Origin of the sequence: Pseudomonas citronellolis (assembly GCF_029335315.1) — a bacterium.
Classification (GTDB): Bacteria; Pseudomonadota; Gammaproteobacteria; order Pseudomonadales; family Pseudomonadaceae; genus Pseudomonas; species Pseudomonas citronellolis_A.
Genome location: NZ_JARJLT010000301.1, coordinates 1 through 57,335, shown reverse-complemented (window position 1 = coordinate 57,335; position 57,335 = coordinate 1). Strand labels below are relative to the sequence as shown.

Sequence of the window (57,335 nt, the reverse complement as noted above, 5' to 3'; positions counted from 1 at the left end):
ACCTGCTGCGGGTCGATGACCACTTCATGCACCAGTTGCTTGGCCAGGCGATCCAGCCATTTGCGTTGTACGGGCGTCCAAGGTTGCTGGGTGTAGATGGTTTGCATCGCCTTGGCCACGCGTTGGTCGAAGGGCAGCAGGGCTTCGCCGATGGCAGCCTGGCGAATGTAGCCAATGATGCTGGCGGCGATTTCCTGGTTGGTCTGGTTGCGCCAAGCGCTTTTCAGGCTGGCTTCGCTGAAACCGTGCTGGTCGAGCAGCAGGCGGACTTCTCGCAGTTGCTCGCGGGTCAGATCCTTGGGGCGGTTGACCACCACGCCAAGGGCGGCGGACTGGTTGAGTTGGTTGCGAATAAAGTCGTTGAAGCTTTCCAGGTAGTCGGCTGGCTTCTGGTTTTGCCCGTAGTTCTGCTCACGCACCAGCAGTTCATCGCTGTGGGTGGAAATAACCGGGTAGTTCTCCGAGCCGAGCAGGGCGCTGACGGCGGCGAGCTGGTTGATCAGCTGGCTGTGCTGGCGGACGAAGTTGGCCGCTTGCTGCGGGCCAAGGTCGTGCAGGTGTTTATGTAATTGGGCCGGCTCAACGCCCCACACGTCTTGCAGCTCATCGAGCTTTTTCTTCAGCGTGGGTTTGTCCTCGGCCTTGTGCTGGGCCTTGCGCAGGATACGCATCACGCGCTGGCTCAGCTGGTCGAGCACGTCATGGGCGTGGCTGTTGTCGTCCTGGCTGCCGGGTGCGTCATGGCTGGCTCCGCTGGTGAGTTCGCTGACCAGTTGCTCCAGGCTGATGTTGGGGTTCTTCACCAGGGGCTTCATGGTGTCGACTGCTTCCAAGCTGGCGTATAGACCAACGGGGTCGTAGATACGGAATACGGTTTTGCCGATGTCGTCGCAGCGGCGGGTGGCACGGCCCTTCATCTGCTCGTAGAGGATGCGCGAGCGCACCCGGCGCATAAACACCAGGTTGCAGATTTTCGGCACGTCGATACCGGTGGTGAGCAGGTCGACGGTGATGGCGATATTGGGGTTGGGCTCGTTCTTATAGCGGCGAATCAGTTGCTCAACCTTGTCACTCTGGCCGGTGATGATGCGCACGCTGGCTTCGTTGTACTGCTCGCTGTAGGCCGCCTTGAAGGCTTCGTCGAGGAGGTTTTTCACCCGCTCTGCATGGGCCTGATTGACGCAGAAGATCATGGTCTTCTCTTCGCCAAACGGGTCCAGCTCCTTGGCCAGTTCGTCGCAGATGACCTTGTCGAAGGCCGGGGTGATGACTCGGCGGTTGAAGGACTCGATGTTGAAGGTGAGTTCGTCCTCCAGCTCCGCCACGTCGACTTCACCAGTCTGGGTGTTGATGACGTTTACTGACTCGCCTTTCTCAAAGCGAATACCGTTCTGGCTTAGCTGGGTTTCGTAGCGGATCGGGGGCTCGTGATCCACAAGCCAGTCATCGGCCACGGCCTCGCGGTAGCTGTAGGTGAAGACCGGTTTGCCGAAGATTTCACTGGTGTGCTTGGCCGGGGTGGCGGTAAGGCCGATGCGGCAGGCGTCGAAGTGGTCGAGCACACGACGGTATTGCGAGAGGTACTGGCTGTGATCGCGCACGGCCAGCTCGCCTTCGGTCATTTCCTGGTCGAGGGTGTAACCGCGGTGGGCTTCGTCAACGATGATGCAGTCGAACTCGCCCACGGGCGGTGGGTTATCCGAGCGGAAGATGCGGCTAACCATGGCTTGTACGGTGGCGACCTGGATGCGGGTTTCTGCCTCGGCGGCCATATCGCCCAGTTCTTTGATGTCGTAGATCTGCGCCAGGGTGTGGTTCTGCTCAAGCGTGGTGTCGTTGAACGAGTCGATGGCTTGCTGGCCGAGGGCGCTGCGGTCAACCAGAAACAGAATGCGCTTGAAGCGTTCGGCCTTCAGGAATCGGTACATCAGGCCAATGATGGTGCGGGTTTTACCGGTGCCGGTGGCCATGGCCAGTAGGCAGTCACGCTGATTGTTGGCCAGGGCCTGCTCTACGGCCTGGATGGCTTTCTCCTGGTAGTCGCGCAGCTTGAGGTAGGAGAAGCCTTCGGCTTTGAGCTTGGCCTCGGCGTCTGCCTGGCTGCGTTTGAGCAGGTCGAGCAGGTCATTCGGGGTGTGGAAGTCAGGCAGCGGCCTGCGCGTGTTGGCCGGGCTGCGCAGGTCACGGAACCAGGTGCCGGACTGTTCGGCGAGCTGCTTGATAAAGGGCCGGCCGTTGCAGGCGAAGGCAAAGGGCACGTGGAAGTGACGACCCTGGCCATCATTCCAGGGCTGAGCTTGGCCAGCCAGCAGCCAGGGCTGCTGATGCTCGGGCGCCAAGTTGAATTCACGGGCATAGCGCTCGGCCTGGGGGATGCGGTCGGCGATGTTGATACGCTTGCGCTTGGCCTCAACGATGGCGATTGGCGTGAGGCCAGCGAATAGTACGTAGTCGGCGCAAGCCTTGGCGCTGCTGGTGGGCCATTCGGCGATGGCCTTGTTCTTACCCTTCTCGGGGCGTGCGCCTTTGCTGTAGGTGAGGTCGAGTGAGTCGGCTTCCCAGCCGGCTTCGATCAGTTGCTGATCGATCAAGATGCGGGTGAGGTCTTCGCTCAGGTCAAAGCTGCTGGTGGCGTGCATGGTACAGTGCATGACCTGCTGCGCAGCCTGTGGCTGAGTTAATAGCTGGAGCTGCAGGGCTTTGATGCGTTGCTCGTGCTCACTGCGTAGCTTGCGCAGCGCAGCTTCGTGCTCAGCCGCCAGCTGCTTATGGCTGCGCGATTCGGCGTCCATTTGTTCGGCGAGTACGGCGTATTCCTCGGCTTCACGCTTATGCAGCTCTGCCAGCTGTTGGTTGCTTTCCAACTGCTGTGTGGATTCGTTCAATTGCGCCTTGAGTTGTTCGATCTGGCTCTGAAGGTCGCGTAGCGGAGCGCTGGGATCGCTCGGGGTGACGAAGGGGCCGGGTTTGAAGGTATGGGCATGCTTGCCGAAGGATTGGTGATACCAGATGGCCAAAGCTCGGGCCACCTTCAACCCATCCATGGCCTCGCGGTGCTGGGTGCGGAACTCGTGGGTGGCTCGGTTGCCTTCTACGCGCAGGGTATGAAATAGGCTGCGGATGTTCTGATCCAGTTGGATCTCGCGGCTGAGCTTGTAGAGCAGGTCGGACTGAGTGGTGGTTGCATCGAACTCGATACCGGCGCGGCTAGCCAGATCCTGGGCCAATGCCTCGCCCAACTGGCGCAGTTTTATCAGAGTGGTATTGGGGTCGGCTGCGAAGACCTGCTCGGCGGTGCTGGCCAGTTGCAAGAACAGTGGGTCGTGTTCCTGGAGAAAGTCGAAGTTACTGCTGGCTGCCATGGTCGATCCTTCGGTTGCGTTCCACTCTTTACGCCAAGCTTGGTTGTGCTAGGCATAAGTCAGGGCAGCTTAACCAAGGCCGGCAGAGTTTGACCATGGCATAGAGCCACTTAGTGGCCAAGTCTTCCTATGCGCACGTTTACAGCTTTGATCGTGTGAGCTTGTCGGGTGGCCATTTTTCCTGCTCCCAAAGCGTGCTGTTGTACCAGCACTGTACTGAATTTGTACCTTTGGACTATAGGGCTGGTCTAGCTGAATCTCTTGCGGACATGAAAAAGCCGCGCATTGCGCGGCTTTGAAGGTGGTGGGCCCACACGGACTCGAACCGTGGACCAAAGGATTATGAGTCCTCTGCTCTAACCGACTGAGCTATAGGCCCCCAGAAGGCCGGCGGATTATACCGGCGTACTTTGCGGAGCGCCAATGGGCTGCAGCGGGGTCAGGAAACGGGCCGCGAACTGGTCTGCCGGCAGCGGCGGGCTGAGGGCGTAGCCCTGGACATGGTCGCAACCTTCTTCGGCGAGGAAGCGCTCCTGCTCTTCGCGTTCCACCCCTTCGGCGATGATGGTCAGGCCCATGCTGCGGCCCAGGGCGATGATGGCGCGGGCGATGGCGACGTCGTGGGCGTCGTCGGGCAGGCCGTGGACGAAGGACTGGTCGATCTTGAGGATGTCCAGCGGCAGCTGCTTCAGGTAGCTGAGCGAGGAGTAGCCGGTGCCGAAGTCGTCGATCGCCAACTGCACGCCCAGGCGCTTCAGCGCGTGCAGGGTGCGCAGGGCGTCGTCTGTCTGGTGCATCAGGAAATTCTCGGTGATTTCCAGCTGCAGGCGCGGGGGATACAGGCCGTATCGGTCAAGCAGTTCGCGTACCTGCTCGACTACGTCCTGCTGGTACAGCTGCGCGCCGGCGAGGTTCACCGACAGTGGGCCGAAGGCCGCGTGGCTTTGCTGCCAGCGGCTCATCTGCCGGCAGGCTTCTTCCAGCACCCAGGTGCCCAGCGGCAGGATCAGGCCGGTTTCCTCCGCCAGCGGGATGAAGCGGTCCGGCGGGATGGCGCCGTATTTCGGGTGGCTCCAGCGGATCAGTGCCTCGGCGCCGACCAGCGCGCCGCTGTCCAGGGCCTGCTTGGGCTGGTAGTAGAGCTGCAGCTGGTGGGTTTCCAGGGCGCGCCGCAGTTCGTGCTCCAGGGCCACGCGCTCGTTGGCCTGGAAGGTCAGTTCGCGGGTGTAGAACTCGACGCGGTTGCGGCCCTGGGCCTTGGCCCGGTACATGGCGGCGTCGGCGTTCTTCACCAGGGTGGCGACGTCCTTGCCGTCCACCGGGAACAGGCTGATGCCGATGCTGGAACTGACGAAGAACTCCTTGTCGTCGGCGACGAAGGCGTGGCTGAAGCAATGCAGCAGCTTCTTCGCCACGTGGTCGGCGTCGGAAGGCTGGTGCAGGCCGGGCAGCAGGATGATGAATTCGTCGCCGCCCTGGCGCGCCACGGTGTCGACATCGCGCAGTTGCTCGCGCAGGCGCCGGGCGATGGATTTCAGCAACTGGTCGCCCACCGGGTGGCCGAGGCTGTCGTTGATGTGCTTGAAGCGGTCGAGATCGAGGAACAGTACCGCGCCCAGCTGCTGTTCCTCCTGGCTTTCCTTGAGCGCCGTGGTCAGCCGGGTTTCGAACAGCAGGCGGTTGGGCAGGCCGGTGAGGGGGTCGTGGTGGGCCTGGTAGTCGAGGCGCGCCTGGGCGTACTTGAGTGTCGAGATGTCGGCGAAGACGCCGACGAAGTGGCTGATTTCCCCATTGTTTCCCCGCACGGAACTGATGGTCAGCCATTCCGGGTAGAGCTCGCCGCTCTTGCGCCGGTTCCAGATCTCGCCCTGCCAGTGACCGTCGGCGTTGAGGTGGTGCCACATGGCGACGTAGAAGCTGCTGTCGTGTTGCCCGGAGGAGAGCAGGCGCGGCGACTGGCCCAGCACTTCGTCCTCGCCGTAGCCGGTGATCTCGCTGAAGGCGCGGTTGACGGCGATGATGCGCTGGCTGGCGTCGGTGATCATCACGCCTTCGGCGGTGCTTTCGAAGACGGTGGCGGCCAGGGTCAGCTTTTCCTGCATTTGCTGGCGCTCGGTGATGTCGCGAGCGATGGTCAGCAGGCAGTCGTCCTCGCCGATGGTGATGCGGTGCGCCGAAAGTTCGCAGAGGCGCGCCGTGCCTTCGCGGGTGCGGATGAAGGCGGTGAAATCCTGCACCGCTGATTGTTCGCGGATCATCTTCAGCAGGCGCTCGCGATCGTCCGGGTCCGCCCACAGGCGCATTTCCAGGGTCGAGCGATCGTTGCGCTGGTCGCGGTCGTAGCCGGTAATGCGGGTGAAGCCTTCGTTGGCCTCCAGCAGCAGGCCGTCGCTGATGCGAGTGATGAGCAGGCCGTCGGGCGAGGCGTGGAAGGCCTTGGCGAATTTTTCCTCGGAGGCGCGCAGTTGCTCCTGGGTCTGCTTGAGCTGGGCGATGTTGCGCACCACCACGACCAGCGCCGGGTTGTCGTCTAGGGCAACGCGCTGGGCCGAGAGCAGGGCGGTGAAGCGGGTGCCGTCGCGGCGTTGCAGGGTGGTCTCGATGTTGTCGAGGTTTTCGCCCTGCAGGCGTTCGAGCATGCGCGCGCCCATGCCGGGGTGGCCCCAGATGTTCAGTTCGGTAGCGGTCTTGCCGAGCGCCTCGATGGCGGGAATGCCGACCTGTTGCTCGAAGGTGCTGTTCACCGCCAGCAGGCGGCCATCGATGCGCCGGGCCAGGACGATGATGTCCGGGCAGTGGTGGAACACCGAGGCGAATTTCTGCTCGGACAGGCGCAGCGCCTGCTCGGTGCGCTTGGCCTCGGTGATGTCGATCATCAGGCCGCGCAGGATCAGTTCGTCGCCGTGCTTGATCAGTGTGATGATGTCGCGAATCCACACCACGCGGCCGTCGGCGGCGAGCATCCGGTAGTCCATGCTGTGGTTGCGTCCGGCGCGGCTTTCCGAGAGGCAGTAGCTCACTGTCGCTTCGGCGTCGGCGGGGTGCAGGGTGCGCTGCCAGAAGCCCGGTTCCAGCCATTCGGGCTGTGGATAACCGAGCAGCTCCTGGGCATGGGGCGAGACGTAGGTGAAGCGGTTTTCCGCCAGGCGCATTTCCCAGGCGATGGCGGTCATGCTCTCGACCAGGCCGCGGAAGTGTTGCTCGCTGTCGCGTAGCGCCAGCTCGAGCTTCTCGCGCCGGGCCACCTCGGCGCGCAGGCGGCGGTTCATGGCGAACAGGATGGCGAAGATGGCCAGGCTCAGCGCCAGTGCCGGCAGGCCGATGCCGAGCAGGTGCGACCAGGAGGGGCGCGCGTCGAGGATGCCGCCGACCCAGGGGGCCTGCAGGGCTTCGATTTCCTCGTTGCTCAGGTCGGCGAAGACTTTGTCGAGGATGCCGGCGAGAATCGGCTCGCCGCGCGGCACCGCCATCGCCAATTGGTAGCGGTAGGGCGTGTCGCCGCTGATCTGGATGCCTTCCAGCTTGAGCTGGCGCAGGCTCCAGACGCTGGAGGCGAGGTCGCCGACGAAAGCGTCGACCTGGCCGGTGGCCAGGGCCTGCAGTGCGGCGGCGACGCTGGGAGCCGGTTGCAGGTTGAGGTCCGGGTGCTTGGCGATCAGCAGTTCGTGGGGCGCGTAGTGGTCGACGACGCCGACCTTGAGGCCATACAGGGCCTTGAGGCTGTCGGGAGTGGGGCCATCCTTGCGGCTGAGGATGACGATGGGGAAATCCAGGTAGGGGCGGGTGAAGGTCAGGTACTGGCTGCGTTCCGGCGTGGCCATCACGCCGGGCAACAGGTCGACCTGGCCCTTGCGCGCCAGGTCCAGCACGGCGTTCCAGTTGCTCGGCTCGCTGGGTTGCAGCTGCACCTGCAGGCGCTCGGCGGCCAGGCGCACGTAGCTGGCGGCCAGGCCCTGGTAGCGGCCGGCGTCGTCGCGGAATTCGAAGGGTGGCCAGGAAGTGTCCACGCCCAGGCGCAACTGGGGATGCTGGCGCAGCCAGGCTTGTTCATCAGGCGTCAGGGTGAGCGCGCCCGCCTGGGTGACCCAGCATGCCAAGCACAACAAAACAGCCTGCAGACGCGGCATGGAGGGCCTCAATCCGGAAGTGGATAGGCGAAGTGTAGTCGCGCCCTCGGGGCTCCAATAGCCCCCTGCCATCAGTCTGGAAAAGAAAAACCCCCGGCCGGGGCCGGGGGTCTTCGATCACTCGCCGATCACTCGTCGAGGAATGAGCGCAGGTGCTCGCTTCGCGACGGGTGGCGCAGCTTGCGCAGCGCCTTGGCTTCGATCTGGCGGATACGCTCGCGGGTCACATCGAACTGCTTGCCGACTTCCTCGAGGGTGTGGTCGGTGTTCATGTCGATGCCGAAGCGCATGCGCAGCACCTTGGCTTCCCGGGCGGTAAGGCCGGCGAGGACTTCGCGGGTGGCTTCCTTGAGGCTCTCGCTGGTCGCCACTTCGATGGGCGACTGCATGGTGGAGTCCTCGATGAAGTCGCCCAGGTGCGAATCTTCGTCGTCACCGATCGGGGTTTCCATGGAGATCGGTTCCTTGGCGATCTTCAGGACCTTGCGGATCTTGTCTTCCGGCATGTCCATGCGTTCGCCCAGCTCTTCCGGGGTCGGTTCGCGACCCATTTCCTGCAGCATCTGCCGGGAAATACGGTTGAGCTTGTTGATGGTCTCGATCATGTGCACCGGAATACGGATGGTGCGGGCCTGGTCGGCGATCGAGCGGGTGATCGCCTGGCGAATCCACCAGGTGGCGTAGGTCGAGAACTTGTAGCCGCGACGGTATTCGAACTTGTCCACCGCCTTCATCAGGCCGATGTTGCCTTCCTGGATCAGGTCGAGGAACTGCAGGCCGCGGTTGGTGTACTTCTTGGCGATGGAGATCACCAGACGCAGGTTCGCCTCGACCATTTCCTTCTTGGCGCGGCGGGCCTTGGCCTCGCCGATGGACATGGCGCGGTTGACGTCCTTGATGTCGGCGACCTTGAGGTCGACTTCGCTTTCCAGCGCGGAGAGCTTCTGCTGGTTGCGGACGACGTCGGCCTTTACGCGCTCCAGGGCTTCGGCGTACTTGGGCTTGCCCTTGAGTACGGCGTCGACCCAGGCTTCGTCGGTTTCCTGGCCGGGGAACAGGCGCAGGAAGTCGGCGCGGGGCATGCGCGCGTCACGCACGCACAGCTGCATGATGGCGCGTTCCTGGCGGCGCACCTGGTCCAGGGCGTCGCGCACGCGGGTGACCAGGGCGTCGAACTGCTTGGGCACCAGCTTGATCGGCATGAACAGTTCGGCCAGGGCGAGCAGTTCCTCGCTGGCCTGCTTGCTGCCGCGGCCATGCTTCTTCAGCGCTTTCTTGGCCTTGTCCAGCTGCTCGGACACCAGGCCGAAGCGGCGTGCGGCTTCTTCCGGATCCGGACCGCCGTCGCCTTCTTCTTCGCTGTCGTCGTCGGACTCTTCGTCCTCTTCTTCCTCATCCTTGGACTTGGCGTCGGCGGCCTTGTCCTTGAGGTCGAGTTCGACTTCCTCGGCCGGCACCGAGCCGTCGTCCGGGTCGATGTAGCCACTGAGGATGTCGGACAGGCGGCCGCCTTCGGTGACCACCCGCTGGTATTCGTCGAGGATGCCGTCCACCGCGCCAGGGAACTGGGCGATGGCGCTCATCACTTCGCGGATGCCTTCCTCGATGCGTTTGGCGATTTCGATCTCGCCTTCGCGGGTCAGCAGTTCCACGGTACCCATTTCGCGCATGTACATGCGCACCGGGTCGGTCGTGCGGCCTACGTCGCTCTCAACCGCGGCCAGCGCGGCGGCGGCCTCTTCGGCTGCGGCTTCGTCGGTATCGGTTTCGGCCAGCAACAGGGCATCCGCATCCGGGGCTGTCTCGAATACGTTGATCCCCATGTCGTTGATCATGCGGATGATGTCTTCCACCTGTTCCGGATCGGAAATATCCTCCGGCAGGTGGTCGTTGACCTCCGCGTAAGTCAGGTAACCCTGCTCACGACCACGGCTGATCAACTCTTTGAGACGAGATTGCTGTTGCGCTTTTCCGGACATAACACCCTATCCACTGAAGGTCTTGGCGGGCTGAAATAAGCCGAGGATTATACCAGATTCGAGGCTTCAGGCGCCAGTTCAGCTCTGGAGGCCTGGTGAAGAGGGGTTGCTGAAGTGTTCCCTCAATAGAGCTTTCTCTTCGTCAGTCAGTTCACTGGGGCTCTTCTGCATCACGGTGCGCAGCCGCGCTTCGCGGTTATTCTGCAGCTGGCTGTGTGCAAGTGTAGTAATGGTGTCGAAGAACTGCTTTTCAAGATTGCCCTGATCGATCAGCCACTCCTTCTCCGCCAGGGCCTGCAGCAGACGCCCTTGCGGGGTTCCGTGCCAGCGCGCGATCAACTGCATCGAGCGTTGTTTCGGGTTCTTCTGCAGCGCTTCGACGAGCGCCGCCAGCAGTTGCGAGTAGGTCTGGCCTTCGTTGGCGAAATGGCTGGCGTCCTCGACTTTCTGCGCCAGTTGCGGGTGGTGCAGAAGCGTGCGCAGCGCCGTCAGGGTCGGTGATTCGACGCTGATTTCGGTGCGCGGCTGGCGTGGGGTGAATTCACCGCGCTTGCCGCCCTTGCCATCCCATTTGCCCTTGCCTTCCCACTTGCGCTCGCCTTTCCAGGGTTTCTTTCCCTGCTTGCCGCCGGCGAAATCCGACGGCGCTTCGAAATAACTCGCGGAGTCCTGGTAGTTCGACTCTCCGTGATCGGCGAAGTGCCCTACGTCGTAGTCGCTGTATTCGTGCGCGTGAGCGTCGGCCGTCGCGCTTGGCGCGGCGTGGCTGGCGCGCGGGGCGTTCAGCTGGTTCAGCGCCTCGCCGCTGAGGCCGGTGATCTGTCCCAGGCGCTGGCGCATCAGCAGGCGCAGGGTGTTGCCGGGGATCTTCTCCAGCAGTGGGCCGGCCAGGGTCGCCAGGTGGGCCTTGCCCTCCAGGGTGCTGGGGTCGGCTTCCTGGGTCAGTTGCTGGAAGAAGTAGTCGGCCAGCGGCTGGGCCTGCTGCACCAGGCGCGCGCGGAAGGCGTCGGGGCCTTCGGCGCGTACCAGGCTGTCCGGGTCCTCGCCCTCGGGGAGGAACAGGAAGCGGATCTTGCGCCCGTCCTGCAGGTTCGACAGCGCCGATTCCAGGGCGCGCCAGGCGGCCTTGCGCCCGGCCTGGTCGCCGTCGAAGCAGAACAGGATGTTCGGCACCAGGCGGAACAGGCGCTTGATGTGTTCTTCGCTGGTGGCGGTGCCGAGGGTGGCCACGGCGTTGCGGATGCCCTGTTGCGCCAGGGCGATCACGTCCATGTAGCCCTCGACCACCATGATCTCGTCGAGGTCGCGGTTGTTCTTGCGCGCCTCGAACAGGCCGTAGAGTTCCTGGCCCTTGTGGAATACCGCGGTTTCCGGGGAGTTCAGGTATTTCGGCTTGTCGTCGCCCAGCACCCGGCCGCCGAAGGCGATGACTCGCCCGCGGCTGTCGCGGATGGGAAAGATCACCCGGTCGCGGAAGCGGTCGTAGCGCTTGCCGCTGTCGGGGTTTTCCACCAGCAGGCCGGCGTCGAGCATGGCCTTGAGCTGCAGGTTGTCGCCGCCCAGGTGCTTGACCAGGTTGTCCCAGCCCGGCGGGGCGAAGCCCAGGCCGAAGTCGCGGGCGATCTCGCCGGTCAGGCCGCGACCCTTGAGGTATTCCACCGCGGCCTTGCGTGCCGGGTGGCTCTTGAGCGCCTGGCGGTAGTAGTCGGCGGCGGCGGTCAGCAGCGGGTAGAGCGGCGAGTCGGTCGGCTGTCGCGCCTTGCCGCGCCGGCCTTCCTCGCGGGGCACGTCCATGCCGGCGCGCTTGGCCAGGTCCTCGACCGCCTGGATGAAGTCCAGGTTGTCGTGGTCCATGACGAAGCCGAGGGCGTTGCCGCCGGCGCCGCAGCCGAAGCAATAGTAGAACTGCTTGTCCGGGCTGACCGTGAACGACGGGGTCTTTTCCTTGTGGAAGGGGCAGCAGGCGCTGTAGTTCTTCCCGGTCTTCTTCAGCTGGATGCGCGAACCCACCACATCGAGGATGTCGGTGCGGTTGAGCAGGTCGTCGATGAAGGATTGCGGGATCAGGCCGGCCATAGACTCGTCGGGGCGCGAAATGGACCCAAGCATACTCCGCGGTGGTACCGGGAGCGCTGCTTTTCAGTGGGGGCGAAAAGCAAAAAACTCCGAACTTCGCCGAAGGCGAATCGGAGTGCGGTGGAGCTTGTCAGGCACTCGCCCGGCGAGTGGGCCGGGCGATGCGCGGAGCGTCAGCTGAGTCGAAACTCAGTACAGACGCTCACGGCGGCGCTGTTCGCGCTGCACTTTCTTGGCGTGACGCTTAACAGCGGCAGCGGCCTTGCGCTTACGTTCAGCGGTGGGCTTCTCGTAGAATTCGCGGCTACGGACTTCAGCCAGTACACCCGCTTTTTCGCAGGAGCGCTTGAAACGACGCAGGGCTACGTCGAAGGGTTCGTTCTCTTTAACTTTGACGGCGGGCATCCAGGTCGTACCTTCAATGATTACCGGGGATTTATCGCGTTCCTGGCAGTAAGCACGGGAGACGGCGGTTTTCAAGGGTTGCGGATATTAACGGTTCGGCCGCAGGAATGCAAAGCCTCCGATCGAAAAACGCTGGTCGGCATCCGCGGCGGACGATTATCATGCGCCGCTCCTTATTTGCCCAGATCGAAGGCTCGAACCCATGCGTGTGCTGGGGTTGGAAACCTCTTGCGACGAAACCGGCGTCGCTCTCTACGACAGCGAACGCGGCCTGCTGGCCGACGCGCTGTTCAGTCAGATAGACCTGCATCGCGTCTACGGCGGCGTGGTACCCGAGCTTGCCTCGCGCGACCACGTCAAGCGCATGCTGCCGCTCATCCGCCAGGTGCTCGACGAGGCTGGTTGCCAGAGCGCCGACATCGACGCCATCGCCTACACCGCCGGCCCCGGCCTGGTGGGCGCGCTGCTGGTCGGCGCTTCCTGCGCCCAGGCCCTGGCGTTCGCCTGGGGCATACCGGCCGTCGGCGTGCATCACATGGAGGGCCATTTGCTGGCGCCCATGCTCGAAGAGCAGCCGCCGCAGTTCCCGTTCGTCGCCTTGCTGGTTTCCGGCGGCCACACCCAGCTCGTGCGGGTGGATGGCATCGGCCGCTACCAGTTGCTTGGCGAGTCGCTGGACGACGCCGCCGGCGAGGCTTTCGACAAGACCGCCAAGCTGCTCGGCCTGGGCTACCCCGGTGGTCCGGAGATCGCCCGGCTGGCCGAGAAGGGCACGCCGGGGCGCTTCGTCTTCCCGCGCCCGATGACCGACCGCCCGGGCCTGGATTTCAGCTTCAGCGGCCTCAAGACCTTCGCCCTGAACACCTGGCAGCGTTGCCGCGAAGCCGGTGACGACGGCGAGCAGACCCGTTGCGACATCGCCCTGGCCTTCCAGCAGGCGGTGGTCGAGACCCTGACCATCAAGTGCCGCCGCGCACTCAAGCAGACCGGGCTGAAGAACCTGGTGATCGCCGGTGGGGTCAGCGCCAACAGCGCCCTGCGCGAGCACCTGCAGAAGATGCTCGGCGAACTGCGTGGCCAGGTGTTCTACGCGCGCCCGCGGTTCTGCACCGACAATGGCGCGATGATCGCCTACGCCGGTTGCCAGCGCCTGCTCGCCGGCCAGCAGGACGGCCCGGCGATCGATGTGCGCGCGCGCTGGCCGATGGAGTCGCTGCCTGCCGTGTAGGTTGCTGCAAGCGACTCGTCGCGAGCCATAAACGGCATCCGCGCTTTTTCGCTTGCAGCCGACGGCGCGGCCCTTGAAGCTCTACGCCCTAGAAATGCCTTTCGCGCCCGGCCATGAGGTCGCGCAGGTTGCCGCGATGGCGCCAGACGATGAGCCCGGTGAGCAGGGTCATCGGCAGTAGCGCCGCCGGCAGTTGCCAGGCCAGCAGTGGCAGGGTCAGCGGAGTGGCGACCAGCGAGGCGAGCGAACTGGTGCGGGACAGCTTGAAGGTGAGCAGCCAGGCCACCGCGGCGAGCAGCGCGGCGGGCGGGTAGAGCGCCAGCAGCATGCCGGCGGCGGTGGCCACGCCCTTGCCGCCACGGAAATTGAAGTACAAGGGGTAGAGGTGGCCGATCACCGCCGCCACGCCGACCCAGGCCTCCTGCATCATGCCCAGGCCGAACAGGCGGGCGACGAGCACCGGCAACAGGCCCTTGGCCAGGTCGCCGAGCAGGGTGAGGATGGCGAGTTTCTTTCCGGCCAGGCGCAGCATGTTGGTGGCGCCGGGGTTGCCCGAGCCGGAGTCGCGCGGGTCGGCGGTGCCGAACAGGCGACTGAGGAGCACCGCGAAGGACAGCGAGCCGAGCAGGTAGGCGAGGATCGCCAAGAGCCAGACCATGGTTTCCACCGGGGACGAGAATGCCCCCGATTCTAGCGGGGCGGCGCGCGCTTGTCGTGCGCTGGCCTTGGAGCAGCAGCGAAGTGGACAGAGTTTTTATCGAGGGGCTGGAAGTCGACACCGTGATTGGCGTCTACGACTGGGAGCGGGGGATACGCCAGTGCCTGCGCCTGGACCTGGACCTGGGCTGGGACAACCGCCCGGCCGCGGCTGATGACGATATCGCCAAGGCGCTGGACTACGCGGTGCTCTCCGAGCGCATCGGCGAGTTCGCCCGCGACGCGCATTTCCAGCTGGTGGAGACGTTCGCCGAACGCCTCGCCGCGCTGCTGATGGCCGAGTTCGGCATCCGCTGGCTGCGCCTGCGGGTCACCAAGCCGGGGGCGGTAGCCGCCGCCGTCGGCGTTGGCGTGGAGATCGAACGCGGATGCCGCTGACCACCGTTTTCCTCGGCCTCGGGAGTAACGTCGAGCGCGAACGGCATCTGCACGCCGGGCTCGAGGCGTTGACCGGTTTCGTCCACAACCTGCGCTGCTCGCCGGTGTTCGAGAGCGAGCCGGTGGGTATCCGCAGCGGCCCCTTCTTCAACCTGGTGGTGGTAGGCGAGACCGAGCTGCCGCTCACCGAACTGAGCCTGCGGCTGAAGCACATCGAGGCCGACAATGGCCGCTACGCGCCGGAGCGCAAGGGCTTGCCGCTGGACATCGATGTGCTGCTCTACGGTGACCTGCACGGCGAGTTCGAAGGCCTGGTGCTGCCGCGCGCGGAAGTGCTGAAGAACGCCTTCGTGCTCTGGCCGCTGGCGCTGCTGGCGCCGCAGACCCTGCATCCGGGAGTCGCGCGCGACTTCGCCAGCCTCTGGGCCGATGCTGCCATCGACCAGCGGCTGTGGCCGGTGCCCTTCCAGTGGCGTGGTGCCGAGCTGACGCCGGCGGCGCTGATCGCGGCGCACCCGGCGGCCTGATTGTGTAGGGCGAATAACCGTTCGCGGTTATCCGCCGATTGCATCTGCGCCGATGGCCAGCGGCGGATAGCGCTGTAGGCGTTATGCACCCTACGGGGCGTGTGACGCCTTGTAGGCCTTGAGGGCGTCCAGGCGCTCGCGCTTGAGGGCTTCGCCCAGTTCCGCCCCTTTGAATCCCTTTTCCAGCAGCGGCTGCACCGCGACTTCGCGTGCCGTCCTGGCCGCGCCGCGCAGGTAGTCGGCCTGCGGGTAGGCGCGTTGCTCCAGGCCGAGGCGGCCGCGCGCGTCCATCTCGCTGGCGGCGATGAACTCTTCGAAGCGCTGCGGGCGGCGATAGACGTCGAAGGCCTGCAGCAGGTCGAGCAGGGTGTTCGGCCGCAATTCCAGGGCGCGATGGGCATGGGTGTGGTATTCGCCGACCAGGCGCGCCAGCTCCTGGCAGTCGCGCGGCACCTTGAAGCGGGCGTTGACCGCGTCGATCAGCGGCAGGCCCAGGTGCTCGTGGGCGATGTGCCGGGGCCAGTCCTCGCGGCGGGTGCGCGCCTTGCCCAGGTCGTGGAGCAGGCAGGCCCAGCGCACGCTCAGCGGTTGGCGGTGTTCGGCGCATTGGCGCAGCACCGCGAGCAGGTGTTCGCCGGTGTCGATTTCCGGGTGGTGCTGCGGCGGCTGTGGTACGCCGAACAGGGCGTCGACCTCGGGCATCAGCACGGCCAGGGCGCCGCAGTCGCGCAACACCTGGATGAACACGTCGGGGCGGGCCTCCTGCAGCGCGCGGGAGATTTCCTTCCAGCTGCGCTCCGGCGTCAGCGCTTCCAGCTCGCCGGACTCGGACAACTCGCGCATCAGCGCCTGGGTCTCGTCGGCAACCGTGAAGCCCAGCGGCGCGAAGCGGGCGGCGAAGCGGGCTACCCGCAGCACCCGCAGCGGGTCCTCGACGAAGGCCGGGGAAACGTGGCGCAGCAGACGGGCTTCGAGGTCGCGCTGGCCGCCGTAGGGGTCGATGAGGCTGCCGTCGGCGTTTTCAGCCATGGCGTTGATGGTCAGGTCGCGACGGGTCAGGTCATCTTCGAGGGTCACGTCCGGGCTGGCGTAGAAGGTGAAGCCGCCGTAGCCGCGCCCGCTCTTGCGCTCGGTGCGAGCCAGGGCGTACTCCTCGCCGCTCTGCGGGTGGAGGAACACCGGGAAGTCCGCGCCTACCGGGCGGTAGCCCTGTTCGAGCATGTCCTCGGCGCTGGCGCCGACCACCACCCAATCGGTGTCGCCGGCCGGTTGGCCGAGCAGGCGGTCGCGTACGGCGCCGCCCACCTTGTAGATCTGCATGAAGCGTTCTCCTGTGATGGAGATAGCTTGGGACTTCGACGGAGGAGGTTCAAGCGCGAAGGCGCGCGCCTTGCGGGCGAATCGCGGGCGTGGCTCGCTCCTACGGGGTGGCTTGGGGGACCTGGCTGGCCAGCGCCTCGACGGCGTGACGCAGCAGCTCGCTGCTGGCGTGGGCAGGGCTCAGGCCGGTGCTCACGGTGCCTTCCCAGAGCACCTGGTCGCGCAGGTCGGTCAGGCGCACGCGCAGGGTGCCGGTTTCGTCGCGCAGGCGGTGGATGGCGAGGTAGGGGCCGAGGGCCTGGGGCGGCGGTACGTCGACCTTGAACTCCAGCGGCGCGTCGCGCAGGGCCAGCCAGTAGTAGACCCGCAGCTGCGCGGCGCCGGCCTCGCGGTAGCCGCGTTGCTCCAGGCCCTGGCGCAGCCAGGCGTTGATCAGCGGGTAGCGGCTGGCGTAGGGCAGGGCGTCGACGGCGTTTTCCGGGGGCATCAGCTGGAAGGCCTGCAGGCCGGCCAGGCGGCTGTCCGCCGCCTGGGTCACCCGGGCCTGGGGGATCTGCGTGGTGCAGGTCGCGAGAGCGAGGCAGAGCAGGAGGATGGCGAAGAGACGCATGGCAACCTCGACGGGGCTTGGCGCCATGCTCGTTCCTGCTCCGGGTAGGGTCAACCGATCAAATGGGCGGGATGATCAGGTCGAGCCGCGGGTAGCCGTCCTCGTTCTCGCGTTCACCCTTTGGGGGCATGTGGTGGGTCTGTACGATCTGTTCGCCGTTGAGGGTTTCCAGGTGGATGTCGAAGCCCCACAGGCGGTGCAGGTGTTTGAGTACGTCGTCGGTGGACTCGGCCAGCGGCTGGCGGTTGTGCTGCTGGTGGCGCAGGGTCAGGGAGCGGTCGCCGCGGCGGTCGACGTTCCAGATCTGCACGTTGGGTTCGCGGTTGCCCAGGTTGTACTGCGCCGCCAGGGTTTCGCGGATCTTCCGGTAGCCGTCGTCGTCGTGGATGGCGTCGACCAGCAGGTCGTCCTTCTGGTCGTCGTCGAGGATGCTGAACAGCTTGAACTCGCGGATCACCTTGGGCGAGAGGAACTGCAGGACGAAGCTCTCGTCCTTGAAGCTCTTCATGGCGAATTTCAGGGTGGCCAGCCAGTCGCTGCCGGCTATGTCCGGGAACCAGCGGCGATCCTCCTCGGTGGGTTCCTCGCAGATGCGGCGGATGTCGCGGTACATGGCGAAGCCCAGCGCGTAGGGGTTGATGCCGCTGTAGTAGGGGCTGTCGAAGCCGGGCTGGTAGACCACGCTGGTGTGGTACTGGAGGAACTCCATCATGAAGCCGTCGCTGACCAGGCCTTCGTCGTACAGGTCGTTGATCAGGGTGTAGTGCCAGAAGGTCGCCCAGCCTTCGTTCATCACCTGGGTCTGGCGCTGCGGGTAGAAGTACTGCGCGACCTTGCGCACGATGCGCACCACCTCGCGCTGCCAGGGCTCCAGCAGCGGGGCGTTCTTCTCGATGAAGTAGAGGATGTTTTCCTGCGGCTCGCTGGGGTAGCGCGCCATTTCCTGTTCCTTGTCCTTGCCGGCGGCGCGCGGGATGGTGCGCCAGAGGTCGTTGACCTGGCGCTGGATCAGTTCCTCGCGCTCCTTCTGGCGCTGCCGTTCTTCCTCGGCGGAGATCGGGTAGGGCCGCTTGTAGCGGTCGACGCCGTAGTTCATCAGGGCGTGGCAGGAGTCGAGCAGGTCTTCCACCGCGTCGATGCCGTAGCGCTCCTCGCACTGCATGATGTACTGCTTGGCGAACACCAGGTAGTCGATGATCGAGCTGGCGTCGGTCCAGGTGCGGAACAGGTAGTTGCCCTTGAAGAAGCTGTTGTGGCCGTAGCAGGCGTGGGCGATCACCAGCGCCTGCATGCACTGGGTGTTTTCCTCCATCAGGTAGGCGATGCAGGGGTCGGAGTTGATCACGATCTCGTAGGCGAGGCCCATCTGGCCGCGCTTGTAGTTCTTTTCCGTGCTGAGGAAGTGTTTGCCGTAGGACCAGTGGTTATAGCCGATGGGCATGCCGACCGAGGCGTAGGCATCCATCATCTGTTCGGCGGTGATCACCTCGATCTGGTTCGGGTAGGTGTCCAGCGCATAGCGCTCGGCGATGCGGCTGATCTCCCTGTCGTACTGGCGGACCAGCTCGAAGGTCCATTCCGAGCCGGTGGCGATGGGCTGGCGCTTGCTCATGCGACTAGCCTCCTCTGGAACAGCTCGCGGAATACCGGGTAGATGTCCGCGGCCGAGACGATCTGCTGCTGGGCGAAGCTCTCTTCGAAGGTTTCGCGTACCCGTTCGTATTCGAACCACAGCGCCTGGTGTTCGCGCGGGGTGATCTCGACGTAGGTGTAGTACTGCACGAACGGCATGATCTGCTTCATCAGGATGTCGCGGCACACCGGCGAGTCGTCGTTCCAGTTGTCGCCGTCGGAGGCCTGGGCCGCGTAGATGTTCCACTCGTTGGTGGGATAACGCTCGGCCATGATCTCCTGCATCATCTTCAGCGCGCTGGAGACGATGGTCCCGCCGGTTTCGCGGGAATAGAAGAACTCTTCCTCGTCCACCTCGCGGGCGCTGGTGTGGTGGCGGATGAACACCACCTCGATCTTCTCGTAGTTCCGCTTGAGGAACAGGTAGAGAAGGATGAAGAAGCGCTTGGCGATGTCCTTGGTGGCCTGGGTCATCGAGCCGGAGACGTCCATCAGGCAGAACATCACCGCCTTGGAAGTAGGGTTGGGCTGCTTGATCAGCAGGTTGTACTTGAGGTCGAAGGTGTCCAGGAAGGGCACGCGGTCGATGCGCGCGCGCATCCGGGTGATTTCCTGCTCCAGCGCCTGGATGTCGCCGAGGTTGTCCGGTTCCTCGCGCTTGAGCCGCTCCAGTTCCTCCACGGCGGCGCGCAGCTTGCCGCGGGTGGAGCCGGTGAGGGCGATGCGCCGGGCGTGGGCCGAGCGCAGGGTGCGGACGATGTTGATGCGCGAGGGGTTGCCGTCGTTGCTGATGCCGGCCCGCACGGTCTTGAAGGTGTCGCTGCCGGTCAGGTGGCGTTTGATCAGGTTGGGCAGTTCCAGGTCCTCGAACATGAAGTCGAGGAATTCCTCCTGGGTGATCTGGAAGACGAAGTCGTCCATCCCTTCGCCCTGGTTGCTGGCCTTGCCGGCGCCACGGCCACCGCCGCCGCCCTGGGGCCGGGCGATGTGTTCGCCGGTGGTGAATTCCTTGTTGCCGGGGTGGACGACGGTCTGCTTGCCGCCGCGGCCGTGGTGCAGCACGGGTTCGTCGATGTCGCGGCCGGGGATGCTGATCTGCTCGCCGTGCTCCATGTCGGTGATCGAGCGCCGGCTGACGGCCTCCTCGACCGCCTTCTTGATGTGCTCACGGTAACGCCGCAGGAAGCGCTGGCGGTTCACCGTGCTCTTGTTCTTGCCGTTCAGACGCCGGTCGATGACGTAGCTCATGAATGCTCCTCAGGGCCTGCTGCGCGGCGGCGGAGGGCCGCCACGGACAGGTCCGAATGCGACGGCGACCGGCGCGGCGGAAACCGCCGCGCCGATGGCAGACTACTGCGACTTGCGAACCCGCAGATACCATTCCGACAGCAGGCGCACCTGCTTCTCGGTATAGCCGCGCTCGACCATGCGCCGGACGAAGTCGTTGTGCTTCTGCTGGTCCTCCTTGCTGGCCTTGGCGTTGAAGCTGATGACCGGCAGCAGGTCCTCGGTGTTGGAGAACATTTTCTTCTCGATCACCACGCGCAGCTTCTCGTACGACAGCCAGCTGGGGTTCTTGCCGTTGTTGCCGGCGCGGGCGCGTAGCACGAAGTTGACGATTTCGTTGCGGAAATCCTTCGGGTTGCTGATGCCGGCGGGTTTCTCGATCTTCTCCAGTTCTTCGTTGAGGGCCACGCGGTTGAGGATTTCGCCGGTTTCCGGGTCGCGGTATTCCTGGTCCTGGATCCAGAAGTCGGCGTACAGCACGTAGCGGTCGAAGATGTTCTGGCCGTACTCGCTGTAGGACTCCAGGTACGCGGTCTGGATTTCCTTGCCGATGAACTCGACATAGCGCGGCGCCAGGTACTCCTTGATGAAGCGCAGGTAGCGCTCGCGGGTTTCCGGCGGGAACTGTTCCTGCTCGATCTGCTGCTCCAGCACGTAGAGCAGGTGCACCGGGTTGGCCGCCACTTCGTGCGGGTCGAAGTTGAACACCTTGGAGAGGATCTTGAAGGCGAAGCGGGTGGAAAGCCCGGCCATGCCTTCGTCGACGCCGGCGGTGTCGCGGTACTCCTGGATCGACTTGGCCTTGGGATCGGTGTCCTTGAGGTTCTCGCCGTCGTAGACGCGCATCTTCGAGTAGATGTTGGAGTTCTCCGGCTCCTTCAGGCGCGACAGCACGGAGAACTGCGAGAGCATCTTCAGGGTGTCCGGGGCGCAGTGCGCGTGGGCCAGCGAGCTGTTGACCAGGAGCTTGTCGTAGATCTTGATCTCGTCGGTGACGCGCAGGCAGTACGGGACCTTGACGATGTAGATACGATCGATGAAGGCCTCGTTGTTCTTGTTGTTGCGGAAGCTGTGCCACTCCGATTCGTTGGAGTGGGCCAGGATGATGCCGCTGTAGGGCAGTGCGCCCAGGCCTTCGGTGCTGTTGTAGTTGCCCTCCTGGGTGGCGGTCAGCAGCGGGTGCAGCACCTTGATCGGCGCCTTGAACATCTCGACGAATTCCATCAGGCCCTGGTTGGCCCGGCACAGCGCGCCCGAGTAGCTGTAGGCGTCGGCGTCGTTCTGCGGGTATTCCTCGAGCTTGCGGATGTCGACCTTGCCGACCAGGGCGGAGATGTCCTGGTTGTTCTCGTCACCCGGCTCGGTCTTGGCGATGGCGATCTGGTTGAGGATCGAGGGGTACAGCTTGACCACGCGGAACTGGCTGATGTCGCCGCCGAACTCGTTGAGCCGCTTGGTGGCCCAGGGCGACATGATCGAGCGCAGGTAGCGCCGCGGGATGCCGAAGTCCTCTTCGAGGATGGCGCCGTCCTCGTCCGGGTTGAACAGCCCCAGAGGCGATTCGAACACCGGCGAGCCCTTGATGGCGTAGAAGGGCACTTTCTCCATGAGTTGCTTGAGCTTCTCGGCCAGCGACGACTTGCCGCCGCCCACCGGGCCCAGCAGGTAGAGGATCTGTTTCTTCTCCTCCAGGCCTTGGGCTGCGTGGCGGAAGAAGGAAACGATCTGGTCGATGCACTCTTCCATGCCGTGGAAGTCGGCGAACGCCGGGTAGCGGCGAATCACCTTGTTGGAAAAGATGCGGGACAGACGCGGGTCGGTGGAGGTGTCCACCAGTTCCGGGTCGCCGATGGCCATGAGGATGCGCTCTGCGGCCGTGGCGTACGCGATCTTGTCCTGCTTGCAGATGTCCAGGTACTCCTGCAGGGAGTATTCCTCCTGGCGGGTCGCTTCGAAGCGTTCCTGGAAGTGACTGAAAATGCTCATGACGTCTCCTCGCTCGATGCATGGAGCCGGCGCGGGATCGGAGGTGTGCGGGTGCGGACGGGCCGCCAGCGTGGCCGGCGAGATTCCCCCAAAACTCCAACGGTACCTGGCTCGCGCCCTGAACCGCCCCAAATGGTCACTGCCGATATCCCGGAAGCCGGTGGGCCGGCTCTCCCCTGTTTTGGATGGCCTGAGGAAAAGGATAGTTCGTTATCCGGCCTGTAAAGGGGAATCGGGCGAGAAGTTACAGAATTATTTGCGCCGCGCGGGCGCGGCCTTCAATCCGCCTGGCCGCTGCTGGTATCCGCGGGATAGACGCTGCGCCACAGTTCGAAGCCGCCATCGACGCTGTACACGTCGGTGAAACCCTGCTGGACGAAATAGGCCGCGGCGCTCTGGCTGGAGTTGCCGTGGTAGCAGAAAACCAGCAGCGGGGCGTCGAGGTCGGCTTCGCGGATGAAGTCGGCGACGCTGTAGTTGTCGATGTGGCGGGAGCCGCTGACGTGGCCCATGGCGAAGCTCTGCGGGTCGCGGATATCCACCACCTGGGCGCCGGCCTCGCGCAGCTGCTGGGCCTGTTCCGGGGCGATGCGCTTGAATTCGCTCATGTTCGATGCTCTCTCGGGGTATCGGCCAGGAAACCGGCTCGGGAAATCAGGCTGGCGCGCCGGCGCAGCCGCAGTGAAGGCGTTCGCCGCTGTCGACGTTCAGCAGGGTCATGCTGCCGCCCCACACGCAGCCGGTGTCCAGGGCATAGAGGCCGGGCACGTCGCACTGGCCTTCCAGGGCCGCCCAGTGGCCGAAGATGATCTTGCGCCCGGCGGCCTTGCGCTCGGGGTAGCTGAACCAGGGGGCGTAGCCGGGCGGGGCGGTGTCCAGGCCCTCCTTGCTCTTCAGGTCGAGCTTGCCATCCGGGGTGCAGAAGCGCATGCGGGTGAAGTAGTTGGTGATCACCCGCAGGCGCTCGATGCCGTGCAGCTTCTTGTCCCACTTGGCCGGCTCGTTGCCGTACATGCCTTCGAGGAACAGCGGCAGGCGCAGGTCGTCGCGCAGGGCTTCCTCCACCTCGGCGGCGCGCAGCAGGGACTTCTCGATGCTCCACTGCGGCGGGATGCCGGCGTGCACCAGGGTGATGTCGCGCTCGGCGTCGTGGTGGATAAGCGGCATGCGCCGCAGCCAGTCGATCAGGTCGTTGCGCTCCGGCGCTTCGATGATCTCGCGCAGGGTGTCGGCCTTCTTCAGGCGCTCGGCGTTGTAGGCGACGGCCAGCAGGTGCAGGTCGTGGTTGCCCAGCACGCTGACCACCGAATCGCGCATGGCGTAGAGGAAGCGCAGCGTCTCCAGCGATTGCGGACCGCGGTTGACCAGGTCGCCGACCAGCCACAGCTTGTCGCGGGCGGGGTCGAAGGCGACCCGTTGCAGCAGCTGCTTCAGCGGCTCAAGGCAGCCTTGCAGGTCGCCGACGGCGTAGGTGGCCATCAGTGCAGCGCCCCCGGTACGGCCAGGCGGAAGACGGGGATTTCGGCGTCGAAATGGTGGCCATCGTCGGCGAGCATCTGGTAACTGCCGGACATGCTGCCAACCTTGGTGGCCAGCACGGTACCGCTGGTGTAGGTGTGGCTGGCGCCCGGTTCTATCAGCGGCTTCTCGCCGACCACCCCGGCGCCGCGCACTTCCTGCACGTGGCCGTCGCCGTCGGTGATGATCCAGTGCCGGCTGAGCAGCTTGGCCGCCTGTTCGCCGTTGTTGTGAATGGTCACCGTGTAGGCGAACACGTAGCGCTGCTGCTCCGGCTGCGATTGCTCGGGCAGGTGGCGGGTGGTGACGCTGACGGTGATCTGGTATCGGGGGTCGCTCATGCTCGGCTCGGGCGTCTCTCGTCGATGGGGTCAGGGCGCGCTGGGCGACTCGGCCAGGCGGTTGGCCAGGCGCACGAAGTCGGCCACGTCCAGCTGCTCCGGGCGCAGGCTCGGGTCGACCCCGGCGGCTTCGATGTCTTCGATGGACATCAGGCCGCGCAGGGTGTTGCGCAGGGTCTTGCGGCGCTGGTTGAAGGCTTCGCGGACGATGCGTTCGAGCACGCGATGGTCCTTGGCCGGGTGCGGCAGCTCGGCGTAGGGGGTCAGGCGGACGATGGCCGAGTCGACCTTGGGCGGCGGGTTGAAGGCGCCAGGGCCGACGGTGAACAGGTAGTCCACCCGGCAGAAGTACTGGACCATGATCGACAGCCGGCCCCAGTCGCCGCCGCCGGGCTCGGCGGCCAGGCGCTCGACCACTTCCTTCTGCAGCATGAAGTGCATGTCCTGGATGATCCCGGCATGTTCGAGCAGGTGGAAGATCAGCGGCGTGGAGATGTTGTAGGGCAGGTTGCCGACTACGCGGAGCTTTTCGTCGGCCTTGGGCAGGGTGGCGAAGTCGAACTTCAGCGCATCGCCCTGGTGCAGGCTGAAGTTCGGCTTGAGGCCGAAACGGTATTTCAGCTGCGGGATGAGGTCGAGGTCGAGCTCGATCACGTCGAGCTGTGCGCCGCTGTCCACCAGGCCCTCGGTAAGGGCGCCCTGGCCCGGGCCGATCTCCAGCAGGTGCTGGCCTTCCTTGGGGGCGATGGCGCGCAGGATGCGGTGGATCACCCCGGCGTCATGCAGGAAGTTCTGGCCGAAGCGCTTGCGCGCGCGATGTTGGAAAAGCTCGGACATAAAGGCGGCTCCAGGCTTCAAGCTGCAAGCGACGCGCAAGAGCCAAAGCGGTGCAAAAGCGGCAAGTTTACCAGCTAGCACCGCGCGCCGCTTGCCGCCGCTAGTTGCCCGCGCGGCTGGCGTCAGCCATCTGATAGGCGGTTTCCAGGGCCACCAGCAGGCTGCCGCCGTCGATACGGCCGCTGCCAGCCAGGTCCAGTGCCGTGCCATGGTCCACCGAGGTGCGGATGATCGGCAGGCCCAGGGTGACGTTCACCGCGGCGCCGAAACCTTTGTATTTCAGCACCGGCAGGCCCTGGTCGTGGTACATGGCCAGCACCGCGTCGCAGTGTTCGAGGTGCTTGGGGGTGAACAGGGTGTCGGCCGGCAGCGGGCCGATCAGTTGCATGCCCTCGCCGCGCAGGCGTTCCAGGGTCGGCTCGATGACGTCGATTTCCTCGTGGCCGAGGTGGCCGCCCTCGCCGGCGTGGGGGTTGAGGCCGCAGACCAGGATGCGCGGCGCGGCCAGGCCGAACTTGTTGCGCAGGTCTGCATGCAGGATGCGCGTGACCCGCTCCAGGCGCTCGACGGTGATGGCGTCGGCCACGTCGCGCAGCGGCAGGTGGGTGGTCACCAGGGCGACGCGCAGGCCGCGGGTGGCGAGCATCATCACCACTTGTTGGGTGTTGGTCAGTTCGGCGAGGAATTCGGTGTGCCCGGAGAAGGCGACGCCGCCTTCGTTGATCACGCCCTTGTGCACCGGCGCGGTGATCATCCCGGCGAAGGTGCCGTCCAGGCAGCCCTGGCCGGCGCGGGTCAGGGTTTCCAGCACATAGCCGGCGTTGGCCGGGTCGAGCTGGCCGGCCTTGACCGGGGCGCCGAGCGGGGTGTCCCAGACGTACAGCGAGCCGGCTGGCGCCGCGTGCTCCGGCCACTGGCCGGGGGCGACGTCCAGCAACTGGATGTCGAGGCCGAGCAGGGCCGCGCGTTCGGCCAGCATCTGGCGGTTGGCGATGGCTACCAGTGGCTGCGGCTGGGCTTCGCGGGACAGCAGCAGGCACAGGTCCGGGCCGATGCCGGCGGGCTCGCCGGGGGTGAGGGCGAAGGGTTTGCGGGCTTGCATGGCGGGCTACTCTACGGCGTCGACCGCATGCGGCGGTCGTGGTTGTTCGATGGGCCCACTGTACGCCGATGCGTCGCGCGGGCAAAAAGAAACCCGGCCTGGGCCGGGTCTCTAGGTCGCGGGGCAAGCCTTACAGCTTGACCTCGACGTAGGCTTCGTCGCGGATCTGCCGCAACCAGGCCTGCAGTTCCTCGTCGTACTTGCGGTTGCGCAGGACCTGGGCGGCCTGCTGCTCGCGGAACTTGTCGCTGCTGTCGGTGGCGCGGCGGCCGAGGACTTCCAGGATGTGCCAGCCGAACGGCGAGCGGAACGGCTTGCTCACCTGGTTCTGCGGCGCGTTGGCCATCACTTCGCGGAACTCCGGCACCAGCGACTCAGGGTCGATCCAGTTGAGGTCGCCGCCGTGCAGCGCGGAGCCCGGGTCTTCGGAGAACTGCTTGGCCAGCTTGGCGAAGTCTTCGCCGTTCTGGATGCGCTCGTAGAGCTTCTGCGCCAGCTTCTGGGTTTCCTCGTCGCTGCGGATTTCGCTGGGCTTGAGCAGGATGTGACGGACATGCACTTCGTCACGCACCATCTTGCTGCCGCCGCGCTTCTCTTCCAGCTTGAGGATGATGAAGCCGCCCGGGGTCCGCACCGGCTCGGTGACGTCGCCCACGCTCAGGCTGCCGATCATGCTGTCGAACGGCGAAGGCAGCTGGGCGGCCTTGCGCCAGCCGATCTCGCCGCCTTCCAGGGCGTTGTCGCCGGCCGAGCGGGAGATCGCCAGCTGGTTGAAGTCGGCGCCCTGCTTGAGCTGCTGGTAGACGTCCTGGGCCTGCTTGCCGGCGGCCTGCAGGGTCTCCGGCGAGGCGCCGTCCGGTACCGGGATGAGGATGTTGGCCAGGCGGAACTCTTCGGAGAGCTGGATCTTGCCCAGGTCCGAGGCGAGGAAGTTCTGCACTTCCTGGTCGGAGACCTGGACACGCTCGGCGACGCGGCGCTGGCGCACGCGGCTGATGATCATCTCGCGGCGTACCTGCTCGCGGGCGTCGTCATAGGACAGGCCGTCGCGGGTCAGGGCGGCGCGGAACTGATCCAGGGACAGGTTGTTGCGCTGGGCGATGGTGCCCATGGCCTGGTTCAGTTCTTCGTCGGTGATGCGGATGCCGGAGCGTTCGCCGATCTGCAGCTGGATGTCCTCGATGATGAGGCGCTCCAGGACCTGCTGGGTCAGCACGTGCTCGGGTGGTAGCGGCGCGCCGCGTTTCTCGATGGTCTGGCGCACCTCGCGCAGACGTTGGTCGAGCTGGCTCTGCATGACCACGTCGTTGTCGACGATGGCCACCACGCGGTCCAGCGGAGTGACGTCGGCGTGGGCTGCGGAACAGGCCAGCAGTGCGCCCAGCATCAGCGGGCGCAGGGCGTTACATAGAGTTGTCTTCACGTTGACGATAACCTTGAATGCCTTGGTCGAGGAAGCCTTCGACTTGGTTGCCTACAACGCCGCCAAGGCCTTTCAGGATGATTTGCAGGAAGATGCCGCGGTCGGCTTTCGAGTCGGCGGTGATGAATTCGTTGTCGTCGTACTTCACCCAGTAGCGGTTGACGAGGCGCAGTTTCCAGCAGCAGCTGTCGTACTCGAAGCCGCCGAGGGCTTCCAGGGTGCGATTCTGGTTGTAGTCGTACTGCCAGCGAGCGATGGCGCTCCACTGCGGAAGGACCGGCCAGATCACCGAGAAGTCGTGCTGCTCGATCTTGTACTCGTCGTTGTTGTAGGTGAAGTAACCCACGTTCGGGTCGAACACCTTGCTGTTGTTGCGGTAGCGGTAGCCGGCGTTGAACACCTTCTGCGGCTCGGCTTCCGGCTGGTAGTGGAACATCACGCTGCCGTTGTCGGTGTGGTGAGTGCTCGGGTCCCAGTTGAAGTCGGAGTTCAGGCGCCAGTCGTGGTTGAAGCGATAGCTGCCCTGCAGTGCGTACGGCGAACGCCAGGTATCGGCGCCGGGGTTGTCGATGGTCGCGTTCGGGTTGGCCAGGTTGTAGTTGCGGATGTACTTCTCGGTCAGGCCTGGCAGTTGCACGCGGCGATCGGAGAAATAGTAGATCTGGCCGGCGCTGATGGTCGCACGCTCGAAACCGTTGTCCTCGATGAAGCGCGAAGTGGCGCCCAGGGACAGCTGGTTGGCGTCGCCAATGCGGTCCTTGCTGGTGAAGCGGTTTTCGCGCCACAACGAGTCATAGCTGAAGGTGAATTCGCCGGTGTCGAAGACCGGCAGATCGTCCTGGTTGCGATACGGCGCGTACAGGTACATGGCCCGCGGTTCCAGGGTCTGGCGGAACTTGGTGCCACCGAAGGTGGTGTCGCGGTCGAAGTACAGGCCGCCGTCGAGCTTGGCCAACGGCAGCGAACGATCCGGGCTGCTGTCGTAGCTGATGCCGGCGTAGTTCGGGTGCGCGGGATCGAGGCCTTCGAGCTGGCGCTTGCCCTGACCATCCAAATCGAGGTCGTACTTGGTGTACATGGCCTTCAACGATGGGGTCAGGAAGCCCCAGCTGCTGGCCATCGGCAGGCTGACGCCGGGCTCGAAGTGCAGGCGGTCGCCAGTGGCGCGAGCCAGGCCGGATACGTTGACGTCCGGACGCTGGCCAAGCTTGTTGCCATCGCTGTCGAAATAGACGTCGTTGTCCAGGCTGCGGTCGAAGCGTACGAACTCGCTACCGTAGGTGAAGTTCGCCCCGCCCGGATTGAAGGGCAGGCGGCCGTCGAGGGTCAGCTGCGGCAGGCGGTCGTACGGGGTGACGTCGGTGACGGTGGCCAACTGGTACGCCTGGGCATTGAGGCGCGCGGTGAAGTCGTCACCGCGATAGGTCAGCACGCCCTGCTGGTTCAGGTAGGTCGGCGAGCCCAGGCCCAGGGATGTGTCGAGGTCCTGGTAGTAGTAGGGGTCGCTGATCTTGGTGTAGTCCACCTGGGCCAGCCAGCGCGAATCCAGGCCGCTGGTGTTCTTCCAGCCGTACATCCAGCGCTGGTCGGTGTAGTGCGGCTGGTTGTCACGGCTGTCGTCGCTGTCGTTCAGGTAGGCGGCGGTGACGGTGCCTTCGCTGCTGTGGGTCAGGTAGCGGAACTCGCCTTCCATCAGCAGGCCGCGCTTGGCCATGTAGCGCGGGAACAACGTGGCGTCGTAGTTCGGCGCCAGGTTGAAGTAGTACGGGGTGACCACGAACATGCCGGTGTCGGTGCTGCTGCCGAAGCTCGGCGGCAGGAAGCCGGACTGGCGACGATCGTCGATCGGGAAGTAGATGTACGGGGTGTAGAACACCGGAATGTCCTTCACCCGCAGGGTCGCGTTGGTCGCGGTGCCGAAGCCGGTGAGCGGGTTCAGCTTGATGTTGTTGCCCTTGACGTACCAGGAGTTGCTGCCCGGCTCGCAACGGGTGTAGGTGCCGTCCTTGAGCTGGATGATCGAGTCTTCCTGGCGCTTGGCGTAGAGCGCGCTGCCGCGGACCTGGGCCTGGTGCATCACGTACTCGGCGTTGTCGATCTTCGCCTCGCCGTTGTCCAGTTGCAGGTCGGCGTGGTCGCCGACGATCAGCGCGCCGTTGTCGCGCAGGCGCACGTTGCCGACCAGCTCGCCGCGGTTCTCCGACTGGTGCAGGTTGGCCTCGTCGGCCTCGACCTGCATGCTGCCCTGGCGCAGGACCACGTTGCCGGCCAGGGTCGCGACCTGCGATTCCTGCTCGTAACGCGACACCTTGGCCGAGACGTAGGTCGGGGCCTCGTCACGCGGGGTCTTGTCGTTCATGCCCGGACGCGGCGGCTCGACGTAAGCGCCGCTGCAGTACGGGCCGACTTCCGCCGCCTGGGCCGCGGTGAGCTTCTCGCGCGGCACCCAGTCCAGATGGCTGTAGTCGGCGCTGCGGGCCTGCAGGCCACGGCCGCCGGCTTCGGTGACCAGCTGCTGCTTGGGCTCCTCGGCTTCTTGCACGGTGCTTTCGGCAGCGCCTTCGGCACCGGCGGCGCGGGTGCTCACCGAGCTTTCGGTGTGCTGCGGTCGCGGCGGCAGGGCGCTGGCCGGCTGCGCCGTGGAACAGTCCCAGCTGCCGCCCGAGGGCGCGCAGTTGAACTGTTCGGCCGCAGAGGCGGTCGAGGAAGCGAGCGGCTGCATAGCCAGCAGGCCACCGGTCACCAGTAAGGGGAACTTTCTACGGAACACGGGGAGAATCACTGCCATCTTGTTAATCCGGGCTTCCTGCGAGCCATCGGCCAGATTCGGCCATAGCCACTCGATGGGCTCAAAAAGATGCTGGATAATAAAGCATGACCCGCGCAACGGCTAGGGCCGTGGAGAACCCCGAAAGATGTCTGAGGATGCCCGTTACCAGCTTCTGAATCGCTGGTTGGATTCTTGTTTGCCCGCAGTGTTCAACGCCGAAGGCTGGGGCGCGGTGCCGCCCGCCGAGCTGACCGCGGCCAGCAGCGACGCCAGTTTCCGCCGTTATTTCCGCTGGAGCGGTGGCGAGCGCACGCTGATCGTGATGGATGCGCCGCCGCCCCAGGAGGACTGCCGGCCCTTCGTCAAGGTCGCCGGCCTGCTCGCCGAGGCCGGTGTGCACGTGCCGCGCATCCTTGCCCAGGACCTCGAACAGGGCTTCCTGCTGCTCGACGACCTGGGTCGCCAGACCTACCTGGACGTGCTCACCCCGCAGAACGCCGAGGAGCTGTTCGAGGACGCGCTGGACGCCCTGGTGGCCTTCCAGCAGGTGCCGGTCGCCGATCGCCTGCCAGCCTACGACGAGGCCCTGCTGCGTCGCGAGCTGAACTTGTTCCCCGAGTGGTACCTGGCGCGCCACCTGGGCGTCGAGCTCGCCGGCGAGCAACTGGCGCGCTGGCAGCGCACCTGCGACCTGCTGGTGGCCAGCGCCCTGGAGCAGCCGCGGGTGCTGGTGCATCGCGACTACATGCCGCGCAACCTGATGCTCAGCGAGCCGAACCCCGGCATCCTCGATTTCCAGGACGCGGTGTACGGCCCGGTGACCTATGACGTTACCTGCCTTTATAAGGACGCCTTCCTCAGCTGGCCGGAGCCGCGCGTGCACGACGGGCTCAGCCGCTACTGGCGCAAGGCCCAGGCTGCCGGCATCGCGCTGCCGCCGACCTTCGACGACTTCTTCTGCGCCAGCGACCTGATGGGCGCCCAGCGCCACCTCAAGGTTATCGGCATCTTCGCCCGCATCTGCCACCGCGACGGCAAGCCGCGCTACCTCGGCGACGTGCCGCGCTTCTTCCGCTACCTGGAGGCGGTGATCGCGCGGCGTCCGGAACTGGCCGACCTGAAGGCGCTGCTCGCCGAGCTGCCGCAACCGGTGACGCCATGAAGGCGATGATCCTCGCCGCCGGCAAGGGCGAGCGCCTGCGTCCGCTGACCCTGCACACGCCCAAGCCGCTGGTGCAGGCCGGCGGCCGGCCGCTGCTCGACTACCAGCTGCTGGCCCTGCGCAGTGCGGGTTTCCACGAGTTCGTGGTGAACCACGCCTGGCTCGGCCAGCAGATCGAGGACTACCTCGGCGATGGCGCGCGATTCGACGTGAGCGTCCGCCATTCGCCGGAGGGCGAGCCGCTGGAAACCGGTGGCGGGATCTTCCGCGCCTTGCCGTTGCTCGGTGAGGAAGCCTTCGCGGTGGCCAACGGCGATATCTGGACCGACTTCGACTATGCGCGCCTGCCAGGTGCGCTCGCCGAGGGCGACCTGGCGCACCTGGTGCTGGTGGAGAACCCCGGGCACAACGTCCGTGGCGACTTCCGCCTGCAGGGCGGGCGCGTCAGCGATTACCGCGAAGGCGAACCCAGCTACACCTACAGCGGCATCGCCGTGCTGCATCCGGCGTTGTTCGACGGCTGCCGGGACGGCGCCTTCAAGCTGGCGCCGTTGCTGCGCCAGGCCATGGTCGCCGGCCGCGTCAGTGGCGAGTTGCACCGCGGACGCTGGGTGGACGTCGGCACCCACGAACGCCTGGCGGAAGTCGAACGCCTGCTGGCGGCCGGCTGAATGTTCTGGCCCGGCACCCTCATCGGCATCGTCGCCGGCTGGGCGCTGGCGAGCATTCCCGGCGCCCTGCTCGGTGGTGTGCTCGGCCAGATCCTCGACCGGCGCCTGCGGCGGCGCACCTGGCGTGACCTGTTCGAGTCGCTGCGCGGCGACGCGGGCGTGCCGGAAGAGGAGTTGCTGTTCCTCCTGCTCGGGCGGATCGCCAAGAGTCGTGGTCGCGTGCAGGACGCGCATATCCAGCAGGCCCGCGCCGAGATGCAGCGCCTTGGCCTGGACGAGCAGGGACGGCTGCGCGCCATCGATGCCTTCAGCCGGGGCAAGCAGGGCGGGCCGCGCCTGGAGGAGGGCGTCAGCCAGTACCGCGGGCAGCGTCCGGCCGTGGATGGCTTGCTCCAGGCCTGCTGGCGCATGGGCTGGGCCGCCGGCGCGCCGAGCCCGGCGGAGAAGGCGTTGATCCTGCGCTGGGGGGAGAACTTCGGCCTGCCGCGTGCCACCGTGCTGTCCCTGGCGGCCGGGGCCGAGGCCCTGCGCGCGCCGCCGAACCGCTCCGAGAGCTATCGCCAGGCCCTGCGCCTGCTCGGCGTCGAGGACGCCAGCCCGGTGGAGGAGGTCAAGCGCGCCTACCGCCGGCTGATCAGCCAGCACCATCCGGACAAGCTGGCCGGTGCCAGCGAGGCGTGCATCGCCGCGGCCACCGAGAAGACCCGCGAGATCCAGCAGGCCTACGCGCTGGTCCGCGAACGGCGCGGCTTCCGCTAGCGGTGCCTCATTCCGCCTGCGCCGCTTTCAGGTGCAGCGACAGCCAGCCGCGTATCCGCCGGTACAGCTGGTCCTGCTCGGTGGCGCGGTCCGCCGGCAGGGCGTTCATGGCGATCTGCACGTAGGTCTTGCCGGTCTCGCGCTTGCTGGCCTGCAGGCGTGCCTTGGCGGCGTCGCGGTCATCGCGGCGGTCGCGGTAATAAAAGTCGCCCACCGCCAGCGGCAGGCGCGGCACCATGTCTTCCAGGGCCGGACGGAAGTCCCGCGGCAGCTCCGCGCCGACCAGCAGCAGGTTGTGGATATCGCCCGGCTCGCGCTCGGCCAGGTAGCGCGCGGCCCAGTAGGCGCCGGTACCGTGGCCGACGAGGATGACGCTCTTCGGCTTGTCCTGCAGGGCGAAGTCGAGACCGGCCTGGATGCGCGCCATCACCCGGTCGGCGTAGGCCTTGCGTCTTTCGATGGCCGGGTCCGGCGCTGGCGGCGCCTCGCCGCTGGCCTGGGCCGGTTCGGCGCTGCCGGCTTCGGCGGTGCTTTCCGGCGTGGGCGTGGCGGCGCCGGCCTGGCCCTTCACGTCCTTGCTGCTGGCGCCGGCGTCGCTGTCGGCGGCGGCCTTGTCCGGGCTTTCCTTGCGTGGCAGCGGCTGGCTGTCCTGCGGGTCCGGCAGGCTCAAGGCCAGGGTCTGCCAGCCGGCGTCGGGCAGCTTGCGCCGCAGCGGGCCGACCGCCACCGGCCAGTCGGGGTTCTCGCCGTCGCCGGGAACGATGATCACCACGCCCTCTGCCTGCGGCGCGTTCGCCGGCAGCCACAGGGCGAGGAAGCTTTCGTCGCCGGCCTGCAGGGTCTGCTGCTGCTTTTCCGGCAGGCGTTGCTGCAATGACTTGCTCTCGTCCTGGCTGCGCTCCTCAAGGTCCGGGCGCGCCGGTGTGGCGGGGGCCACCGCCGGGCCGGGCGGGCTGGCCGGTGTCTCTTCGGCGAGCAGTGGCGCCAGGGGCGCCAGGCTCAGGGCCAGGCAGAGGGCGAGTCGGGTCGGCTGGGCTGGACGGGGCATGGGACGGGTTCCTGGCGGGTTCGGACAGGGCCTGGCAAAACGGCCAGACTACTGCCTTGTTCCTGGTTTGTCAGGCGCCGGGCTTACCGAGTTCCCCCCGGCGTACGGTAAGGTAGGCGCGCCTTTGATTCGGGGAGTGGGCATGGCTCGACTGTGGTGGGGCGCCGTGGCGGCGTTGCTGTTGTGCATTGCATTGCCGGGCGCGGCGCAGGAAGCGGCGCCCAACGTGCCCCTGGACGCGGCCCAGCGCGCCTGGCTGCAGGCCCACCCGCAGTTGCGCGCCGGCGTGGTGCTGGATGCGCCCTACGCCCAGCAGGACCGGCGCCTGCAGCAGCTTTCCGGGGCCAACGTGGAACTGCTCGAATGGCTCGCCGGTGCGCTGCAGGTGAGCCTGCAATGGCGCGTCTATCCCGACCAGGAGGCGCTGGAGCGTGCTGCCCGCGCTGGCGAGATCGACCTCGCGCCGGGCCTCGCGCAGACCCCGTCGAGCCTGCGCGAGTGGTTGTTCTCCGACCCTTACCTGCGCGTGCCGCGGATGCTCATCGGCTTCCGCGACGGCCCCGGCGCGGTGGAGCTGGATCACCTGGACGGCACCGAGCCGGTGGCCCTGCGTGGCCCGAGCGTGGTGTCCGACTACCTGCGCGGCACCTATTCCGGCATCGCCCTGCAACTCACCGATAGCGATCGCGAGGCGCTGCGCCGCGTGCTCGGCCAGGAGGCCGGCTACGCGGTGATCGACGAAGCGCACCTGGCGCGGCTCAGCCGCGAGTCGGAGTTCGCCGGCTTTCGCGTGGTCGCCGACATCGGTTATCCACAGCTGCTGCGCCTCGCCACCCGGCGCGACCTGCCGGAGCTGGCCGGCATCCTCGACGCCAGCCTGCGCGCGCTGCCGGCCAAGCAGCTGGACCAGCTGCACGAGCGCTGGCTGCAGCCGCAATACCCGCGCCTGGCGCAGTCGCCGGGGTTCTGGCAGAACCTCTGCCTGCTGCTCGGCCTGCTCCTGTCGCTGGCGCTGGCCACGGCGTTCTGGCTGCGTCATCAACGCAACCAGCTGGAGCAGCGCCTGCTCGCCGCGCGCCGCGACATCGAGCTGCGCCAGGCGGCCGAGGAGGCCTTGCGGCTGACCCAGTTCGCCATCGACAGCAGCACCGTGGGCATCCTCTGGGTCAACTGGGACAGCCACGTGCGCTACGCCAACCGTGCCGCCGAGGACATGCTCGGCTACGCCCCGGGCGAGGTGATCGAGCGGCCCCTCGCCGACTTCGAGCCGGGCCTGGACATGGACGCCTGGCTCGACCTGTGGCGCCGTGCGCGCAACAGCGAGGAGGGCCCGCTGAGCTTCGAGAGCCACTTGCGCCGCGCCGACGGCCAGTGGCTGCCGGCCGAGGTGTCGCTGAGCTTCCTGCGCTTCGGCGGTTCCGAGTACCTGCTGGTGTTCCTCAACGACGCCACCGAGCGCCGCCGCGCCCGCGCCGCCCTGGAAGAAAGCGAGGCGCGCCTGCAGGGCATCGCCGCCAACGTTCCCGGCCTGGTGTTCCGCCTGGAGCCCAGCGAGCCGGACGATTCCTCCGACTTCGCACATATCAGCTTCATCAGCGGCGGTAGCGAGGCCTCGCTGGGCTACGCGCCCGGCTACCTGGGCGAGAGCGGCCTGGGCATCATCGGCCTGGTGCACCCGGGCGAGCGCGAGGGGTACCTCGCCAGCCAGCTGGAGGCGGTGGCCGGCGGCAAGAACTGGCACTGGCAGGGGCGCATCCTCAGCCGCACCGGCGAGCCGCGCTGGGTCGACATCAAGGCCACCGCGCGACAGCTCGACGGCGGCCGGCTGGCCTGGGACGGGGTGGTCTGGGACATCAGCGAGAACAAGCAAACCGAGCTGGAGCTGGCGCAGTCGCGCGCCCAGCTGCGCGAGCTCTCCGCGCACCTGGAAAGCGTGCGTGAGGAAGAGAAGGCACGCATCGCCCGCGAGGTCCACGACGAGCTGGGCCAGGTGCTCACCGTGCTCAAGCTGGAAACCTCCATGTGCGAGCTGGGCTACGGCGAGCTGGACCCCGGCCTCAACGAGCGCCTGGGCAACATGAAGAAGCTGATCGCCCAGCTGTTCCAGCTGGTGCGCGACGTGGCCTCGGCGCTGCGTCCGCCGATCCTCGACGCCGGCATCGGTTCGGCGCTGGAATGGCAGGCGCGGCGCTTCGAGGCGCGCACCGGCATCCCCTGCCTGGTGGAGGTGCCGGAGAACCCGCCGCGCCTCGGCGACGCCAAGGCCATCGGCCTGTTCCGCATCCTCCAGGAGGCGCTGACCAATGTCATGCGCCACGCCCAGGCGCATACTGTCGAGCTGGCCCTGCGGGTGGAGGGCGCGGAACTCTGCCTGAGCATCGGCGACGATGGGCGCGGCTTCGACACCGAGGCCGCCTGGCGCGGCAGCTCGTTCGGCCTGGTCGGCATGCGCGAGCGCGTGCTGATGCTTGGCGGGCGGCTGGAGATCGACAGCCTGCCGGGGGAGGGCAGCAGCCTGCGCGTGCGGGTGCCGCTGGAGCCGGGGGAAATGCCGGAAGCGCCGTGAGGGCGCCGGCGTAGTGAGCAATGGTCGGGAGACGAGCGTGATTCGAGTACTGGTGGCGGAAGACCACACCATCGTCCGCGAGGGCATCAAGCAACTGATCGGCATGGCCAAGGACCTGCAGGTGGTGGGCGAGGCCACCAATGGCGAGCAACTGCTCGAAACCCTGCGCCAGGTGCCCTGCGAGGTGGTCCTGCTGGACATCTCCATGCCCGGCATGAACGGCCTGGAGGCCATCCCGCGGATTCGCGCGCTGAACGACGCGCCGGCGATCCTCATGCTGTCCATGCACGACGAGGTGCAGATGGCCGCGCGGGCGCTGAAGATTGGCGCGGCCGGCTACGCCACCAAGGACAGCGACCCGGCGCTGCTGCTCACGGCGATCCGCAAGGTCGCCAGCGGTGGCCGCTACATCGACCCGGAACTGGCCGACCGGATGGTCTTCGAGGTCGGCCTGACCGACTCGCGGCCGTCCCACGCGCTGCTCTCCGAGCGCGAGTTCTCGGTGTTCGAACGCCTGGTGAAAGGCGAGGGCGTCAACGAGATCGCCCAGCACCTGGCGGTCAGCAGCAAGACCATCAGCACCCACAAGGCGCGGCTGATGCAGAAGCTCGGCGCCAACTCGGTGGCCGATCTGGTGAAGTACGCGGTGGAGCACAAGCTGGTCTGAGCTGCGCCCGCATCGCACATCCGCCGCGCCGAATGTGCGTCCCTTCCGGTTTTTGCAAAGGCCGCCTATCTCGCGGCCCGGCGAAAGGGAATCATGGGCGGCCCCGCGGGGCACCTCACCAGAACAAGGAGAAAGGGATGTTGTTGCGAGCGGTACGGGGCGGGCTGCTGGCCGGCCTGCTGGGATCTGTCGCCACGCCGGCGCTGGCGGACTACGTGACGGTGATTTCCTTCGGCGGGGCCAACAAGGCGGCCCAGGAGAAGGCCTTCTACGAGCCCTTCAAGGCCGGCACCGGCACGGCGGTGGTGCACGGTTCCTATAATGGCGACCTGGACAAGCTGCGGCACATGGTGGAGATCAGCCACGTGTCCTGGGACGTGGTCGAGGTGGAGGCCCCGGAGCTGGCGCGTGGTTGCCAGGAGGGGTTGTTCCAGAAGCTCGACCAGCGCCTGATCGGCGACCCGGCGGACTTCGTTCCCGGCGCGGTGCAGCCCTGCGGTGTCGGCATCTTCGTCTGGACCACCCTGCTGGCCTACAACCAGGACAAGGTTCAGGGCAAGCCCGAAAGCTGGGCCGACTTCTGGGACCTGAAGAAATTTCCGGGCAAGCGCGGCCTGCGCTGGGGCGCCAAGTACAGCCTGGAATTCGCGCTGATGGCCGACGGCGTCGCGCCCAAGGACGTCTACCAGGTGCTCGGCACTCCGGCCGGCGTCGACCGCGCCTTCCACAAGCTCGATGAACTCCGCCCGGCAATCCGCTGGTGGAAGTCCGGCCAGGACCCGGTGCGCGACCTGTCCGACGGCAGCGTGGTCATGAGCTCGGCCTACAACGGCCGGATCGCCGCGGCGCAGCCCGAGCAGAAGGGCCTGCGCATGGTCTGGGGCGGTGGCATCTATGACTTCGACTTCTGGGCGCTGCCGGCCGGGGCGTGGAAGAAGGAACTGGCCGAGCAGTTCATCGCCTTCGCCAGCCAGCCGGCGCAGCAGAAGGTCTACGCCGAGAACATCGCCTACGGCCCGACCAATCGCAAGGCAGTGGCGCAGCTCGACCCGCAGGTGGCCGCCAACCTGCCCACCGCGCCGCGCAACATGGCCAACGCCCTGGGCATGAGCGTGGCCTTCTGGGCCGAGCACGGCGACGCCCTGGAGAAACGTTTCGAGGACTGGGCCAAGCGCTGAGAACCTGCCTACGAGCTGCTGCGCGTCGGCGTGACTGCGTTGACTACAGGCGAGCGATGCTCATTTAGCGGCCTGAACTCGAACGCGAGCCCGGTCCGTCACTCGCCTGTTCTCGCCTTGTCCCGCTCTAGCTCGCGAGCTCATAGACAGGTTCTGGGTCGGTCTTGGATAAGCCGGTGTCGCAATCAGTGCGACACCGGTTTTTTGCATTTGATAGCCCCACTTTTCGTGTAGGGATCGCCCTACAGACGATCCTCTTCTACCCTTATAGCAAGTTCTCTCCCCGCCCGATTTGCGCGCTGTGCAGGCTTCTCTAGTCTTGCTCCACGGCATTACTTACATAAATACAAAGGTGCGGTTATGGCCGAGACTCAGGCGAACGATGTGCTGGTCAGCTTCCGTGGCGTCCAGAAGAGCTACGACGGCGAGACGCTCATCGTCAAAGACCTCAACCTGGATATTCGCAAAGGCGAATTCCTGACCCTGCTGGGCCCCTCCGGCTCCGGCAAGACCACCAGCCTGATGATGCTGGCCGGTTTCGAAACCCCCACCGCCGGCGAGATCCAGCTGGCCGGCCGCGCGATCAACAACGTCCCCCCGCACAAGCGCGACATCGGCATGGTGTTCCAGAACTATGCCCTGTTCCCGCACATGACCGTGGCCGAGAACCTGGCCTTCCCGCTGTCCGTGCGCGGCATGAGCAAGACCGACGTGGCCGAGCGGGTCAAGCGCGCGCTGTCCATGGTCCAGCTCGACGCCTTCGGCGGGCGCTACCCGGCGCAGCTCTCCGGCGGCCAGCAGCAGCGCGTGGCCCTGGCCCGCGCGCTGGTCTTCGAGCCGCAGCTGGTGCTGATGGACGAACCCCTGGGTGCGCTCGACAAGCAACTGCGCGAGCACATGCAGATGGAAATCAAGCACATCCACCAGCGCCTGGGCGTGACCGTGGTCTACGTGACCCACGACCAGGGCGAAGCGCTGACCATGTCCGACCGGGTGGCGGTCTTCCACCAGGGTGAGATCCAGCAGATCGCCCCGCCGGCGGAGCTCTACGAACACCCGCGCAATTCCTTCGTGGCCAACTTCATCGGCGAGAACAACCGCATCGCCGGGCAACTGCAGAGCCAGGACGGCGACCGCTGCGTGGTGGCCCTGGCGCGCGGCGAGAAGGTCGAGGCGCTGGCGGTCAACGTCGGCCAGCCCGGCGACGCCGTCAGCCTGTCGATCCGCCCCGAGCGGGTGCGCCTGAACGGGCAGAGCGAGAGCTGCGTGAACCGTTTCTCCGGCCGTGTGGCCGAGTTCATCTATCTTGGCGACCACGTGCGCATCCGCCTGGAGGTTTGCGGCCGCACGGACTTCTTCGTCAAGCAGCCGATCGCCGGGCTCGACCCCGCCCTGCGCGTGGGCGACGTGGTACCGCTGGGCTGGGCCGTGGAGCACGTGCGTGCCCTCGACCCGCTCTCGGCGGCCTGATTCGAAGAAAAACAAACCAGCACACTGTGGAGAGAAGAATAATGTCGAAGTCCCCGTTCCACCCGTCGAAGGCCGGCCTCAAGCTCGCCGCGCTGACCCTGGGCCTGGCCTGCGCCGCGCAGTCGATGGCGGCCACCGATCTGACCGTGATCTCCTTCGGCGGCGCCAACAAGGACGCCCAGACCAAGGCGTTCTACCAGCCCTTCGAAAAGGCCACCGGCAACAAGGTCATCGCCGGCGAGTACAACGGCGAGATGGCCAAGGTGAAGGCCATGGTCGACACCAAGAGCGTGACCTGGGACCTGGTCGAGGTGGAGTCGCCGGAACTGGCCCGCGGCTGTGACGAAGGCATGTTCGAGGAAATCGACCCGGCCATCCTCGGCAAGGCCGAAGACTACGTTCCGGGCGCGGTGAGCAACTGCGGCGTCGGCTTCTTCGTCTGGTCCACCGTGCTGGCCTACAACGCCGACAAGCTGAAGAGCGCCCCCACCGGCTGGGCCGACTTCTGGGACACCAAGAAGTACCCGGGCAAGCGTGGCCTGCGCAAAGGCGCCAAGTACACCCTGGAATTCGCCCTGATGGCCGATGGCGTCGCGCCGAAGGACGTCTACAAGGTGCTGGCCACCAAGGAAGGCCAGGATCGCGCTTTCAAGAAGCTCGACGAGATCAAGCCGAACATCCAGTGGTGGGAAGCCGGCGCCCAGCCGCCGCAGTACCTCGCCTCCGGTGACGTGGTGATGAGCTCGGCCTACAACGGCCGCATCGCCTCGGTGCAGAAGGAAAGCAACCTGAAGGTCGTGTGGAACGGCGGCATCTACGACTTCGACGCCTGGGCCATCCCGAAAGGCGCCAAGAAGAAGGACGACGCCCTGAAGTTCATCGCCTTCTCGGTCAAGCCCGAGCAGCAGAAGATCTACGCCGAGAACATCGCCTACGGCCCGGTGAACAAGAACACCGTGAGCCTGCTGGACAAGGGCGTGCTGACCAACATGCCGACCACCCCGGCCAACATCGAGAACCAGGTGGGCATGGACGTGACCTTCTGGGCCGACTACGGCGAGCAGCTGGAACAGCGCTTCAACGCCTGGGCCGCCAAGTAAGGGCAGCCCCGCCGCCCTCCCGGGCGGCACCCGCGGCGACGCCGCAACGGCCCGCAGGCAGTGCGGGCCGTGCCCGCCGGGGCAATCCCCCGGTTCGGCGGCGCGCACCGCGACACACCTGATACACCACACCTTGGCCGCCTTCGCGGGCGGCCCGTTTTACCGGAGTTCGCTATGGCCACCGCTGTGTCCTTGAACGAGGTCGCCGGCCCCACCCTCAAGCAGCGCCTGGCGCGTGCGGAGCGGATGAACCGCCTGAAATCCCAGGCCCTGGTCCTGCCTCTGCTGCTGTTCCTCCTGCTGACGTTCCTGGTGCCGATCGCCGCGCTGCTCTACAAGAGCGTGAACAACCCCGAGGTGGTCGGCTCGCTGCCGAAGACCGTCAACGCCATCACCGCCTGGGACGGCAAGTCCCTGCCGCCGGAAGCGGTGTACCAGGCGCTGAGCGAAGACCTCTACGCCGCGCGCAAGAACCAGACCATCGGTGACCTCTCCAAGCGCCTGAACATGGAACTGGCCGGCTACCGCAGCCTGATGGCCAAGACCGCCCGCGCCCTGCCGTTCAAGGAGCAACCGGCTTCCTACAAGGACGCCATGGAGTCCATCGACGAGCGCTGGGGCGATCCGGCCTACTGGCAGGCGATCCGTCGCAACGCCAGCAGCGTCACCCCCTATTACCTGCTCGCCGCCGTCGACCATCGCATCGACGACCTCGGCGAGGTGGCCGCGGCCACCCCGGACCAGGCCATCTACCTGGACATCTTCGCGCGCACCTTCTGGATGGGCGCGGTGATCACCGTCATCTGCCTGCTGCTGGCCTACCCGCTGGCCTACCTGCTGGCCAACCTGCCGACGCGCAAGAGCAACCTGCTGATGATCCTGGTGCTGCTGCCGTTCTGGACCTCGATCCTGGTCCGCGTGGCGGCCTGGATCGTGCTGCTGCAGGCCGGCGGCCTGATCAACGGCGCGCTGCTCAAGCTCGGCCTGATCGACCAGCCGCTGCAACTGGTGTTCAACCGCACCGGCGTGTACATCGCCATGGTGCACATCATGCTGCCGTTCATGATCCTGCCGATCTTCAGCGTGATGAAGAGCATCTCGCCGAGCTACATGCGCGCGGCGATCTCCCTCGGCTGCCACCCGTTCGCCAGCTTCTGGCGGGTGTACTTCCCGCAGACCGTGGCCGGCGTCGGCGCCGGTTGCCTGCTGGTGTTCATCCTGTCGATCGGCTACTACATCACCCCGGCGCTGCTGGGCAGCCCGAACGACCAGATGGTCAGCTACTTCGTCGCCTTCTACACCAACACCACCATCAACTGGGGCATGGCCACCGCCCTGGGCGGCCTGCTGCTGCTCGCCACCCTGGTGCTGTACGTGATCTATGGCTGGCTGGTGGGCGCCAGCCGCCTGCGCCTGGGCTGAGGAGAGAAAGAAGATGCTGAGTCCCTACATGTCCCCGGTCGAGCGCGTGTGGTTCTACACCCTGCGCATCCTCTGCGGCCTGGTGCTGCTGTTCCTGGTGTTGCCGGTGCTGGTGATCGTGCCGCTGTCGTTCAACTCCGGCACCTTCCTGGTCTACCCGTTGCAGGGCTTTTCGCTGCGCTGGTACGCCGACTTCTTCCACAGCGCCGAATGGATGCGCTCGCTGACCAACAGCATGATCGTCGCCCCGGCGGCGACCCTGCTGGCCATGGTCTTCGGCACCCTGGCGTCGATCGGCCTGACCCGCGGCGAGTTCCGCGGCAAGGCGCTGATCATGAGCCTGGTGATTTCGCCGATGGTGGTCCCGGTGGTGATCATCGGTGTCGCCAGCTACCTGTTCTTCGCGCCGCTGGGCCTGGGCAACAGCTACATCTCGCTGATCATCGTGCACGCGGTGCTGGGCGTGCCCTTCGTCATCATCACGGTGTCGGCCACCCTGCAGGGCTTCAACCAGAACCTGGTGCGCGCCGCCGCCAGCCTGGGCGCGCCGCCGGTGCTGACGTTCTTCAAGGTGACCCTGCCGCTGATCGCCCCGGGGGTGATCTCCGGCGCGCTCTTCGCCTTCGCCACCTCGTTCGACGAAGTGGTGGTGACGCTGTTCCTCGCCGGCCCCGAGCAGGCCACCCTGCCGCGCCAGATGTTCAGCGGCATCCGCGAGAACCTCAGCCCCACCATCGCCGCCGCGGCGACCCTGCTGATCGGCTTCTCGATCCTGCTGCTGCTGACCCTGGAGTGGCTGCGCGGTCGCAGCGAGAAGATGCGTACCGCCTCCACCGCCTGATCCACCGCTCTTCGTAGGAGCGAGGGGGGCGCCCAGCCCTTGCTCGCGAATTGCTTCGCGAGGGTTCGCGAGCAAGCTCGCTCCTACAGCCATCGCCTCGATCCCACCTCGCCGCCTCCAACGGCTACAATGCGCGCCATCCGTGATTTCGCCCACAGAGGTGCGCCATGCAACCCTACGCCATCGCCCCGTCGATTCTCTCCGCCGACTTCGCCCGCCTGGGCGAGGACGTGGACAAGGTGCTCGCCGCCGGTGCCGACATCGTCCACTTCGACGTGATGGACAACCACTACGTGCCGAACCTGACCATCGGCCCGATGGTCTGCTCGGCGCTGCGCAAGTACGGCGTCACCGCGCCCATCGACGTGCACCTGATGGTCTCCCCGGTGGACCGCATCATCGGCGACTTCATCGAAGCCGGCGCCACCTACATCACCTTCCACCCGGAAGCCTCGCAGCACGTCGACCGCTCGCTGCAACTGATCAAGGATGGCGGCTGCAAGGCCGGCCTGGTGTTCAACCCGGCCACCTCGCTGGACGCGCTCAAGTACGTGATGGACAAGATCGACATGGTCCTCTTGATGAGCGTGAACCCCGGCTTCGGCGGGCAGAAGTTCATCCCCGGCACCCTCGACAAGCTGCGCGAGGCGCGCGCGCTGATCGACGCCTCCGGCCGCGATATCCGCCTGGAGATCGACGGCGGGGTCAACGTGAAGAACATCCGCGAGATCGCCGCCGCCGGCGCCGACACCTTCGTCGCCGGTTCGGCGATCTTCAACGCCCCGGACTACGCCGAGGTCATCCGCGCCATGCACGCCGAACTGGCGCAGGCCGGCAAGTGATGAGCGCCGTGCAACAAGGGATCGCCGGGCGCCTGCCGCGCCTGGTGATGTTCGACCTGGACGGCACCCTGGTGGACTCGGTGCCGGACCTGGCCGCCGCGGTGGACCAGGCCCTGGTCGGCATGGGCCGCGCGCCCGCAGGCCTCGAGCGGGTGCGCCACTGGGTTGGCAACGGCGCGCGGGTGCTGGTGCGCCGCGCCCTGGCCGGCGGCATCGAGCACGACGGCGTCAGCGAGGAAGACACCGAGCGCGCCCTGGCGCTGTTCATGGAAGCCTACGCCGACAGCCACGCGCTGACCGAGGTCTACCCCGGGGTGGTCGACACCCTGAAGTGGCTGAAGAAACAGGACGTCGAGCTGGCGCTGATCACCAACAAGCCGGAGCGCTTCGTCGCCCCGCTGCTGGACGAGATGGGCCTGGGCAAGTTCTTCCGCTGGATCGTCGGCGGCGACACCCTGCCGCAGCAGAAGCCCGACCCGGCCGCGCTGCTGTTCGTGATGAAGGCCGCCGGTGTCGAGCCGGAGCAGGCGCTGTTCGTCGGCGACTCGCGCAACGACGTGCTCGCCGCCAAGGCCGCCGGGGTACGCAGCGTCGGCCTGAGCTACGGCTACAACCACGGCCGGCCGATCGCCGAGGAACAGCCGACGCTGGTGCTCGACGACCTGCGCCAACTGCTGCCTTGCTTCGATACGGGCAAAGCGATAGTGTTGCCGGACGACGGTTCCACCCCCGCCCATAGAGATTCCATCGTGCTGGACACGGCCCCCCGCAAACTCTGGATGAAGGTCATCAAGGCCCTGGCCCGCTGGCGCTGGCGCGCCTGACATTCTTCCGGCCGGACTTCCCGGCGCCCGTTTGCCACAGCCCGTTCCACCTCCTCGCACGAGATCGATCATGAACCGCGACGCATTCCAGCGGCTGGCCGCCGAAGGCTACAACCGCATCCCCCTGACCTGCGAAACCCTCGCCGACTTCGACACCCCGCTGTCGATCTACCTGAAGCTCGCCGACGGCGCCAACAGCTACCTGCTGGAGTCGGTGCAGGGCGGCGAGAAGTGGGGCCGCTACTCCATCATCGGCCTGCCGTGCCGCACCGTGCTGCGCGTCTACGGCCACAGCGTGAGCATCAGCGACGACGGCGTGGAGCGCGAGCGCTTCGACTGCGAGGACCCGCTGGCCTTCGTCGAGCAGTTCAAGGAACGTTACCGCGTACCGAACCTTCCGGGCCTGCCGCGCTTCAACGGCGGTCTGGTCGGCTACTTCGGCTACGACTGCGTGCGCTACGTCGAACAGCGCCTGGCGCAGTGCCCGAACCCGGACCCGCTGGGCAACCCGGACATCCTGCTGATGGTCTCCGACGCCGTGGTGGTGTTCGACAACCTGGCCGGGAAGCTGCACGCCATCGTCCTCGCCGACCCGGCCGAGGCCGACGCTTACGACAAGGGCCAGGCGCGCCTGGAAGAATTGCTGGAACGCCTGCGCCAGCCGATCACCCCGCGCAAGGGCCTGGACTTCAGCGCCGTCAACGCACCCGAGCCGCAGTTCCGCGCCAGCTTCACCCGCGAGGACTACGAGCGCGCGGTGGACACCGTGAAGGAATACATCCTCGCCGGCGACTGCATGCAGGTGGTGCCGTCGCAGCGCATGTCCATCGATTTCAAGGCCGCGCCCATCGACCTGTACCGCGCGCTGCGCTGCTTCAACCCGACGCCCTACATGTACTTCTTCAACTTCGGCGACTTCCATGTGGTGGGCAGCTCGCCGGAAGTGCTGGTGCGCGTCGAGGACGGCGAGGTCACCGTGCGCCCGATCGCCGGCACCCGCCCGCGCGGCGCGACCGAGGAAGCCGACCGCGCCCTGGAAGAGGACCTGCTGTCCGACGCCAAGGAGATCGCCGAGCACCTGATGCTCATCGACCTCGGCCGCAACGACGTCGGCCGCGTCTCGCAGACCGGTTCGGTGAAAGTCACGGAGCGCATGGTCATCGAGCGCTACTCCAACGTCATGCACATCGTTTCCAACGTCAACGGCCAGCTCAAGCCCGAGCTCAGCGCCATGGACGCCCTGCGCGCGATCCTCCCGGCCGGCACCCTGTCCGGCGCGCCGAAGATCCGCGCCATGGAAATCATCGACGAGTTGGAGCCGGTGAAACGCGGCGTCTACGGCGGCGCCGTGGGCTACCTGGCGTGGAACGGCAACATGGACACCGCCATCGCCATCCGCACCGCGGTGATCAAGAACGGCGAACTGCACGTGCAGGCCGGCGGCGGTATCGTCGCCGACTCGGTGCCGGCGCTGGAGTGGGAAGAAACCATCAACAAGCGCCGCGCCATGTTCCGCGCGGTCGCCCTGGCCGAGCACACCGCGCGCCAGAACGGCGACGACTGAGTCTTCGCCGGCAATGAACAACGCCGTTTCCCTGCGAGGGGAAACGGCGTTTTCGTTTGCGCCGGCTTTTCGTAGGAGCGAGCTTGCTCGCGAATGACCTCGCCGCCTCTGTTCACGGCTGCGCCAAAGCGCTTTTCGTAGGTTGCGATACCCATGCGCTGGTGTTGATGGGTATCGCTTCGCTCAACGCCATCCTACGGCGCCGCTCTTCCTGTAGGCGTGGTATTCAGGTCGACGCCTGCTGCGTGGCCCGGCGGCGGGCGAGGGCGGCGTCCGCCAGGCTGGCGCGCTGCTCGACGTAGGCGGCGAGGTGATCGACCGCCACGTATTGCATCGCCTTGTGGCTATCGTCCAGGGTGGTCACCGGCAGGGCGATGCGCCCGCAGGCCAGGGCCTTGCCGAAGTTTTCCCGGTTGAGGTTGCGGAACCAGCGCTCGCGCACCTGCTCCAGGGGCACGAGCACGTCGCCGAAGATCTGGTAGACCAGCGTCACGGTTTCCTGGCGTGGCGCGGGTACGTGGTCGGTGTTCGACAGCAGCATGGCTTCCTCCTGCTCGCGGTTGTCGTTCGATGAAGGAAATATAGCTTTTGTTGTTTTTTCTGGCAATCGCCGCCGACGTGTCTTTCGTCCGCGCAAAAGAAACCCCGCCGCGGCGGGGTCTGTTCGGTGTCAGCGGACCAGGGTCGGCGCGCGGCGGTGGCGCACCGTCGACCACCAGAACACCCAGCCGATGATGCTGATCTGGCTGGCCTGGATGGCCTCCGCGTCGTACTCCTCGTCGGCGTATTCGTCGCGGTTGAAGCTGCGCAGGCGGATGCCGCCGCCGGGCAGGCGGTAGAGGAACTTCACCCGCAGCATGCCCTCGTGCTCCAGGGCGTAGATCTCGCCGTCGGTGATGTGCGTGGTGGCGGTGTCGATGCCGATGGTGGAGCCATCCATGATCAGCGGCTCCATGCTGTTGCCGGTGAGCTGCGCGCAGATCGCCGCGTCCGGGTCGACCCCGGCGGCGCGCAGGGTGGCGTAGGAGAAGCGCAGCTTGCGCCCCTCGATCTGGCGCACCGCGGTGCGCCCGGCGCCGGCGGACATTTCCACTTCCTTGTACAAGGGCAACTCCACCTCGTCTTCATCCAGCGGTGTACTGCTGTCCCAGGGATGCAGCGGCTCCAGCAGCAGCGGGCCGCCGTCGGCCGGCCTGGCCTGCGCGTTCGGCGCGCCTTCGCCGCTGCCCAGCCAGACCGGCGAGACGCCCAGCGCCGCGGCGATCTCGATCAGCTTGCGGGTGCTCTGCGCCTTGCCGGAGGTCAGCTTGTGGATGGTGTTCTGCGAAACCCCGGCCGCTTCGGCGAGGGTCTCCTGCTTCAGGTTGCGCGCCGCCATGGCCTGCTTGAGGCGCTCGGCGAGCGTCGAGGGGGCTGTGCTGTTCATGGCGGCACTCTACCGTCAGGTCCTGCGAAGTGTAAATAGCTTTGGTGTTGACCAGTAATAGCTTTGGTTGTAGTTTTGCTCTCGCCAGGCCGGCGAAGGTTGTTTCTGAAGGGCGTCGGTGCTGGTGGCGGACGTGGTTCCCACGAGGGTGGGAGCGCGCCCGTCCGCCACGGCAGGGAGGCCGTGGGTTGCCTGCAGCCCGTGCGTCACGGGGCAGGCTGAACGACGGGGATGGGCGAGGAGCGCGCCGTCCCCGTGCAGCGAGGGGCGCCAGCTGGGTGCCCCCCATCCACGAACAGCACGCGAATGACCTGGAAACGCGGCCGCGGGACGGCCCGCGCAGGGCGGGTCGTCGCCCGGAGAAAAGCATGAATGGAGCAACACCACGTGACAGGGAGAACCCCCATGGCTGACATCGCCGATTACGCCAACGACCTGGCCATGGAGCGCCTCGACGCCTTGCTGGCGATGCGCCGCAGCGCCACAGCGGAGGAGGGCGCGGCGGACTGCCAGGCCTGCGGCGACCCCATCCCCGAAGCGCGCCGCCTGGCGGCGCCGGGGTGCCGCCGCTGCCTGGACTGCCAGGCCATCGAAGAACTGGAGAGACGCCGCTGACGGCGCGGGAGGAAGACGTGATCAAGCCGATCGACGAGATGCTCAGGCTCTGGGCCGAAGAGATGCACAGCCCCGGCGTGGCCGGCGGCGGTTATGCCGGCGGCAACCTGCTGGCGATGATGATCGCCAACCGCGGCGAGATGATTCGCGGCACCCGTGGCAGCCGCGTGCTGCTGGACCGCGTGGCCGAGCTGGACCTGGTCATCAACGGCCTGCCCGAGCAGCAGAAAGACGTAGTGACCGAGCACTACCTCAACCGCGACAGCGAGCCGGAGCAGAAATATCGCCACTGCCGCTGCAGCCGCAACACCTTCTACCTGCGCCTGCACGTGGCGCACCAGACCATCCAGGCCCGGCTGTTGCGCCGCGTTGCCTGATCCCCCCAAGCCCGGCCCCGCGCCGGGCTTTCTTCGTCCCACGACAGCCGCTGCGCTATGCTCGCGGCCATGGACGATCCCCGCCTCACCCTGCGCCCCGCCACCCCGGCCGATGCCGAGGCGATCCTGCGCATCCTCGACGCCACCTACGAATTCACCTGGAAGCCGCAACTGACCGCCGAGGCCCGTGCGCGCTTCGAAGCGCAACGACGCACGCCAGCCTATGTCCGCGAGCACCTCGCACATTTCCAACTGGCCTGCCGCGATGACCAGGTCATCGGCCTGGTCGACTGGCGCGACGACTTCATCGACGCCCTGCATGTTTCACCGCACGCGCAACGCACAGGTGCCGGCGGCGCCTTGCTGCGCCACGCCGAGCGCCGCATCGCCGCCGACGGTTACCGGCAAGTGCGCCTGGAGACCGACACCTTCAATGTCCAGAGCCGCGCCTTCTATGCCGCGCACGGCTACGCGGAAATCGACTTCTACCCCGACGAGGAATGGCATAGCGGCTTCACCACCGTGTTGCTGAGCAAGCCGCTGAACTGAATTGCCGTGCAATGCCGGTGTGTCACCGGTGCATTGCCCACCTATTGCGGCGCCACGCCGGAAACGCCTTGTCCGGCCGGGAATCGGGGGGTAAAAAGTAGTCATTCTTGTAAAGGTGCGTCCCCAGGGAGCACTACTGAGAACCACTCCAGAGCCCGGCCATAGCGCCGGGCTTTTTCGTATGCGGTCGAGGGCATCACCTGGCCGATCGCCCCACCATCTATAGCCAAGGGAAATCAACACGATGGAGCGAAGCATTGTCGCGGCGGCGCTGACTGACGAGCTGGTTCAGCGCCTGAGCAGCATCCGTAGCGATGCCGGTTACCCCATGGAGCTGCGGACAGTCCTGAGAGGCCGGTACAGCGAGCTGCCGGAAGGAACGCCACTACCGGCAGCCTGCCTGTACACCTTCGCCAGCGAGCCGCTTGCCGGAGCGAATGCGCCGGCGGGTGCCGCGAAACGTCAGAGAACGAGCCAGATCGACTTTTGGTTGGAGAACAAGCCTTCGGAAGAAGAGCTTGAACACTGGCTGGATCGGGCCGAGTGGTCCATTGCACGGGCCCTGGTTGCGCCAGCTTTCGGTCGGGTCAGTGGGGCTCGGGCATTAACGCTGGGGGTCTCCATTCCTACACCGGTCAATCCTCCAGGCGAGGGGGGCGGTGCCTCCATGAGCGTCCAGGTGAGCCTGTCCTTCATCGAGAAACTCAGCTGATTCATTCCAGCTGCCAAGGCCGCATATAGCGGCCTTTTTTATGGGTGACGGCGCGTCTTCTAAAGAAGGACTGCCTCTCCTGACCTAGCCATACCATCACAAGGATTTTCCAATGCTGCAGAAAATCGATCGCTCCTTCATTGGTGAAGGTGTCGTTCATGGCCGCCTCTACGGTGGCCAGGGGCCTTTCCTGCCTTTCGGCAATTGCGATGCGTATAGCATCAGCTACGCCACTGATCGCAAGACTTTGCCCAATTACATGGGCGGTGGCGGCAATCGTAATGTTCGTGAGCGGATCACCGACATCACTGCATCCATCTCGCTCTACGACGTGACCGCCGAGAACATCGCTCTGCTGACGCGCGGTAGCGTGAGCGCGACCCCGCTGGCGGCAATTACTGCCGAAGCACATAGCTGTTCTGGTGTAGCGGGAGAGCTGGTGCCCTTCGATTTCCTACCTGACCTGGCCAAGCCCATCAGCGTCAGTGGCAGCGCTGATGAAGTACTGGCGGTGGGGAGCGACTATCTGCTGACCCCCCACGGTATCCAGTTGCTCGGCGCTTCCACTGCAATTCAGGGGGTCACGGTTGGCTACACCCCAGTGCCCAGCAAGGTAGTGCACATGCTGAATGGCCTGCAGGTGGAAATGGAGCTTTACATCGCGGGGCTCAACGATGCGCAATCCGGCGAGCCGTTCGCCCTGCGCTGCCGCCGCGCCAAGTTCGGCACTCTCAGCGAGTTGGGCGTGCTGGGAACCGACTATGTGAAGCTGACGGGCCCTATGGACTTGCTGGCCGACCCTTTGGTGACTGCCAGCGGGCTCTCCAAGTTCTGTGAAATGCACCTGGTCGAACCTGCAGCCTGAGCCTTTATCCCACCCGGCGGGGCCGTCGGGTGGGCGTTCCTCTAGTGGAGTCGGCCCCGATCAGGCTTGCGCGGAGGCGAAGCGAAAGTGAGTCAAGTGAAAGGAGGGTGGCAGCATGGCTGATAAAGACACCAAGTCAGAGCCAAAAACCGATTTGCCATACGATCCCGTTGACCTGAGTGACATCAGGAACGTTTCCGGTTTGCAGAAGGAAGCGATGTCGGTGGCCTATGGCTCCATCAGGAACGCTTTGCTCTCGATGGGGAAGGAAGCAGAGAACCTGAAGAACACCGTCAAGTCCTTCATGGAGTATGACACCGGCCAGAAAGACAAGCTAAGCATGAATCTGGTGGAGGCATATGTCGGTGGGGTGCTTACCAAGTCGAGAACCGCTCTGGCCGGCATGAGCGCCAAGGCGCTGGAGGCCTTTGACCAGAAACAGGGTATTGCATCCGTGGACACCAAGACCGACCTGACGAGTCTCGAGTCCACAACGGCATCGCTGCAGGCTGTGACCCGCGCGCTGGAAGCCGCCAAGTCGGCCTCCAACAACGTGGGGATGTCGGGGTTCGGCAGGTGGGCCACGGCTACTCAGCAGCGAAGTCTGGAGGTTCAGGTCGCGTTTCTGCAGCAGAAGCAAGCCCTCCAGCAGTTGCAGGAGGGCTACGCCAACGGAACGCTGAAACTGAGCGAGTTCGTCGACCAGGCCAAGCGTGCACGCTCCGGCATAGACCTGCTTGCTGGTGCAGATCTGAATGCCCTGGACAAGAGCATCGCCGAGGCTACAGAGAAGATGCGCGAGTTGGAGGAGAACTCGCAAAAGACGCTCTATGGTTTGCAGGGCGAGCTGGCACAGCTTCGCGGAGACTCGGCGGGAGCGGAGCGAAACGAATTCGCCAGCCGGCGCACCGAGTTACAGCAGCAGTTGGGACAGGCGCAGGCCAGTGGCGATCTGGATGCCATCCAGAATATGCAGCAGGCGCTAAGTACCCTACGGCAGATCGAGACCGAAACGGAGCAGAAGCGCCAGTTGGCTGAACAGCAACAGCGAGTGGATGCCCAGGCGGCACTCGCTTCGGCGGGGGCATCGAGCCCCACCCGAGTAATTCGCCTGGAGAGCGCCAATGGCGGTGTTGATCTGTCGTTGCAAAACGAATCGGATGAGACGCGCCTGCTCGGCATTCTTGAACAGGCAGGACTGAGGGCGACCCGATGAAGCTCGATAGCATTGATCTGGATGACCAGCTTTTATGGGTGGATGAGTTCACCTGGAGCTCGGTGGCCCAGGAGCAGGAGCGTTCGGTCAGCGGCGCCTTTCTCGTGCAGGAAGGGCTCAAGCGCTATGGCCGCCCCGTCACGCTGCAGTCGGCGGGCGGCAGCTGGACCCCGCTGTATGTCGTACGCCAGTTGGAGTTGCTACGTGAGCAGCCGGGCCGGGTGATGACGCTGGTCCTGCCGGATGGGCGCGAGTTCTCGGTGATATTCAATCGCACCGATACCGCTCCGCCCCTGGAGGCGGAGGCCCTGTTCCGTGAGACGTTGCCAGGGGATAACGCGGACTATCTGCTGACCCTTCGCCTGATCACAGTCGCCCCCGTGGTTACCTGACTCCAAGTACTCCAAGCCTCCCCCTCCCTGATTTTTGTCGCCCCGCACTGCGGGGCTTTTTATTTCTGGAGCTATCTCCATGACGATTGACGTCAACAATCTCAAGCTGCTGAAGGCCCAGCGCCTGACCGACGAAGACGACGGTGGTGGTCGCGCCACCGGCAAGGTGGTGCTTGATAGCGAGATCAACAATCTCTTCCCGGATATCTCGCGCCTGGATCGCACCATCGGCCGGATCAACCTGCGCAAGGCCTTCGCCGGCGTGGTGTCGACCAACGATGATCCGTACCTGGGCGCCCACTGCATCCTGACGAAAGCGCCGGCGGACCCCCGCGTCTCGGTCGTGCTGTTCAACACCGGCAGCCAGACCGACGAGCGCGCGGACGCCCGCGACGCAATCGAGTCGTTCGTGGTGCCGGCCGTGGCCGCTTCGTTCGAGCTGCTGGGCAACCAGCTGCAGGGCCAGCGCGCCATCGCCTGCGTGCAGCGCGAGGAGCAACGCCTGCCGGAGATCGGCGAGGTCTACCAGCTGGTCAGCGGGGCCACCACGCAATACGTGCGCTTCAGCGCTGTCGAGGCCTCGCTGGAGTCGTTCACCTACGACTACGGTAACGGCAACTTCGTGACCTTCACTCGGCGCCGGCTCGATCTGTCGATCAGCTCGCCGCTGCTGAGCACCTTCCCGGGCGGCTCGCCGACCCCGGCGGGCACCTCAGCGACCAACGCCGCCGGCACGGCCAAGAGCCAGGTGCTGTCGACTCAGGTCGCCGACGCGGCCCACTACTACGGCATCAGCCCTCTGGCGGAGGCCGTCGACGCCGGCGCGCTCAACGTGAAGGTGAAGTCGGTCTACGCCCAGCTGGTGCCCAGCAGCACCCGCGAGAATTCCCTGATCGACCAGCTGGCCGGCTATCAGAAGCGCCTGGTTCTGGCCACCGGCCCCTCGCGCACCGTAGCGCTGACCTTCGCCCTGGTCACCGGCGGCCAGTCGCGCAGCTTCGTCGGCACCGGCATTGCCCCGGGCACGCTGACCCTCACCGTCAACGGCGGGGTGTTCTCGGACGACAGCACCGGCAAGCTGCGCTACGTCTCGGGCAGCAACTGGATCACAAGCGGGACCGTCGACTACGAGACCGGCGAGATCAACCTGGTGCGCAGTACCGCCGGCTATACCGGCGCGGGCAGTGTGGTGCTCCAGCCGGGCGCCGCCGCCACCGGCGAGATGGTCACCGGGGAAATCCCCATCGACCTGTCCAACCGCGGTTACGTGTACACCCTGAGCCTGTCGGACGCGCCGCCGCTGCCGGGCACCCTTGAGGTCAGCTATATGGCCTTGGGCAAGTGGCAGACCCTGCGCGATCCGGGCAACGGCGAGCTGACCGGCGAGGGTAGCGGCACGATCACCTTCGCCACCGGCTCGGTCGCGCTGACCCTGAACGCGCTGCCAGACGTGGGCAGCTCGGTGATTTGGGCGTATGTCGGGCAGAACAGCTCGGCCTTCACCCAGCGCACCGGGAGTTCCGTCCAGGCCAAGGCCAAGGTCAACCGCACGCTGCCGCACCAGGGCATCCTGCCGGGCAGCTACAGCGCGAGCTTCAAGGTCGGCGGGGTGACCAAGACCATCACCGACGCCGGCAACGGCACGCTCAGCGGCACCGGCGGCGCCGGGGTGATCAACTACGCCGCCGGCACCGTGTCGATGGAGCTGACCGCCACACCGGACGCCGGGACGGCGATCACCCACAGCTACCAGCAGGGCTCGGTCACCGACACTCCGCTTGCTGTGACCTCGGACGCCTCGGGGATGTCGACCTTCACCATCCCGGGCGCGCCGCTCAAGCCGGGCAGCGTTCAGATCAGCTGGATCACCCGGCAGCGCCAGGCGGTGCCGGCCATCGACAAGGGCGTCACCGACAGCGGCAACAGCCTGCCGGTCTACGAGTCCGAGGTGCTGGTGAGCAACACCGTCACCGACAACGGCTCGGGCGGCTGGAGCGACGGGCGCGCGGGGAGTATCAACTACTCCACCGGCGCCTGCTCGATGCTGGTGGCGAAGCAATACGTGTACGTGCAGTACACCTACGCGACCCAGAAGAACGGCTTCAAGCCGGACACCCTAGAGCTGGTGAAGACCAACAGCAACCTGCTGGAAGCCTTCGGCGGCACTCTCACTGTCCGGGCGCAGGCCAGTGGCCAGAGCTACGGCGCACAGACCGACACTCAGCCGGTAGTGCCGGTGACCCTGGACCTACTGCCGGGCGTGACGGAGGCGATCCTGCCGGGCAGCCTGCTATTCACCTGGGGCGGCGACACCTACGTCGACCGTTCCGGCGTGCTGTACAAGGGGATCAGTTCGACCACAAACGCCGGGACGGCGGTGGGCTCGGTGGACTACGCCGGCCGCACGGCCACGCTGAGCACCTACGGCGCCGGTGCCGGGTCGACCGTGACCTTGCTGGCCTGCCTGACCACCAACGCCGGCTTCAGCGTCAACGCTATGACCTTCCGCACGCCGGGGGCGCCGCTGCGCGCGGGCAGCTTGCAGGTGACGGCGGTGCGCGTCGACACCGCGGCGGTGGTCACTGCCACGGCTGACGCCAACGGCACCTTCGACCACGCGGTGATCAAGGGCACGGTGGACATCGATACCGGCATCGTCCGGCTGCGCTTCACCAGCAACCTGTCCGACCAGACAGGCGCGAGCGACATCCCGGTGATTCCGCTGCTGCTGCGCTACAACGGCGTGATCTACTCGACCCTGCCGCTGGACGCCAGCCTGATCGGCCTGGACCCGGTGCGGCTGCCTTCGGATGGCCGGGTACCGGTATACCGCGAGGCCGACGTGCTGGTGATTCGACACGTCGCCGAGACAGTGGTGGCCAGCCCGGTGGCCGGCGGCACGGTGACGCTGACCCGCCAGCAGCAGGCCGCCATCGAGGTGGTAGACGCCAACGGCGTGGCCCTGGCGACCACCAGCTACACGGTGGACCGCGAGGAGGGCCAGGTTACCTGGGGCAACCCGCTGGTGCTGAAGAACGCCGCCGGCGACCCGCTGAGCCTGCCGCTGGTGATCCAGGACCGCGTCGAGCACATGACCTTGTGTACCGAGGTGCAGATCAGCGGGGACCTCGAACTGGCCTCGCCGGTGCCGTGGGACCTGCCGGCCGGTGAGGCGACGGTGTCCAGCGCGGTGAGCTGGGGCGACCTGCAGTCGCGCTATCACCACTGGTTCACGCAGAAGGCCTGGAGCACCGGGGCGCCGAACTGGACGGATGTCCCGGTCGGGGAGACCACCACGGCGAACTACAACACCCTGAGCTACCCGCCGATCATCACAAATCAGGGGGCCATCGACGGGAAGTGGGCGCTGGTGTTCACCTCGGCCACGGCATACCAGGTCGTGGAGCAGAAGCTGGGGGTGATCACCACCGGCAACACCACCACCGACTGTGCGCCGATCAACCCGGAGACCGGTCTGGCCTACTTCACCATCCGCAAGGAAGGCTGGGGCTCGGGCTGGGCGGCGGCCAACGCGGTGCGCTTCAACACCGACTCGGCGCTGGGCCCGCTGTGGATTGCGCGCACGGTGCTCAGCGGCCAGGGCACGGTCGAGGATGACGAGTTCGCCCTGCAGATTCGAGGAGACGCTGACTGATGCCTACCGTCTATCACCGCGACGACGCTGGCGCGCCGACCTATACGTTTAGCGCTTCCGCGTCGACAAACGTCGTGCACTTCGAGGGGATCAGAACGGTCCTCAAGGCGAGCTTGGTCAATGGCTATGGGGCCAAGGCCGCCGCCGGCTGGACGCTGGTGGCGGAAGACACAACCTACATCGTGCTGCGTAACGGCGCGCAGACCGGCTATGTGTGTCTGAGCTGGACGGCGACCGGTTCCGGCCCGATTGCCGTCTACCTCTCGCAGACTTACACCGGGATGTCCGGCTCGGTTATGACGGGGGACGGCCTGAAGACTGGGATTGCTGCAAACAACTCCACGCCTCAGGCCCTGCAGCTCAACTCGTGGTGCTACAGCTCCGCGGCGCAGACGTGGACGCTGATCGCGGACAGTAAAACCTTCGTGCTGAACTGGGTGTGGGGAGGTGTTCCTGCTGTGACGGAACTCAACAGCAGCAGCCCAGGAACCTACTGTGGGTTGCTCTATGTTGGGGAAGACAGCCTCGGCAACTTCATTTCCGTTGGAGGGCATTTGAGCACCAGCAGCTCGCCGACCAACTACTTCGGCAACTCAGGCGGAACGGCGCTGAAGGACCCTCGCACCGGCCTGCTGGTGGGCGCGGGTTCGCTGCCGCAAATGTTGGTGATGAATGGAAGTGTCACCCAGGTGCGGACGGAGGTGGTGCCGCTCCTGAACACCACGCTGGCCCGCTCCTACTGGGGCTTCGCTGGGGGTGTCGGTGGTTATCTTCGAGGCCTGGCGCTGCCGGTCGACTGCTCTGCAATGTTTCCCTCCTACGGGGGGCAGAGCCTGGGATCGGTAACACTTACTACCCGAAACCTAAACACGGCCATCAACCTGGGCGATGGCTATACGTACTTCGCGACCGCCCATAGCTATCTTTCGGCGTTCCGGCTGATGACCAACAACCCGGAGTTCTGGTGATGGTTGCCTTGCGAGCGGCTTACGTGGCGCATCCCGCGCGTGTCGACCCACCCCGCGTAGACCTACGCTTCCGGCTATTGCGGGAGGGGGAGGTGACCACGGGGGAGAAGTTCGTGCGGATCTACCGGGGCTGGGACAGCATCGGCCAAGTGTGCATGGTCTTCCGCGCTGCACCGGGGCAGGGCGAATTCACGCCGACGCTCAGCATCGACCAGGCCACGCTGCTGGCCCAGGGTGAATGGCTGGCCGCCGGCGTGGATGACGCCGCGCCACGGCTGACGCGCGCGGTGTATCTGACCCTCAACGAGTCTGGAACCTACACCTACAACATCACCAGCGGGGAGGGCTCGGGCGGCGGCGAGCCGGCGGAGATCACCGCGCGGGTGCGTGTCGAAGGCGCCCTGGCCGAGCGGGAGCTGGTGTTCATCGAGAAACCGTCCAACGGGCAGTACCGCATCGCCGGCTACGGCCCGGCCGAGGGCGGCGAGGACGTGATCGAGCTGAAGGTCACCGACGGCGTGGTGTACGCCTTGGCCATGGACGACTGGGGCACGTTGTTCCAGCCGAGCCTCAACGTCACCGAGGGGCAGGTGATCCGGCCGTCGCTGATGCTGGGCTGGCTGTACAGGATCACGCAGACCGGCCAGCTGCCGGCCACCGAGCCGGCCTGGTGGGACGATAGCCTGGCGGGTCCGCAGCCGTTGGGCACGGCGCGGGCGGAAGTGATCCGCTACTACCGACCGCAGGCGGCTGGCCCGCAAGCAGTGGAGACGACCTGATGCTGACCCATGACGCGGCGGCGGGCTGGAGCAAGGCCCGCC

Annotated in this window: 47 protein-coding genes and 1 tRNA gene (1 of these 48 running past the window's edge); 26 read left to right on the top strand and 22 right to left on the bottom strand. The window is 66.0% G+C overall.

The window, feature by feature from the left end; all coding sequences use genetic code 11:
* The 6 genes from hsdR to rpsU form a co-directional block, all read right to left on the bottom strand.
* Window positions 1-3,362, bottom strand: the 5' portion of a protein-coding gene (gene hsdR / locus P3W75_RS22990; protein ID WP_276229618.1) for a type I restriction-modification system endonuclease. Its footprint begins 115 nt before the window's first position; only the first 3,362 of its 3,477 coding nucleotides appear in the window; the start codon lies at window positions 3,360-3,362; its stop codon lies off the left edge, out of view.
* 302 nt (window positions 3,363-3,664) lie between these two features.
* Window positions 3,665-3,741 (bottom strand) — tRNA-Ile (locus tag P3W75_RS22985).
* Window positions 3,742-3,757: 16 nt separating this feature from the next.
* Window positions 3,758-7,489, bottom strand: a complete 3,732-nt coding sequence (locus tag P3W75_RS22980) for a bifunctional diguanylate cyclase/phosphodiesterase (RefSeq protein ID WP_276229617.1) — start codon at window positions 7,487-7,489, stop codon at window positions 3,758-3,760.
* 128 nt (window positions 7,490-7,617) lie between these two features.
* On the bottom strand, window positions 7,618-9,468 hold the full coding sequence (gene rpoD / locus P3W75_RS22975; RefSeq protein ID WP_276229616.1) for an RNA polymerase sigma factor RpoD: 1,851 nt from the start codon (window positions 9,466-9,468) through the stop codon (window positions 7,618-7,620).
* 78 nt (window positions 9,469-9,546) lie between these two features.
* Window positions 9,547-11,544 carry a DNA primase gene (gene dnaG / locus P3W75_RS22970; RefSeq protein WP_276229615.1) on the bottom strand — a complete coding sequence of 666 codons (1,998 nt, stop codon included), beginning with the start codon at window positions 11,542-11,544 and terminating at the stop codon, window positions 9,547-9,549.
* A 189-nt stretch (window positions 11,545-11,733) separates the two neighbouring features.
* Window positions 11,734-11,949, bottom strand: a complete 216-nt coding sequence (gene rpsU, locus P3W75_RS22965) for a 30S ribosomal protein S21 (protein ID WP_003085057.1) — start codon at window positions 11,947-11,949, stop codon at window positions 11,734-11,736.
* A gap of 202 nt (window positions 11,950-12,151) precedes the next feature.
* Between rpsU and tsaD the strand changes: the two genes are divergently transcribed.
* Entirely contained in the window at window positions 12,152-13,177 is a 1,026-nt protein-coding gene (gene tsaD, locus P3W75_RS22960) for a tRNA (adenosine(37)-N6)-threonylcarbamoyltransferase complex transferase subunit TsaD (RefSeq protein ID WP_276229614.1), read from the top strand.
* A gap of 88 nt (window positions 13,178-13,265) precedes the next feature.
* On the opposite strand, the gene plsY is transcribed toward tsaD, so the two are convergent.
* Window positions 13,266-13,835 (bottom strand): glycerol-3-phosphate 1-O-acyltransferase PlsY, encoded by a 570-nt coding sequence (gene plsY, locus P3W75_RS22955; protein ID WP_276229613.1) that lies wholly within the window; start codon window positions 13,833-13,835, stop codon window positions 13,266-13,268.
* Window positions 13,836-13,918: 83 nt separating this feature from the next.
* Between plsY and folB the strand changes: the two genes are divergently transcribed.
* The gene (folB, locus tag P3W75_RS22950) at window positions 13,919-14,272 is read left to right on the top strand and encodes a dihydroneopterin aldolase (RefSeq protein WP_276229612.1); all 354 of its coding nucleotides are present in this window, start codon (window positions 13,919-13,921) and stop codon (window positions 14,270-14,272) included.
* Entirely contained in the window at window positions 14,263-14,799 is a 537-nt protein-coding gene (folK, locus tag P3W75_RS22945; protein ID WP_276229611.1) for a 2-amino-4-hydroxy-6-hydroxymethyldihydropteridine diphosphokinase, read from the top strand. Before folB ends, folK begins: the two co-directional genes overlap by 10 nt.
* Before the next feature lie 90 nt (window positions 14,800-14,889).
* Here folK and P3W75_RS22940 read toward each other — a convergent pair whose 3' ends face one another.
* From P3W75_RS22940 to P3W75_RS22885, 12 genes are all read right to left on the bottom strand, one after another.
* Complete coding sequence (locus tag P3W75_RS22940) at window positions 14,890-16,119, bottom strand: multifunctional CCA addition/repair protein (RefSeq protein WP_276229610.1); 1,230 nt, start codon at window positions 16,117-16,119, stop codon at window positions 14,890-14,892.
* Window positions 16,120-16,219: 100 nt separating this feature from the next.
* Complete coding sequence (locus P3W75_RS22935) at window positions 16,220-16,729, bottom strand: DUF4136 domain-containing protein (protein WP_276229647.1); 510 nt, start codon at window positions 16,727-16,729, stop codon at window positions 16,220-16,222.
* Between the two features lie 58 nt (window positions 16,730-16,787).
* Window positions 16,788-18,341: a SpoVR family protein gene (locus P3W75_RS22930; RefSeq protein ID WP_276229609.1), complete on the bottom strand. Its 1,554-nt coding sequence runs from the start codon at window positions 18,339-18,341 to the stop codon at window positions 16,788-16,790.
* The gene (locus P3W75_RS22925; RefSeq protein WP_276229608.1) at window positions 18,338-19,609 is read right to left on the bottom strand and encodes a YeaH/YhbH family protein; all 1,272 of its coding nucleotides are present in this window, start codon (window positions 19,607-19,609) and stop codon (window positions 18,338-18,340) included. Before P3W75_RS22925 ends, P3W75_RS22930 begins: the two co-directional genes overlap by 4 nt.
* Window positions 19,610-19,711: 102 nt before the next feature.
* Window positions 19,712-21,634, bottom strand: a complete 1,923-nt coding sequence (locus tag P3W75_RS22920) for a PrkA family serine protein kinase (RefSeq protein ID WP_276229607.1) — start codon at window positions 21,632-21,634, stop codon at window positions 19,712-19,714.
* Window positions 21,635-21,912: 278 nt separating this feature from the next.
* The gene (gene glpE, locus P3W75_RS22915; RefSeq protein WP_276229606.1) at window positions 21,913-22,242 is read right to left on the bottom strand and encodes a thiosulfate sulfurtransferase GlpE; all 330 of its coding nucleotides are present in this window, start codon (window positions 22,240-22,242) and stop codon (window positions 21,913-21,915) included.
* Between the two features lie 46 nt (window positions 22,243-22,288).
* Window positions 22,289-23,113, bottom strand: coding sequence for a symmetrical bis(5'-nucleosyl)-tetraphosphatase (locus P3W75_RS22910; protein ID WP_276229605.1), 825 nt, complete (start codon window positions 23,111-23,113; stop codon window positions 22,289-22,291).
* Window positions 23,113-23,493, bottom strand: coding sequence for a Co2+/Mg2+ efflux protein ApaG (gene apaG, locus P3W75_RS22905; protein ID WP_276229604.1), 381 nt, complete (start codon window positions 23,491-23,493; stop codon window positions 23,113-23,115). The genes P3W75_RS22910 and apaG overlap by 1 nt, the downstream gene beginning before the upstream one ends.
* A gap of 30 nt (window positions 23,494-23,523) precedes the next feature.
* On the bottom strand, window positions 23,524-24,330 hold the full coding sequence (rsmA, locus tag P3W75_RS22900) for a 16S rRNA (adenine(1518)-N(6)/adenine(1519)-N(6))-dimethyltransferase RsmA (protein WP_276229603.1): 807 nt from the start codon (window positions 24,328-24,330) through the stop codon (window positions 23,524-23,526).
* A gap of 100 nt (window positions 24,331-24,430) precedes the next feature.
* Window positions 24,431-25,432, bottom strand: a complete 1,002-nt coding sequence (gene pdxA / locus P3W75_RS22895; protein WP_276229602.1) for a 4-hydroxythreonine-4-phosphate dehydrogenase PdxA — start codon at window positions 25,430-25,432, stop codon at window positions 24,431-24,433.
* Window positions 25,433-25,562: 130 nt separating this feature from the next.
* A complete protein-coding gene (locus tag P3W75_RS22890; RefSeq protein ID WP_276229601.1) occupies window positions 25,563-26,855 on the bottom strand; it encodes a peptidylprolyl isomerase in 1,293 nt (430 codons plus the stop codon).
* Window positions 26,836-29,643, bottom strand: a complete 2,808-nt coding sequence (locus tag P3W75_RS22885; protein WP_276229600.1) for an LPS-assembly protein LptD — start codon at window positions 29,641-29,643, stop codon at window positions 26,836-26,838. Before P3W75_RS22885 ends, P3W75_RS22890 begins: the two co-directional genes overlap by 20 nt.
* A 127-nt stretch (window positions 29,644-29,770) precedes the next feature.
* Here P3W75_RS22885 and P3W75_RS22880 point away from each other — a divergent pair, with 127 nt between their 5' ends.
* From P3W75_RS22880 to P3W75_RS22870, 3 genes are read left to right on the top strand one after another with little or no spacing between them, the layout of a single operon-like run.
* The gene (locus P3W75_RS22880; RefSeq protein WP_276229599.1) at window positions 29,771-30,787 is read left to right on the top strand and encodes an aminoglycoside phosphotransferase family protein; all 1,017 of its coding nucleotides are present in this window, start codon (window positions 29,771-29,773) and stop codon (window positions 30,785-30,787) included.
* Window positions 30,784-31,458 (top strand): N-acetylmuramate alpha-1-phosphate uridylyltransferase MurU, encoded by a 675-nt coding sequence (gene murU / locus P3W75_RS22875; protein ID WP_276229598.1) that lies wholly within the window; start codon window positions 30,784-30,786, stop codon window positions 31,456-31,458. The genes P3W75_RS22880 and murU overlap by 4 nt, the downstream gene beginning before the upstream one ends.
* Window positions 31,459-32,217, top strand: a complete 759-nt coding sequence (locus P3W75_RS22870; RefSeq protein WP_276229597.1) for a DnaJ domain-containing protein — start codon at window positions 31,459-31,461, stop codon at window positions 32,215-32,217.
* A 7-nt stretch (window positions 32,218-32,224) separates the two neighbouring features.
* Here P3W75_RS22870 and P3W75_RS22865 read toward each other — a convergent pair whose 3' ends face one another.
* Window positions 32,225-33,265, bottom strand: coding sequence for an alpha/beta hydrolase family protein (locus P3W75_RS22865; protein WP_276229596.1), 1,041 nt, complete (start codon window positions 33,263-33,265; stop codon window positions 32,225-32,227).
* Between the two features lie 142 nt (window positions 33,266-33,407).
* Between P3W75_RS22865 and P3W75_RS22860 the strand changes: the two genes are divergently transcribed.
* From P3W75_RS22860 to trpE, 10 genes are all read left to right on the top strand, one after another.
* A complete protein-coding gene (locus tag P3W75_RS22860; protein WP_276229595.1) occupies window positions 33,408-35,831 on the top strand; it encodes a PAS domain-containing sensor histidine kinase in 2,424 nt (807 codons plus the stop codon).
* Between the two features lie 37 nt (window positions 35,832-35,868).
* Window positions 35,869-36,498, top strand: coding sequence for a response regulator (locus P3W75_RS22855; protein ID WP_276229594.1), 630 nt, complete (start codon window positions 35,869-35,871; stop codon window positions 36,496-36,498).
* A gap of 140 nt (window positions 36,499-36,638) precedes the next feature.
* Window positions 36,639-37,676, top strand: coding sequence for an ABC transporter substrate-binding protein (locus P3W75_RS22850; RefSeq protein ID WP_276229646.1), 1,038 nt, complete (start codon window positions 36,639-36,641; stop codon window positions 37,674-37,676).
* 360 nt (window positions 37,677-38,036) lie between these two features.
* Window positions 38,037-39,146, top strand: a complete 1,110-nt coding sequence (locus P3W75_RS22845; protein ID WP_276229593.1) for an ABC transporter ATP-binding protein — start codon at window positions 38,037-38,039, stop codon at window positions 39,144-39,146.
* A 41-nt stretch (window positions 39,147-39,187) separates the two neighbouring features.
* On the top strand, window positions 39,188-40,246 hold the full coding sequence (locus P3W75_RS22840; RefSeq protein WP_276229592.1) for an ABC transporter substrate-binding protein: 1,059 nt from the start codon (window positions 39,188-39,190) through the stop codon (window positions 40,244-40,246).
* A 174-nt stretch (window positions 40,247-40,420) separates the two neighbouring features.
* The gene (locus P3W75_RS22835; RefSeq protein ID WP_276229591.1) at window positions 40,421-41,668 is read left to right on the top strand and encodes an ABC transporter permease; all 1,248 of its coding nucleotides are present in this window, start codon (window positions 40,421-40,423) and stop codon (window positions 41,666-41,668) included.
* Between the two features lie 13 nt (window positions 41,669-41,681).
* Window positions 41,682-42,509 carry an ABC transporter permease gene (locus tag P3W75_RS22830; protein ID WP_276229590.1) on the top strand — a complete coding sequence of 276 codons (828 nt, stop codon included), beginning with the start codon at window positions 41,682-41,684 and terminating at the stop codon, window positions 42,507-42,509.
* Window positions 42,510-42,676: 167 nt separating this feature from the next.
* A complete protein-coding gene (rpe, locus tag P3W75_RS22825; protein WP_276229589.1) occupies window positions 42,677-43,351 on the top strand; it encodes a ribulose-phosphate 3-epimerase in 675 nt (224 codons plus the stop codon).
* Window positions 43,351-44,175, top strand: a complete 825-nt coding sequence (locus P3W75_RS22820) for a phosphoglycolate phosphatase (protein ID WP_276229588.1) — start codon at window positions 43,351-43,353, stop codon at window positions 44,173-44,175. Before rpe ends, P3W75_RS22820 begins: the two co-directional genes overlap by 1 nt.
* 70 nt (window positions 44,176-44,245) lie before the next feature.
* A complete protein-coding gene (gene trpE, locus P3W75_RS22815; RefSeq protein ID WP_276229587.1) occupies window positions 44,246-45,739 on the top strand; it encodes an anthranilate synthase component I in 1,494 nt (497 codons plus the stop codon).
* A gap of 226 nt (window positions 45,740-45,965) precedes the next feature.
* Here the strand turns inward: trpE and P3W75_RS22810 are convergent, their stop codons facing one another.
* The gene (locus P3W75_RS22810; RefSeq protein ID WP_276229586.1) at window positions 45,966-46,280 is read right to left on the bottom strand and encodes a pyocin activator PrtN family protein; all 315 of its coding nucleotides are present in this window, start codon (window positions 46,278-46,280) and stop codon (window positions 45,966-45,968) included.
* Window positions 46,281-46,409: 129 nt separating this feature from the next.
* A complete protein-coding gene (locus P3W75_RS22805; RefSeq protein ID WP_276229585.1) occupies window positions 46,410-47,165 on the bottom strand; it encodes an XRE family transcriptional regulator in 756 nt (251 codons plus the stop codon).
* A gap of 405 nt (window positions 47,166-47,570) precedes the next feature.
* On the opposite strand from P3W75_RS22805, the gene P3W75_RS22800 reads away from it, so the two are divergent.
* The 10 genes from P3W75_RS22800 (at window position 47,571) to P3W75_RS22755 (ending at window position 57,293) form a co-directional block, all read left to right on the top strand.
* Window positions 47,571-47,780 carry a TraR/DksA C4-type zinc finger protein gene (locus P3W75_RS22800; RefSeq protein WP_276229584.1) on the top strand — a complete coding sequence of 70 codons (210 nt, stop codon included), beginning with the start codon at window positions 47,571-47,573 and terminating at the stop codon, window positions 47,778-47,780.
* A 17-nt stretch (window positions 47,781-47,797) separates the two neighbouring features.
* Window positions 47,798-48,157 (top strand): hypothetical protein, encoded by a 360-nt coding sequence (locus P3W75_RS22795; RefSeq protein WP_276229583.1) that lies wholly within the window; start codon window positions 47,798-47,800, stop codon window positions 48,155-48,157.
* A gap of 69 nt (window positions 48,158-48,226) precedes the next feature.
* Window positions 48,227-48,706, top strand: a complete 480-nt coding sequence (locus tag P3W75_RS22790) for a GNAT family N-acetyltransferase (protein ID WP_276229582.1) — start codon at window positions 48,227-48,229, stop codon at window positions 48,704-48,706.
* Window positions 48,707-48,950: 244 nt separating this feature from the next.
* The gene (locus P3W75_RS22785; protein WP_276229581.1) at window positions 48,951-49,418 is read left to right on the top strand and encodes a hypothetical protein; all 468 of its coding nucleotides are present in this window, start codon (window positions 48,951-48,953) and stop codon (window positions 49,416-49,418) included.
* A 112-nt stretch (window positions 49,419-49,530) separates the two neighbouring features.
* Entirely contained in the window at window positions 49,531-50,283 is a 753-nt protein-coding gene (locus P3W75_RS22780; protein ID WP_276229580.1) for a hypothetical protein, read from the top strand.
* 115 nt (window positions 50,284-50,398) lie between these two features.
* On the top strand, window positions 50,399-51,499 hold the full coding sequence (locus P3W75_RS22775) for a hypothetical protein (protein ID WP_276229579.1): 1,101 nt from the start codon (window positions 50,399-50,401) through the stop codon (window positions 51,497-51,499).
* Entirely contained in the window at window positions 51,496-51,891 is a 396-nt protein-coding gene (locus tag P3W75_RS22770) for a hypothetical protein (protein ID WP_276229578.1), read from the top strand. Before P3W75_RS22775 ends, P3W75_RS22770 begins: the two co-directional genes overlap by 4 nt.
* A 79-nt stretch (window positions 51,892-51,970) precedes the next feature.
* On the top strand, window positions 51,971-55,546 hold the full coding sequence (locus P3W75_RS22765) for a hypothetical protein (protein ID WP_276229577.1): 3,576 nt from the start codon (window positions 51,971-51,973) through the stop codon (window positions 55,544-55,546).
* Window positions 55,546-56,514 carry a hypothetical protein gene (locus P3W75_RS22760; RefSeq protein WP_276229576.1) on the top strand — a complete coding sequence of 323 codons (969 nt, stop codon included), beginning with the start codon at window positions 55,546-55,548 and terminating at the stop codon, window positions 56,512-56,514. Before P3W75_RS22765 ends, P3W75_RS22760 begins: the two co-directional genes overlap by 1 nt.
* A gap of 92 nt (window positions 56,515-56,606) precedes the next feature.
* Window positions 56,607-57,293: a hypothetical protein gene (locus P3W75_RS22755; protein WP_276229575.1), complete on the top strand. Its 687-nt coding sequence runs from the start codon at window positions 56,607-56,609 to the stop codon at window positions 57,291-57,293.
* Window positions 57,294-57,335 lie beyond the last annotated feature (42 nt).

Excerpts from the sequence above, each read along its gene's own strand:
- murU (WP_276229598.1), top strand. The coding sequence starts at position 30,784 with ATGAAGGCGATGATCCTCGCCGCCGGCAAGGGCGAGCGCCTGCGTCCG.
- folK (WP_276229611.1), top strand. The coding sequence starts at position 14,263 with ATGCCGCTGACCACCGTTTTCCTCGGCCTCGGGAGTAACGTCGAGCGC.
- P3W75_RS22870 (WP_276229597.1), top strand. The coding sequence starts at position 31,459 with ATGTTCTGGCCCGGCACCCTCATCGGCATCGTCGCCGGCTGGGCGCTG.
- rpoD (WP_276229616.1), bottom strand. The coding sequence starts at position 9,468 with ATGTCCGGAAAAGCGCAACAGCAATCTCGTCTCAAAGAGTTGATCAGC.
- P3W75_RS22775 (WP_276229579.1), top strand. The coding sequence starts at position 50,399 with ATGGCTGATAAAGACACCAAGTCAGAGCCAAAAACCGATTTGCCATAC.
- P3W75_RS22780 (WP_276229580.1), top strand. The coding sequence starts at position 49,531 with ATGCTGCAGAAAATCGATCGCTCCTTCATTGGTGAAGGTGTCGTTCAT.
- rpsU (WP_003085057.1), bottom strand. The coding sequence starts at position 11,949 with ATGCCCGCCGTCAAAGTTAAAGAGAACGAACCCTTCGACGTAGCCCTG.
- P3W75_RS22830 (WP_276229590.1), top strand. The coding sequence starts at position 41,682 with ATGCTGAGTCCCTACATGTCCCCGGTCGAGCGCGTGTGGTTCTACACC.
- dnaG (WP_276229615.1), bottom strand. The coding sequence starts at position 11,544 with ATGGCCGGCCTGATCCCGCAATCCTTCATCGACGACCTGCTCAACCGC.
- P3W75_RS22940 (WP_276229610.1), bottom strand. The coding sequence starts at position 16,119 with ATGCAGATCTACAAGGTGGGCGGCGCCGTACGCGACCGCCTGCTCGGC.
- P3W75_RS22790 (WP_276229582.1), top strand. The coding sequence starts at position 48,227 with ATGGACGATCCCCGCCTCACCCTGCGCCCCGCCACCCCGGCCGATGCC.
- rsmA (WP_276229603.1), bottom strand. The coding sequence starts at position 24,330 with ATGTCCGAGCTTTTCCAACATCGCGCGCGCAAGCGCTTCGGCCAGAAC.
- P3W75_RS22835 (WP_276229591.1), top strand. The coding sequence starts at position 40,421 with ATGGCCACCGCTGTGTCCTTGAACGAGGTCGCCGGCCCCACCCTCAAG.
- P3W75_RS22930 (WP_276229609.1), bottom strand. The coding sequence starts at position 18,341 with ATGAGCAAGCGCCAGCCCATCGCCACCGGCTCGGAATGGACCTTCGAG.
- P3W75_RS22920 (WP_276229607.1), bottom strand. The coding sequence starts at position 21,634 with ATGAGCATTTTCAGTCACTTCCAGGAACGCTTCGAAGCGACCCGCCAG.
- P3W75_RS22800 (WP_276229584.1), top strand. The coding sequence starts at position 47,571 with ATGGCTGACATCGCCGATTACGCCAACGACCTGGCCATGGAGCGCCTC.
- P3W75_RS22865 (WP_276229596.1), bottom strand. The coding sequence starts at position 33,265 with ATGCCCCGTCCAGCCCAGCCGACCCGACTCGCCCTCTGCCTGGCCCTG.
- P3W75_RS22760 (WP_276229576.1), top strand. The coding sequence starts at position 55,546 with ATGCCTACCGTCTATCACCGCGACGACGCTGGCGCGCCGACCTATACG.
- trpE (WP_276229587.1), top strand. The coding sequence starts at position 44,246 with ATGAACCGCGACGCATTCCAGCGGCTGGCCGCCGAAGGCTACAACCGC.
- P3W75_RS22810 (WP_276229586.1), bottom strand. The coding sequence starts at position 46,280 with ATGCTGCTGTCGAACACCGACCACGTACCCGCGCCACGCCAGGAAACC.
- P3W75_RS22820 (WP_276229588.1), top strand. The coding sequence starts at position 43,351 with ATGAGCGCCGTGCAACAAGGGATCGCCGGGCGCCTGCCGCGCCTGGTG.
- P3W75_RS22880 (WP_276229599.1), top strand. The coding sequence starts at position 29,771 with ATGTCTGAGGATGCCCGTTACCAGCTTCTGAATCGCTGGTTGGATTCT.
- P3W75_RS22785 (WP_276229581.1), top strand. The coding sequence starts at position 48,951 with ATGGAGCGAAGCATTGTCGCGGCGGCGCTGACTGACGAGCTGGTTCAG.
- rpe (WP_276229589.1), top strand. The coding sequence starts at position 42,677 with ATGCAACCCTACGCCATCGCCCCGTCGATTCTCTCCGCCGACTTCGCC.
- pdxA (WP_276229602.1), bottom strand. The coding sequence starts at position 25,432 with ATGCAAGCCCGCAAACCCTTCGCCCTCACCCCCGGCGAGCCCGCCGGC.
- P3W75_RS22765 (WP_276229577.1), top strand. The coding sequence starts at position 51,971 with ATGACGATTGACGTCAACAATCTCAAGCTGCTGAAGGCCCAGCGCCTG.
- glpE (WP_276229606.1), bottom strand. The coding sequence starts at position 22,242 with ATGAGCGAATTCAAGCGCATCGCCCCGGAACAGGCCCAGCAGCTGCGC.
- P3W75_RS22770 (WP_276229578.1), top strand. The coding sequence starts at position 51,496 with ATGAAGCTCGATAGCATTGATCTGGATGACCAGCTTTTATGGGTGGAT.
- P3W75_RS22925 (WP_276229608.1), bottom strand. The coding sequence starts at position 19,609 with ATGAGCTACGTCATCGACCGGCGTCTGAACGGCAAGAACAAGAGCACG.
- P3W75_RS22910 (WP_276229605.1), bottom strand. The coding sequence starts at position 23,113 with ATGGCCACCTACGCCGTCGGCGACCTGCAAGGCTGCCTTGAGCCGCTG.
- P3W75_RS22840 (WP_276229592.1), top strand. The coding sequence starts at position 39,188 with ATGTCGAAGTCCCCGTTCCACCCGTCGAAGGCCGGCCTCAAGCTCGCC.
- tsaD (WP_276229614.1), top strand. The coding sequence starts at position 12,152 with ATGCGTGTGCTGGGGTTGGAAACCTCTTGCGACGAAACCGGCGTCGCT.
- P3W75_RS22845 (WP_276229593.1), top strand. The coding sequence starts at position 38,037 with ATGGCCGAGACTCAGGCGAACGATGTGCTGGTCAGCTTCCGTGGCGTC.
- plsY (WP_276229613.1), bottom strand. The coding sequence starts at position 13,835 with ATGGTCTGGCTCTTGGCGATCCTCGCCTACCTGCTCGGCTCGCTGTCC.
- P3W75_RS22860 (WP_276229595.1), top strand. The coding sequence starts at position 33,408 with ATGGCTCGACTGTGGTGGGGCGCCGTGGCGGCGTTGCTGTTGTGCATT.
- apaG (WP_276229604.1), bottom strand. The coding sequence starts at position 23,493 with ATGAGCGACCCCCGATACCAGATCACCGTCAGCGTCACCACCCGCCAC.
- P3W75_RS22935 (WP_276229647.1), bottom strand. The coding sequence starts at position 16,729 with ATGCGTCTCTTCGCCATCCTCCTGCTCTGCCTCGCTCTCGCGACCTGC.
- P3W75_RS22980 (WP_276229617.1), bottom strand. The coding sequence starts at position 7,489 with ATGCCGCGTCTGCAGGCTGTTTTGTTGTGCTTGGCATGCTGGGTCACC.
- P3W75_RS22805 (WP_276229585.1), bottom strand. The coding sequence starts at position 47,165 with ATGAACAGCACAGCCCCCTCGACGCTCGCCGAGCGCCTCAAGCAGGCC.
- P3W75_RS22885 (WP_276229600.1), bottom strand. The coding sequence starts at position 29,643 with ATGGCAGTGATTCTCCCCGTGTTCCGTAGAAAGTTCCCCTTACTGGTG.